53 protein-coding genes and 2 pseudogenes (1 of these 55 cut by a window edge) are annotated in these 56,200 nt (G+C 68.8%); 29 read left to right on the top strand and 26 right to left on the bottom strand.

Translation table 11 applies throughout. The features are described from left to right. Positions 1-149: 149 nt before the first annotated feature. Positions 150-806, bottom strand: coding sequence for a hypothetical protein (locus V6V89_RS14150; RefSeq protein ID WP_334619551.1), 657 nt, complete (start codon positions 804-806; stop codon positions 150-152). Between the two features lie 150 nt (positions 807-956). Between V6V89_RS14150 and V6V89_RS14155 the strand changes: the two genes are divergently transcribed. Both V6V89_RS14155 and V6V89_RS14160 read left to right on the top strand, forming a co-directional pair. Beyond that, entirely contained in the window at positions 957-1,535 is a 579-nt protein-coding gene (locus V6V89_RS14155) for a redoxin domain-containing protein (protein WP_334619552.1), read from the top strand. A 9-nt stretch (positions 1,536-1,544) separates the two neighbouring features. Further along, complete coding sequence (locus V6V89_RS14160; protein ID WP_334619553.1) at positions 1,545-2,396, top strand: cytochrome c biogenesis CcdA family protein; 852 nt, start codon at positions 1,545-1,547, stop codon at positions 2,394-2,396. A gap of 117 nt (positions 2,397-2,513) precedes the next feature. On the opposite strand, the gene V6V89_RS14165 is transcribed toward V6V89_RS14160, so the two are convergent. The 3 genes from V6V89_RS14165 to V6V89_RS14175 all read right to left on the bottom strand — a co-directional run bounded on the left by V6V89_RS14165 (position 2,514) and on the right by V6V89_RS14175 (position 6,223). Beyond that, positions 2,514-4,436 (bottom strand): ABC transporter ATP-binding protein, encoded by a 1,923-nt coding sequence (locus V6V89_RS14165; RefSeq protein ID WP_334619554.1) that lies wholly within the window; start codon positions 4,434-4,436, stop codon positions 2,514-2,516. Between the two features lie 316 nt (positions 4,437-4,752). Next, the gene (locus V6V89_RS14170; RefSeq protein ID WP_334619555.1) at positions 4,753-4,950 is read right to left on the bottom strand and encodes a hypothetical protein; all 198 of its coding nucleotides are present in this window, start codon (positions 4,948-4,950) and stop codon (positions 4,753-4,755) included. Between the two features lie 238 nt (positions 4,951-5,188). Next, positions 5,189-6,223, bottom strand: coding sequence for a hypothetical protein (locus V6V89_RS14175; RefSeq protein WP_334619556.1), 1,035 nt, complete (start codon positions 6,221-6,223; stop codon positions 5,189-5,191). An 81-nt stretch (positions 6,224-6,304) separates the two neighbouring features. On the opposite strand from V6V89_RS14175, the gene V6V89_RS14180 reads away from it, so the two are divergent. Next, positions 6,305-6,925 carry a TetR/AcrR family transcriptional regulator gene (locus tag V6V89_RS14180; protein WP_334619557.1) on the top strand — a complete coding sequence of 207 codons (621 nt, stop codon included), beginning with the start codon at positions 6,305-6,307 and terminating at the stop codon, positions 6,923-6,925. Positions 6,926-6,978: 53 nt separating this feature from the next. On the opposite strand, the gene V6V89_RS14185 is transcribed toward V6V89_RS14180, so the two are convergent. Next, positions 6,979-9,753: a hypothetical protein gene (locus V6V89_RS14185; RefSeq protein WP_334619558.1), complete on the bottom strand. Its 2,775-nt coding sequence runs from the start codon at positions 9,751-9,753 to the stop codon at positions 6,979-6,981. A 263-nt stretch (positions 9,754-10,016) separates the two neighbouring features. Between V6V89_RS14185 and V6V89_RS14190 the strand changes: the two genes are divergently transcribed. Further along, positions 10,017-10,184 (top strand): aspartyl/asparaginyl beta-hydroxylase domain-containing protein, encoded by a 168-nt coding sequence (locus tag V6V89_RS14190; protein ID WP_334619559.1) that lies wholly within the window; start codon positions 10,017-10,019, stop codon positions 10,182-10,184. A gap of 56 nt (positions 10,185-10,240) precedes the next feature. Here the strand turns inward: V6V89_RS14190 and V6V89_RS14195 are convergent, their stop codons facing one another. Then, a complete protein-coding gene (locus V6V89_RS14195; RefSeq protein WP_334619560.1) occupies positions 10,241-11,164 on the bottom strand; it encodes an RNA polymerase sigma-70 factor in 924 nt (307 codons plus the stop codon). Positions 11,165-11,168: 4 nt separating this feature from the next. After that, positions 11,169-12,113, bottom strand: a complete 945-nt coding sequence (locus V6V89_RS14200) for an NAD-dependent epimerase/dehydratase family protein (protein ID WP_334619561.1) — start codon at positions 12,111-12,113, stop codon at positions 11,169-11,171. Positions 12,114-12,414: 301 nt separating this feature from the next. Here V6V89_RS14200 and V6V89_RS14205 point away from each other — a divergent pair, with 301 nt between their 5' ends. The 3 genes from V6V89_RS14205 (at position 12,415) to V6V89_RS14215 (ending at position 15,796) form a co-directional block, all read left to right on the top strand. Further along, positions 12,415-14,085 carry a TlrC/CarA/OleB/SrmB family ABC-F type ribosomal protection protein gene (locus tag V6V89_RS14205; RefSeq protein WP_334619562.1) on the top strand — a complete coding sequence of 557 codons (1,671 nt, stop codon included), beginning with the start codon at positions 12,415-12,417 and terminating at the stop codon, positions 14,083-14,085. 50 nt (positions 14,086-14,135) lie between these two features. Continuing rightward, positions 14,136-15,020 (top strand): alpha/beta hydrolase, encoded by an 885-nt coding sequence (locus V6V89_RS14210; RefSeq protein WP_334619563.1) that lies wholly within the window; start codon positions 14,136-14,138, stop codon positions 15,018-15,020. A 65-nt stretch (positions 15,021-15,085) separates the two neighbouring features. Next, positions 15,086-15,796 carry a DNA alkylation repair protein gene (locus V6V89_RS14215; protein WP_334619564.1) on the top strand — a complete coding sequence of 237 codons (711 nt, stop codon included), beginning with the start codon at positions 15,086-15,088 and terminating at the stop codon, positions 15,794-15,796. Here the strand turns inward: V6V89_RS14215 and V6V89_RS14220 are convergent. After that, the gene (locus tag V6V89_RS14220) at positions 15,793-16,116 is read right to left on the bottom strand and encodes a hypothetical protein (protein WP_334619565.1); all 324 of its coding nucleotides are present in this window, start codon (positions 16,114-16,116) and stop codon (positions 15,793-15,795) included. The genes V6V89_RS14215 and V6V89_RS14220 overlap by 4 nt on opposite strands. A gap of 542 nt (positions 16,117-16,658) precedes the next feature. Between V6V89_RS14220 and V6V89_RS14225 the strand changes: the two genes are divergently transcribed. Beyond that, the gene (locus V6V89_RS14225) at positions 16,659-17,468 is read left to right on the top strand and encodes an ABC transporter ATP-binding protein (protein WP_334619566.1); all 810 of its coding nucleotides are present in this window, start codon (positions 16,659-16,661) and stop codon (positions 17,466-17,468) included. After that, a complete protein-coding gene (locus V6V89_RS14230; RefSeq protein ID WP_334619567.1) occupies positions 17,453-19,303 on the top strand; it encodes a hypothetical protein in 1,851 nt (616 codons plus the stop codon). Before V6V89_RS14225 ends, V6V89_RS14230 begins: the two co-directional genes overlap by 16 nt. Before the next feature lie 64 nt (positions 19,304-19,367). On the opposite strand, the gene V6V89_RS14235 is transcribed toward V6V89_RS14230, so the two are convergent. The 5 genes and pseudogenes from V6V89_RS14235 to V6V89_RS14255 all read right to left on the bottom strand — a co-directional run bounded on the left by V6V89_RS14235 (position 19,368) and on the right by V6V89_RS14255 (position 22,610). Next, a complete protein-coding gene (locus V6V89_RS14235; protein WP_334619568.1) occupies positions 19,368-19,571 on the bottom strand; it encodes a cold-shock protein in 204 nt (67 codons plus the stop codon). A gap of 409 nt (positions 19,572-19,980) precedes the next feature. After that, positions 19,981-20,529 (bottom strand): DUF1062 domain-containing protein, encoded by a 549-nt coding sequence (locus V6V89_RS14240; protein ID WP_334619569.1) that lies wholly within the window; start codon positions 20,527-20,529, stop codon positions 19,981-19,983. A 265-nt stretch (positions 20,530-20,794) separates the two neighbouring features. Next, on the bottom strand, positions 20,795-21,721 hold the full coding sequence (locus V6V89_RS14245) for a hypothetical protein (protein ID WP_334619570.1): 927 nt from the start codon (positions 21,719-21,721) through the stop codon (positions 20,795-20,797). An 83-nt stretch (positions 21,722-21,804) separates the two neighbouring features. After that, a pseudogene (locus tag V6V89_RS14250) lies at positions 21,805-21,936 on the bottom strand (DUF4190 domain-containing protein); the annotation flags it as partial. Positions 21,937-22,013: 77 nt separating this feature from the next. Next, on the bottom strand, positions 22,014-22,610 hold the full coding sequence (locus V6V89_RS14255; protein ID WP_334619571.1) for a TetR/AcrR family transcriptional regulator: 597 nt from the start codon (positions 22,608-22,610) through the stop codon (positions 22,014-22,016). Between the two features lie 84 nt (positions 22,611-22,694). Here V6V89_RS14255 and V6V89_RS14260 point away from each other — a divergent pair, with 84 nt between their 5' ends. Beyond that, positions 22,695-23,852 carry an FAD-dependent oxidoreductase gene (locus V6V89_RS14260; protein WP_334619572.1) on the top strand — a complete coding sequence of 386 codons (1,158 nt, stop codon included), beginning with the start codon at positions 22,695-22,697 and terminating at the stop codon, positions 23,850-23,852. A gap of 119 nt (positions 23,853-23,971) precedes the next feature. Here V6V89_RS14260 and V6V89_RS14265 read toward each other — a convergent pair whose 3' ends face one another. The 4 genes from V6V89_RS14265 to V6V89_RS14280 form a co-directional block, all read right to left on the bottom strand. Continuing rightward, on the bottom strand, positions 23,972-25,831 hold the full coding sequence (locus V6V89_RS14265) for an ABC transporter ATP-binding protein (RefSeq protein WP_334619573.1): 1,860 nt from the start codon (positions 25,829-25,831) through the stop codon (positions 23,972-23,974). Continuing rightward, the gene (locus V6V89_RS14270; protein WP_334619574.1) at positions 25,828-26,379 is read right to left on the bottom strand and encodes a TlpA family protein disulfide reductase; all 552 of its coding nucleotides are present in this window, start codon (positions 26,377-26,379) and stop codon (positions 25,828-25,830) included. Before V6V89_RS14270 ends, V6V89_RS14265 begins: the two co-directional genes overlap by 4 nt. A gap of 7 nt (positions 26,380-26,386) precedes the next feature. Beyond that, on the bottom strand, positions 26,387-26,944 hold the full coding sequence (locus tag V6V89_RS14275; protein ID WP_334619575.1) for a MauE/DoxX family redox-associated membrane protein: 558 nt from the start codon (positions 26,942-26,944) through the stop codon (positions 26,387-26,389). Between the two features lie 425 nt (positions 26,945-27,369). After that, positions 27,370-27,831, bottom strand: a complete 462-nt coding sequence (locus V6V89_RS14280) for a S26 family signal peptidase (protein ID WP_334619576.1) — start codon at positions 27,829-27,831, stop codon at positions 27,370-27,372. A 139-nt stretch (positions 27,832-27,970) separates the two neighbouring features. On the opposite strand from V6V89_RS14280, the gene V6V89_RS14285 reads away from it, so the two are divergent. The 3 genes from V6V89_RS14285 (at position 27,971) to V6V89_RS14295 (ending at position 29,453) form a co-directional block, all read left to right on the top strand. Beyond that, on the top strand, positions 27,971-28,390 hold the full coding sequence (locus tag V6V89_RS14285; RefSeq protein WP_334619577.1) for a hypothetical protein: 420 nt from the start codon (positions 27,971-27,973) through the stop codon (positions 28,388-28,390). Between the two features lie 3 nt (positions 28,391-28,393). Further along, the gene (locus V6V89_RS14290) at positions 28,394-28,618 is read left to right on the top strand and encodes a helix-turn-helix transcriptional regulator (protein WP_334619578.1); all 225 of its coding nucleotides are present in this window, start codon (positions 28,394-28,396) and stop codon (positions 28,616-28,618) included. Between the two features lie 76 nt (positions 28,619-28,694). Further along, positions 28,695-29,453: a DUF4386 domain-containing protein gene (locus tag V6V89_RS14295; RefSeq protein ID WP_334619579.1), complete on the top strand. Its 759-nt coding sequence runs from the start codon at positions 28,695-28,697 to the stop codon at positions 29,451-29,453. Positions 29,454-29,459: 6 nt separating this feature from the next. On the opposite strand, the gene V6V89_RS14300 is transcribed toward V6V89_RS14295, so the two are convergent. Then, a complete protein-coding gene (locus tag V6V89_RS14300) occupies positions 29,460-30,317 on the bottom strand; it encodes an RNA polymerase sigma-70 factor (RefSeq protein ID WP_334619580.1) in 858 nt (285 codons plus the stop codon). Positions 30,318-30,373: 56 nt separating this feature from the next. On the opposite strand from V6V89_RS14300, the gene V6V89_RS14305 reads away from it, so the two are divergent. Together V6V89_RS14305 and V6V89_RS14310 are read left to right on the top strand one after the other, a co-directional pair. Beyond that, on the top strand, positions 30,374-31,309 hold the full coding sequence (locus V6V89_RS14305) for an NAD-dependent epimerase/dehydratase family protein (RefSeq protein ID WP_334619581.1): 936 nt from the start codon (positions 30,374-30,376) through the stop codon (positions 31,307-31,309). A 405-nt stretch (positions 31,310-31,714) separates the two neighbouring features. After that, the gene (locus tag V6V89_RS14310) at positions 31,715-32,116 is read left to right on the top strand and encodes a hypothetical protein (RefSeq protein WP_334619582.1); all 402 of its coding nucleotides are present in this window, start codon (positions 31,715-31,717) and stop codon (positions 32,114-32,116) included. Positions 32,117-32,166: 50 nt separating this feature from the next. On the opposite strand, the gene V6V89_RS14315 is transcribed toward V6V89_RS14310, so the two are convergent. The 3 genes from V6V89_RS14315 to V6V89_RS14325 all read right to left on the bottom strand — a co-directional run bounded on the left by V6V89_RS14315 (position 32,167) and on the right by V6V89_RS14325 (position 37,505). Beyond that, positions 32,167-33,045: an alpha/beta fold hydrolase gene (locus V6V89_RS14315; RefSeq protein WP_334619583.1), complete on the bottom strand. Its 879-nt coding sequence runs from the start codon at positions 33,043-33,045 to the stop codon at positions 32,167-32,169. Positions 33,046-33,048: 3 nt separating this feature from the next. Beyond that, positions 33,049-35,748, bottom strand: coding sequence for a helix-turn-helix transcriptional regulator (locus tag V6V89_RS14320; RefSeq protein ID WP_334619584.1), 2,700 nt, complete (start codon positions 35,746-35,748; stop codon positions 33,049-33,051). Between the two features lie 122 nt (positions 35,749-35,870). Then, entirely contained in the window at positions 35,871-37,505 is a 1,635-nt protein-coding gene (locus V6V89_RS14325; RefSeq protein WP_334619585.1) for an FAD-dependent monooxygenase, read from the bottom strand. 370 nt (positions 37,506-37,875) lie between these two features. Between V6V89_RS14325 and V6V89_RS14330 the strand changes: the two genes are divergently transcribed. The 3 genes from V6V89_RS14330 to V6V89_RS14340 all read left to right on the top strand — a co-directional run bounded on the left by V6V89_RS14330 (position 37,876) and on the right by V6V89_RS14340 (position 39,855). Further along, positions 37,876-38,367 carry a DUF6328 family protein gene (locus V6V89_RS14330; RefSeq protein WP_334619586.1) on the top strand — a complete coding sequence of 164 codons (492 nt, stop codon included), beginning with the start codon at positions 37,876-37,878 and terminating at the stop codon, positions 38,365-38,367. A 347-nt stretch (positions 38,368-38,714) separates the two neighbouring features. Next, positions 38,715-39,089, top strand: coding sequence for a VOC family protein (locus tag V6V89_RS14335; protein WP_334619587.1), 375 nt, complete (start codon positions 38,715-38,717; stop codon positions 39,087-39,089). Positions 39,090-39,225: 136 nt separating this feature from the next. Next, positions 39,226-39,855, top strand: a complete 630-nt coding sequence (locus V6V89_RS14340; protein WP_334619588.1) for a carbonic anhydrase — start codon at positions 39,226-39,228, stop codon at positions 39,853-39,855. A gap of 96 nt (positions 39,856-39,951) precedes the next feature. Here V6V89_RS14340 and V6V89_RS14345 read toward each other — a convergent pair whose 3' ends face one another. Then, positions 39,952-40,800, bottom strand: a complete 849-nt coding sequence (locus V6V89_RS14345) for an AfsR/SARP family transcriptional regulator (RefSeq protein WP_334619589.1) — start codon at positions 40,798-40,800, stop codon at positions 39,952-39,954. Between the two features lie 221 nt (positions 40,801-41,021). On the opposite strand from V6V89_RS14345, the gene V6V89_RS14350 reads away from it, so the two are divergent. From V6V89_RS14350 to V6V89_RS14400, 11 genes and pseudogenes are all read left to right on the top strand, one after another. Beyond that, positions 41,022-42,263 carry a long-chain fatty acid--CoA ligase gene (locus V6V89_RS14350; protein ID WP_334619590.1) on the top strand — a complete coding sequence of 414 codons (1,242 nt, stop codon included), beginning with the start codon at positions 41,022-41,024 and terminating at the stop codon, positions 42,261-42,263. Beyond that, positions 42,260-43,957, top strand: a complete 1,698-nt coding sequence (locus V6V89_RS14355; protein WP_334619591.1) for an acetyl-CoA carboxylase carboxyltransferase subunit alpha — start codon at positions 42,260-42,262, stop codon at positions 43,955-43,957. The genes V6V89_RS14350 and V6V89_RS14355 overlap by 4 nt, the downstream gene beginning before the upstream one ends. Positions 43,958-43,965: 8 nt before the next feature. Further along, a complete protein-coding gene (locus tag V6V89_RS14360; RefSeq protein ID WP_334619592.1) occupies positions 43,966-44,451 on the top strand; it encodes an acetyl-CoA carboxylase biotin carboxyl carrier protein in 486 nt (161 codons plus the stop codon). Between the two features lie 10 nt (positions 44,452-44,461). Next, complete coding sequence (locus V6V89_RS14365) at positions 44,462-45,811, top strand: acetyl-CoA carboxylase biotin carboxylase subunit (protein ID WP_334619593.1); 1,350 nt, start codon at positions 44,462-44,464, stop codon at positions 45,809-45,811. A gap of 12 nt (positions 45,812-45,823) precedes the next feature. Beyond that, positions 45,824-46,081 carry an acyl carrier protein gene (locus V6V89_RS14370; protein WP_334619594.1) on the top strand — a complete coding sequence of 86 codons (258 nt, stop codon included), beginning with the start codon at positions 45,824-45,826 and terminating at the stop codon, positions 46,079-46,081. After that, a pseudogene (locus tag V6V89_RS14375) lies at positions 46,078-46,425 on the top strand (SRPBCC family protein); the annotation flags it as partial. The gene V6V89_RS14370 and the pseudogene V6V89_RS14375, both read left to right, overlap by 4 nt. Positions 46,426-46,497: 72 nt before the next feature. Further along, a complete protein-coding gene (locus V6V89_RS14380; RefSeq protein WP_442935138.1) occupies positions 46,498-46,959 on the top strand; it encodes a cupin domain-containing protein in 462 nt (153 codons plus the stop codon). Next, the gene (locus V6V89_RS14385; RefSeq protein ID WP_334619595.1) at positions 46,956-48,227 is read left to right on the top strand and encodes a beta-ketoacyl-[acyl-carrier-protein] synthase family protein; all 1,272 of its coding nucleotides are present in this window, start codon (positions 46,956-46,958) and stop codon (positions 48,225-48,227) included. Before V6V89_RS14380 ends, V6V89_RS14385 begins: the two co-directional genes overlap by 4 nt. Further along, entirely contained in the window at positions 48,224-49,426 is a 1,203-nt protein-coding gene (locus tag V6V89_RS14390; RefSeq protein ID WP_334619596.1) for a beta-ketoacyl synthase N-terminal-like domain-containing protein, read from the top strand. The genes V6V89_RS14385 and V6V89_RS14390 overlap by 4 nt, the downstream gene beginning before the upstream one ends. Further along, a complete protein-coding gene (locus V6V89_RS14395; RefSeq protein ID WP_334619597.1) occupies positions 49,423-51,765 on the top strand; it encodes an FAD-dependent oxidoreductase in 2,343 nt (780 codons plus the stop codon). Before V6V89_RS14390 ends, V6V89_RS14395 begins: the two co-directional genes overlap by 4 nt. Before the next feature lie 9 nt (positions 51,766-51,774). Next, on the top strand, positions 51,775-52,095 hold the full coding sequence (locus V6V89_RS14400; RefSeq protein WP_334619598.1) for a TcmI family type II polyketide cyclase: 321 nt from the start codon (positions 51,775-51,777) through the stop codon (positions 52,093-52,095). Positions 52,096-52,177: 82 nt separating this feature from the next. On the opposite strand, the gene V6V89_RS14405 is transcribed toward V6V89_RS14400, so the two are convergent. From V6V89_RS14405 to V6V89_RS14420, 4 genes are all read right to left on the bottom strand, one after another. After that, positions 52,178-53,944 carry an MFS transporter gene (locus V6V89_RS14405; RefSeq protein ID WP_334619599.1) on the bottom strand — a complete coding sequence of 589 codons (1,767 nt, stop codon included), beginning with the start codon at positions 53,942-53,944 and terminating at the stop codon, positions 52,178-52,180. Positions 53,945-54,115: 171 nt separating this feature from the next. Beyond that, positions 54,116-55,360 carry an RNA polymerase sigma factor gene (locus tag V6V89_RS14410; RefSeq protein WP_334619600.1) on the bottom strand — a complete coding sequence of 415 codons (1,245 nt, stop codon included), beginning with the start codon at positions 55,358-55,360 and terminating at the stop codon, positions 54,116-54,118. Then, positions 55,357-55,728 (bottom strand): YciI family protein, encoded by a 372-nt coding sequence (locus tag V6V89_RS14415; RefSeq protein WP_334619601.1) that lies wholly within the window; start codon positions 55,726-55,728, stop codon positions 55,357-55,359. The genes V6V89_RS14410 and V6V89_RS14415 overlap by 4 nt, the downstream gene beginning before the upstream one ends. 43 nt (positions 55,729-55,771) lie before the next feature. Continuing rightward, positions 55,772-56,200 carry the 3' portion of a DUF998 domain-containing protein gene (locus V6V89_RS14420; RefSeq protein WP_334619602.1) on the bottom strand. Its footprint extends 216 nt past the window's final position, so 429 of the gene's 645 nt are visible here — the last part of the coding sequence; the start codon falls outside the window, past its right edge — the gene reads right to left on this strand; it ends in the stop codon at positions 55,772-55,774.

The following is a 56,200-nucleotide window of genomic DNA, read 5'->3' on the forward strand; positions in this document are numbered from 1 at the left end:
CCCGCCGAACCAGCGCCTCGTCGTTGCCTGACCCTGCCCGCGAACACCAGACGTTCACCTCCGTGATGGATCCCCTGGCTACTGCCAGTACGTGCATCCATGCATTGATTGCCTGGGATGACCATAGGTCACTCACCACTCTCCGTAGTTCACCCGATCAGACGACGTGAACGGTTCAACGTCGACAGAGAATTCTTCGGATTGTTCTGGAGGTGCCGTTCGGATCTCGTGCTGATGACGGCACTCAGAGCGAACCCGGCGGCAAAGGCCACCATGGTCAGCACACCGCGTGGCCAGAAGATGTGACTGTCCACAAACGAGTAGCTGGCGGCAAGAAGCAGCAGCGAGCCGGGTACGGTGCGGGCACCGTGCCGCAGGAACAGCGCCACCGACGCGGCGAGCGTCGCGGCTCCGAGAGCGTACGCGCCCACATAGCCGAGCCGGTCGCCAGTATCGAACAGGGCCTGCACCGACGCGCCGACTTCGGCCCGGCCGGCGGCCTCGCTGGCCACCGTGCCGGCGGCCACGCCGGCAACCGTGTCGAGCCCGGTGTAGAAGGTGGCGTAGATGAAGGCGCCGACCCACACAGCGACCGTCGCGACGCCAACCGCATCGCGGGCCGGACGCCCCCACAGCGGCACGACGAGCCCGAGGGCGAGCAGTGGGAACACCGGCAGCAGCACGATGTGCAACGTGACCCACCGGTCGGCCGTGGCCGCGGTCAACAGGTGTGGATGGACGAGCCCGACCGCGGCCAACAGGACCGGCGTGGCTGTCACGAGCACGACCGTTCGCAGGGTGCGCATCCGGCGATCCTAGGGCGCCAACGGGTGCGAAAACCGCGGCGAAAGAATCCGGTAAGAACTCCCTGCCGGCTGTAAGCATTTGGTAAGAGGTTCATCAGCAACCGTCGTGGTTAGCTGGTTACGCCATGCCCAAGCGTAAATGGGGGTTCGATGTCCCGGATCGGAAGCGGCGTTGGGATCGTCGCTGTCGCCTTGGTCCTCGCCGGCTGCGGCGCGGACGCTCCGCCGGCATCAAGCTCGACCGCGAACACCAGCACAGCCGCCACCACACCGTCGCCGTCGCCGAGCCCCGCGAGCACCACGAGTGGCGCCGCCCCCGACGCGCCGCAGATACTGCGGTTCACCGCCACCACCGTGGATGGCGCACAGTTCGACGCGGCGACGCTGGCCGGCAAGCCCGCTGTGCTGTGGTTCTGGGCGGCGTGGTGCCCGCGCTGCCGCGCGGCCGCGGACGACGTGGCGGGCATCCAGCGAGACTTCGCAGGCAAGGTCACAGTGGTCGGGGTTGCCGGGCTCAACAGCGGCGACGCCGCGATGCGCGAGTTCGTCGCTGACCGTAGCATCGGAGGTTTCGTCAACCTCGCTGACGACAAGGGCGAAATCTGGCGGCGCTTCGACGTGACCACTCAGGAGTACTACGTGATCCTCGACAGGAGCGGTACGGTCGTCCACAAGGGACCGTTGAGTCCGGACGCCTTGCGCGATCGGGTCACCGCGCTGGCCGGCTGAGGACCAACGGTGTTCGACGCCCCGTACGCGCTGGCGCTGGTGGCGGGACTACTGGCTGCCGTCAACCCGTGCGGGTTCGCTCTGCTGCCGGCGTATCTGTCGTTCCTGATCCTCGATGACAGTACGGCCGAGGGCGGCCGAGGCCGCGCCGCCGGCCGCGCTCTGACATTGACCGCGGCGATGACGGCTGGATTCGTCGCCGTGTTCGGTGGGTTCGGCCTGCTGGCCGCGCCCGCCGCCGACCTGGTCGCCCGGCACCTGCCCTGGGTGAGCATCGCGATCGGGCTGGTCCTGTTGGCCGCGGGCGGGTGGCTGTTGGCCGGCCGGCAACTCCCGGCACTGGGTGTCAAGATCGGGACGGGACCGGAGGTGAGCCGCCGGTTCGGCGCCATAACTCTGTTCGGCGCGTCATATGCGATCGCTTCGCTGGGCTGCACCATCGGCCCGTTCCTGGCCGTAGTGGTCGCTGGGTTCCGCACCGACTCCGTCTTCGCTGGCGTCGGCTTGTTTCTGGCATACGCCGCCGGCATGACGCTCGTCATCGGCACGGTAGCTATGGCTGTGGCGCTTGCCCGGACCTCGCTGATCCTCCGGATACGCCGCGCCGCCCCGTTCATCAACCGCGCCGCCGGCGGCTTGCTGCTGGTCGCCGGTGGCTATGTGGCCTGGTACGGCTGGTACGAACTGCGTGTCTTCCGCGACGGTGACACGACCGACCCGATCATCGACACCGCCACCCGTGCCCAGGCCACTATCGCACGCTGGCTGGACCAGGCCGGTCCAGCAGTCGCGGCAGCGACCTTCGCCGCCCTGCTGCTCGCGACCGTGGCCGCGCAACTGTTGCGCCGTACGAGACGCTGACTCCACACCGACTGGCCTCCGAGGAGCCCGAACTACTAGCCGGAGAGGTGCGGGCGGCCTTCCGGCCGCTCCGCACCTGAAACCACTCCCCTGGCGTTCCCCCGCCGCCGCGCGAGCTCAGCCGGTATCCGCGTGCCGGCCAGCGCCCCCCGGGCCTGGCGCAACCGCACCAGGCCCATCCGCCGGAACGCGCGCGTGCGCCTCGCCCTGGCCGACGGCCGTGCCGAGGAATCCGCCGGACTGCCGCAACCACAGGTCCGCGTAGAGGCCGCCACGTTCGAGCAACTCGGCGTGGGTTCCCTGCTCCGCGATCCGGCCGGCGTCGAGGACCACGATCCGGTCCATCCGGGCGATGGTGGAGAGCCTGTGCGCGATCGCGATCACGGTACGGCCGGTCATCACCTCGCCGAGCGTCTCGTGGATGGCGGCCTCCGCCTCGGAGTCCAGCGCGGACGTGGCCTCGTCCAGCACCAGGATCGGCGCGTTCCGGTAGAACGCGCGGGCCAGTGCGATCCGCTGCCGCTGTCCGCCGGACAGGCGCACGCCCCGCTCGCCGACGTACGCGTCCAGGCCGGTCCGGCCATCCGCGTCCCTCAGCCTGGCGACGAACCCGTCGGCGGATGCCCGGCGCACCGCTGCCTCGATCTGCGCATCGCCGGCGCCACCGGGGCCCGCGATGTTCTCCCGGACCGAGCGGTGCAGCAGGGCGGCCTCCTGGGCAACCATGGCGATCTGGGCGCGCAGGCTCTCCTGTGTCACGTCGGTGATGTCGGTGCCGTCGATCGTGATCTTGCCGGACTCCGCGTCGTGGAACCGCAGCAGCAGGCCGACCAGCGTGGACTTGCCCGCACCGGACCGGCCGACGATGCCGACCCGCTCACCGGCGGCGACGTCGAGGCTCAGCTGGTCGAGCCCGCCCTCACCGCGACCATAGTGGTGGCTGACCCGTGAGAAGCTGATGGCTCCACCCCGCACCCGCAGCGGGGTCGCCTGAGGTTTGTCGGCCACCGCGAGCGGTTGCGCGATGGTCCGCAGGGCGCGACGCAGTGCGCCGACGGACCCGAACAGCGACGACACGGCGTCCAACAGCCACTCCGCCATCGCGGTGATTCGGAAACTGAGCGCCAGTGCGGCGGCGACAAGTCCCAAGGGCGCGGCGTCGGTACGCCAGAGCGCGATCCCGTATCCGACGAGTCCGACCAGCAGCGCGCTGCTCAGCGCCATCATGGTGCTGTTGATCGTCACCTCGACCCGCTGGAGGTCCAGATGCGCGCGCCTGGCCAGCGCGAAAACCCGGCGGTCGTGCTCGGTTCGGGAATCCTGGCCGCCGAGCAGCGCGAGCGTGTCGACGTTCGCGTACGAGTCGACGAGCAGGCCGGTCAGCGCGGACTCCGCGTCCTGCAGGCGTTCCGATGCGCGCCGGTAACGCGGCACTGCCCACAGCATGAGCAGCGCGTACGCCAGGATCCAGGCGGCCAGCGGGAGCAGCAGGCGGGCGTCGATCGTGGACATCAGCCACACCGAGCCGGCTATGTAGGCGATCACGAACACAAGCGTGTGGATGACCGAGTAGGCGGCGGTGCTGGCGGCATCGCCGCCGTCGCGGACCCAGGTGGCGATGCGTCCGGCGAGGTCGTCGCGGAACCAGCCGACGGACTGCCGGGACACGTGCCGGTGTGCCCGCCAGCGGGCGAGCGAGCGGGCGTTGGCGCGGAACGCGATATCGTCCAACGCCTCGCCGACCAGGTTGATCAGTGGTCTGATCAGCAACACGAACACGGCCACGGTGAGCAGTTCGGTGCCGTGGCCGGCCCAGAGCGTGTCCGGGCTCGCGCCCGCCAGCGTGTCGACCAGGGATCCGGCGTACCCGATGAGCCACACCTCGATCGCGGCACACAGGATCGTAGTGGCGACGGCCGCCGCTACGACCGGCCGTAGCGGCCGAAGCTCCTGCAGCAGGAACTGCCGGACGCTGGCGGCAGGGGTCGGCTTTGGGCCGGTGGGGAAGGGGTTAACAGGGCTTTCGAACAGTCCTAGCACGAAGTGCCTTTCCGGCGGTGGAGACAGACAAGGAACCCGGGAAACCGCCGGACGTCCTCATGATCAATCTCCTCTTCGTGTCGATGGGAGTGGTCCTCCTCGCGAGGCTAGGGGGTTTCGTGCGGCGCCGCCTTCCATTTTGTGGGTCATGTCGGGAGGCGTGAATGTCGTCGCGTGTGGAGCTCTTAGCGCCACACCTTGAACCTGACGGTCTGGATGTCCGGATCGATGTAGTCGACGTCGTACAACATCAGGAATCGGGCGTTGTCGGGAATGTCGCGCGCCACCACCGCAGCGCGATCCCGGTCCGGTCGGCTCAGGTGCGGTGTTCGACCGCTTTGACGGGTCCGACGTCGAACGGTGCTCGAAGCCGCGTCATCGCGGCCTCACTCTCGTCGGGCACCGACCGGGGCGGTCCCGACGTCTCGGAGTCCGGCTCCGGCTCCGGCTGGAAAAGATCCCCATATGATCCGAACGCCTTCGGGATTCGGTCGGGGGTTTCCTCACTGGTCATTTTCGGCTCCTATGCAAGCGACTGAGCGAAGAGTGCTGCCCGCTTGCCAAAACGCGAGCCGGCGGGGTTTGGGGTACCGCCGCGTACCCCAAAGGCCAACCGTACGCGCAGAGGTACTTGCTCGTTTGAGGCGGGCTCGGACTGGCGCCGTGAGCCATAACACATTTCCATAGTGGACGGATCAGGTCGTCGGCTCGGTGGGGCTACTACCGATCGGTTGGTGGCGGCCGGTGTGCCGTTACTTGAGATGGAAGACGTGGACCATGTGTGGTGCGTCGATGAGGGTGTGTGGCGCCAGTGCGTGGTAGGCCCAGACGTGAACCCATGCGTTGCCGGTCCGCACCGTGAGCACCGTCTTGAACATTCCCGGCGCGAAGTAGGTCAACAGCAGGAAGACGATCGACAGGACGGCGTTGCCCGGAGACGTGAAAACCGTCCAGGCGTCCCAGATGTGCAGCGCCGTGTAGGTGAGACCGCCGAGTATCACGGTGGCCGCCGTCGATCCGGTCAGTCGCAGGAAGCGCGGCACCAGGATCGCGTAGATGAAGATCATGGCCGGTAGGACGGCGCCAGCCAGGTACAGCGTGAAGGTCAGTGGAGCCCCAAGCGCGAGTTGGCCGGGGCTCAGATCGAAGATCCCTGGGGCGAGCACCGCGATCTGGACCAATGTCTCGATCACCAGGACTACGCCGATGAGAACGCTGTCGGCCCGGCGGTTGCTCGATCGGAGGTTGAGCGCCTCGGCGGAGTAGCGCCGCCGGAAGAACAGGAGCGGAACCACCGCGTAGACCAAGAGGTTGTAGGTCGCCCAGGCGAGGGACTCGATCGGGCTGACATGGTCGTGCGTTCCGTAGATCGAGCCGGCCAGGTGAAGCCCAAAAGGGTGCCATCCGGCGAGTCGGGCAAGGACGAAGCCTAGCCCCAACCCGGCAGCCCCATAGAGAAGCAGGAACAGCGTCTCCCGGGCGGCCACCGACCGTTCCGGCGCACGGTCGGCCAGGTTGGGCGGCGTCCGGCCACGGGTGAGCCGATACGTCAGCAGGGTGAGCAGGAGCACCTCCGCCAGGGCCAGGTTGGCGTCCACCAGATGGCCGACCGGGGTGCGGGTCGCAGCGGCCGGCCAGTCGAACGGGAGTGCGTCTCCCGCCACCGCCAGGACCAGCACGTTGGCGGCGAGCCAGCCGATGGCCGTCAGCCGCACGCTGCGCTTGTGCAGCAACGCGCTCAGGGCAGACCAGGGCGATCGTGGCGGCAGGCCGGTGCGGGAGATCATCACCAGCTGCCTCCAGGATCTTTGTAACACGACTGTACTAACACGAGCCGCAGCGTAACACGACTGTGCTATAAAAGGTCAATGCCCAAGGTGGTGGATCCGGCAGAGCGTCGACGGGAGCTGGTCGAAGCCGTATGGCGGGTGATACGCCGCGACGGTCTTGAGCAGGCCTCGGTCCGCAACGTCGCCCGCGAGGCGGGACTGTCGATGGGCTCGCTGCGTCACTACTTCGCAAGCCAGTCCGAGCTCATGGTGTTCGCGTTCCGGACGGTCATCGACCGAATCGAATCCCGCCTCGCCGCACTGGAACCCGAGCCCGACCCCAGGCGGAGGGCGCAGCGCGTGCTCGCCGAACTGCTCCCACTCGACGACGAACGTCAGGCAGAGAACGAAGTCTGGTTGGCCTTCACATCCCGGGCCATGGTCGACCCCGCACTTCGAGCCCTACGGGACGAGGGATACGACGCCCTCCGGGACGGCTGTAAAACGATAATCACCGACCTGTCCGCAGCCGGCCTCGCCCCGACCGACATACAGGCCGAGAGCCGACGCCTGCACGCCCTGCTGGACGGCCTCGCCGTCCACGCGGCCATGCGACCGGACATCCACACCGCCCAGTCGTTGGCAGCCGCCATCGCACATCATCTGGACGCCCTCGCGGCCGAAGCCCCGGCGACACCTCTACCGGTGCCGCCGGATTGACGGCCAACCCCCACAACAATGGCGCGCGCCCCGGCAGGCACCGGGGCGCGTGCTCAACGGCCGCTCAGGACATCGATGCCATCGAGGGTGAACGTCCCACTGACGACACGAACCGTGACGTTGTGGTGGCGTTGTGACAGCCCTCGCAGCCAGTACGAGGTCTGCCTCGTGCCGACGACCCCGACCTGCACCGTGTTGGGCGTTCGGCCGTCGATGCGCACCTCCAGCGTCGCCGCGCCGGTTGCCCCGAACAGATTCAGCCCGGTGCCGGTGAAATCGAGCGCCAGCGACTGGCCGGCCCCCAGCACGTGCTGCGTGCGGTTGAAGTGCGCGAACCCGGCCCGGACGAAGGTGAAGCCGTCGGGGTAGGCGATCCGGGGATCGGAGTCATCGACCTTCTCGGACCTCCAGGTGTGGCCCTTGACCGGCGTGACCGCGAGATTGTCGTAGTGGGTGTTGTAGTACCCGCTGACCAGGGCCACCCGCCCGGTCAGCACCGGGTTGACCGACGTGTCGACATGCTCCGCGAGCTGAACTCGATCGAGCGTCGCCGAGATGACGTTCCCGCGAGCCGAGACGGACAGCGTATGCCATGCCCCGGCATCGAAGCTGGCCACGGTGCCCGACGCGACGACGGTGTCGAGCTGGCGCAACTCCCAGCGGCCGTCTTCGTGGACGCGGGCGGCGTAGGTGGCCTGGTCGCCACCTCGGGCGTAGACCTGCCGGACTCCCAGGCCGGCGAAGTTCGCCAGCGTCGTATCCCGGTCGACGAGGTCGAGCCGGAAGTCGACGGTCGCGGTGTAATCGGCCCACCGATGGTCGCCGAGCACAGTCGACGGTGCGGCCGTCGACGGCACGTTCTGCCGGCCGTCACCCCACACGTTCCACAGATACCCCCGGTTGTGGGCGTGGTTCTGCTGCTGCAACACGTGGCGATGACGGCGATCGTTGGTCGCGACCACTTCGAACGCGCCATCCTGGTCGGCCGTGTACCGCGGAGTGCCGCCGCGGCGCTCGAGGTAGGTCATCTTGCGACCGCCGACCACTTTGGTCGGGTAGCCGTCGTACTCGAAATCGTCCCGGTAGGGCAAGCCGAGGATCTCGTCCCGTGCCCGTGGTGCGAAGTCGCCCGGCCGGTACGACACCGTGGTGCCGTGGACGCCACGCGGAAGTGTCGACAGGGTGACGATCGATGACGCCGGCACCCGCACGCGGTACACGTCATGCTTGACGCCCTCGATCACCTCGCTGCGCACGGGGGCGTAGTAGCCGATCTTCTGGAAATAGTTGGCGTCGTACGACTCGCCGGCGTCCGGTCCGCGCGTCTCCCACGCGTACAACGGACGGCTCCGCTTGCCCAGGTCCGCCACCTTGACCTCGAAGTACCGATCCGTCAGGGTGTTGTTGGCGTGCACCTGGGTCCACTCTGGACGACCTTCGGCACTCGCGGGCTTACGCGCCGTGAGGATGGTGCGAGTGGAGGTGTCGACGTTGGTGCCGCCGTCGCCCTTGGTGCCGTCGCCACCGGTAGCGCCCTCGATGTATTCCCATCCATGGTCGATGAACTGGTGGAAGTGGCGCACGGTGACGATCCCGACGTCGCCCTCCCAATACCCCGACCACGGGTCGGAGGCCCGGATGAGGTGCTTCGGGGAGTACTGGGTGCCTTCGTACATGGCGCTGACGGCGGGCTGGAAGAGAAATGTCGTCATGTGCGCCGGGTCGCTGCCCGCGCCGCTCCAGCGGTAGGCGTTGATGAATCGGTCAGCGATATCGGCGGCGGACACGGTGCCGCCCACGCCACCCCGGGCTGGCTCGGCGGCGAGGCGGTACTGCGGGTCGATCATCGGGGCGATACCCTCGGAGTACAGGATCGGCATGCCGTACTCCTTGTTCAGCCGGGTAACGTTCGGACCACCCTCGATGTCGTAGTGGAAACCGAGGGCGTCGACGTTCGCCAGTGCCTCCGGGTTGGCGAGGATCCGCCCAGCGACGTTGTTGCCGTCCCGGTAGGAGTCGAGCGCGACGATCTTGATCTGCGAGTAGTCGTAGCGCGCGTCCGGCGCGGCAGCGTCACGCGCGAGCCACTTGGCGAACTGGACCGTCCAGTTGAGCTCGGACACCTGGTAGTCGGCGTGCCGGACCTCGTTCTGCGCCGGGCTCATCCAGTCGAACTCAACGCCGAACGTGTCGTAGGCGGCGTCGATCGTCTCCTTGTACCACTGGTACCGCTTGGTCCAGTCGTTGCCAGTCCACGAGGGCTCGCCCCAGCGCAGGGCCTCCACCTCGATATCGGGGTTGATCCGCAGCGCATCGGCGATGAAGTGGAATCCGGCGCCGCGCAACACGTTCGCGGGCTCGTCGGCGCTGCGCTTCGTCGCCGGCTCGGCTCCGGACGAGCTGTTGCTGTCCGCACCCAGCTCGACCTTGATATGCGTAAGCCCCGCGCCCTTGACCGGGTCGAAGAGCATCCGCATGATCTGCCAGTAGGCGCGCGGATTCTCCTCCTTGTAGTCGAGCAGCAGGTTGGACGTGTTGTTGCACGAGACCGAACCGAATCCGCCAAAGAGGTTGTACGCCGTGCCGTCCGGTCGGCGCTCGACATCGCCGCCGTCGACGACGACCTCTTTCCAGTCGATCGACGGGTCGTCCAGGCGCAGCTCACGCAGCCCGGCTTCCGGCGTCGTCGCCGAGATCGTCTCGTCCGCGGGCCGCACCGCCGCGGCGGACGGCGCCGGCGGCCCCACGAACGCGAGGGACAGCACCGCAACGGTCGAGGCTGCGAGGACGGGCACGCGTCGCCGCAGATGCCGAGAAGGGACTGTCATGAGCGGTCTCCTGCCGTCGTTGACCGGTCAACCGACAACCCGGCCGAAGCGAGCATGACCGAGCGCCAGAACGGGACGCGGTCATACGCAACAGCCGGGATCGTTCACGGGCGATCCTGTCGTAGTTAGCCCCGGCAGGCAACCCATCGCGTTCCCGACTCTGATCCGCGCCGTCGCTCCCGCAGGCACCCCGACCAGGGACAGTCTCGTGGCTATCTCGTGCGCGTGTTCATCGATCAGGAGCAGTTTTCGTTCTAGGCTGGGTGACCACCGTTTACCGCGCTCACCTCGGCTTGGTCGTGCCCGACGGCGACTGCGCACCGCGGGTCGGCACCCAGACCCGCCGCTGGCAGGAAGGCGACCTGTTCGGCTTGGACGACACGGTCAACCACGAAGCGTGGAACCGCACGCGGCATGGACGAGCTCGATGAGGTCCCGGCCGAAGTCGCAGCGCCCGTACGCCGCCACACCGACTCGTTGCGCGGATTCAGGCGTCCCGGCCCGGCCGCATGCCCGCGCGCGCCCGCAGGCCCAGGTCGCTGACCTCGCCGAGGTGCCGCAGCTTGTCGGGATTGACGATGGAGTGGATCGTCTGGATCCGCCCGTCGACGATGCCGAGCCCGAAGACACCGACGAGCCGGTCCTGCGCGTCGAACGCCATGGCGCCCGGCCCACCGTTGACCTCGATCGGCTGGAGGCGCACGCCGAAGCGCGCCAATGCCGACATCCCGGCCACCATGGTCCGCGCCACCCGCTCCCGGCCGTTGACGGGCCGGCCCAGCGCGGGCACCTTGCCGCCGCCGTCGCCGTGCAACGCAACGTCCTGTGCCAGCAGTGCCTCCAGCGCCCGCAGGTCACCCTGCCCGGCGGCGGCGAAGAAGCTCCGCGCCAGTTCCTCTCGCTGCCGCCGAGAGGCGTGATAGCGCGGCCGGCGATCCCGCAGGTGGGTACGCGCCCGAGCAACGAGGTGCCGCGCACTGTCCACGTCGGTGCCGATGATCTCGGCGACCTCCGGGTACGGATAGTCGAACACCTCGCGCAACAGGAACGCGGCCCGCTGCTGCGGCGACAGGTTCTCCAGCAGCACCAGGAACGCCAGCGACAGCGAGTCGGCGGTCTCGGCGTGCTCGGCCGGCGTCGGGCCGGTGACCAGCGGCTCCGGCAGCCACTCGCCGACGTACCGCTCCCGGCGCGCCCGCGCCGAGCGCAGCTGGTCGATGGCCAGCCGGGTGACCAGCGTGGCGATGTACGCCCGCGGCGAGGCGATCTGCTCGTCGCGCTGCAGGGTCTGATGCGTCCGCAAGAACGCCTCCTGCACCACGTCCTCGGCCTCGCTGACGCTGCCGAGCATCCGGTAGGCGATAGCGAACGCCCTGGGACGCAGCTCGCCGTACAGCTCCGAGACCGTCATCTGACTATCGCAGACCCTCGGCGAAACCGATGCGCCAGCTCGGGTATCGCAGCGTCCAGCCCAACTCGCGCTTGGCCTTCTCGCTGGAGATTCCACGGGCCCGGGTCATCATGTCGACCGGCCCACCACCGGCTGCCAAGCGGACGAGCCAGGCCGGCACGCGGCGCGGGGGCTTGGCGCCGAGCGCCCGGGCCAGCTCCGGCAGCCAGACGCGCACCGGTGCCGGATCGTCATCGGCGACGTGGTAGATCCCGGGCTTGCCGCGCTCGATGCACGCGACCGTGGCCGACGCGGCATCGGTGATGTGCACCAGCGACCACACCCCATTACCGCCGCCGACGATCGGGAACTTCCGGTTACGGATCAGCGCGGCCATGACGGCATCCGGCGCGTCCTCCATGCCGGTCCCTGGCCCGTAGAAGCCACCGTAGCGGATCGCGATGCCCTCAGCCCAGCTGATGCCGGTCACGGCGCCCTCCAGGTGGCGCAGCGCGGCCACGCTCTCGGCCACGTCCGCCGGCGGGTTCGGCTCGATCCCGCCGCGTTCGTCGGCGACCGGCCCGCCGGATCGCTCCATCCAGGAAGCGTTGCTCTGCGCCACGAACCTGCGTACGCCGACGGCACGTGCGGCCGCCAGCAGGTGGTCGGTGCCCTCGGTGCGCAGCCGGTTGGTGGCGGCCGCCATCCGCTTCACGTGCCGGAAGTCCGGCGGTCCGGCCAGCGCGGTGAGCTGGTGGACGATCACCTCAGGCTCCGCCTTGGCCACGGCGTCGGCCACCGCTTCGGGGTCGAGCGCGTCGACCACTACCGGCTCGGCGCCGAGCGCGCGCAGTGCGCCTGTCTTGGCGGCCGAACGTGTCGTGCCGACGACCTCGTGGCCACGCGCCACGAGCTGTGCGACGAGTGGGCTGCCGATCGCACCGGACGCTCCGGCGATGAAGATCTTCATGATGCCTCCGTTCGTTCGTGCTCACATACGGAGACGAGACAGCCGGGCGTCCCATGACTGGCAGTCGCCCAGCTCACACCCGGCTGAGCCGGCCGCTTCGCCGACCAAATGATGTTGCAGAGCCCGGGTGCGTTGGATATCTTGGCCCGCATGGGTTCCCTGTGAGAGTCCCCGCGCGACCGCGTTGAGCGCCTCGCTCCGCCGCCGCGCCCTGTCCATCCGCCCTAACGCTTCCACTACCGACGCATGCCTACGCCGCGTGCCCGGGGTGCTGCGGCGTACGCGAAACAGGGGACTCTCCTTGCTTACTGCCCAACTCTCTCTACACAACGTCACCCGTCGCTACGACGACCACGTGGTACTGGATGGGGTGTCCTTCACCGTCAAGCCGGGTGAAAAGGCTGGCATCATCGGCGACAACGGCGCGGGTAAGTCCACGCTGCTGCGACTCATCGCCGGTGCGGACCGGCCCGACAACGGCGAGGTGGTCGTGGTCGCACCCGGCGGCATCGGCTACCTCGCCCAATCGCTGGCGCTGCCGCCAGAGGCCACGGTCCAGGACGCGGTCGACCTCGCCCTTGCCGACCTGCGGGAGCTTGAGTCGCGGCTGCGCAGCGCCGAGGCCGGACTGCACGGCCTCGCGGGAGCGGAGCTCGCGGACGCGCTGGGGGCGTATGCCGGGCTGGTGGCACGGTACGAGGCGCGCGGGGGGTACGCGGCGGACAGCCGGGTGGACATCGCGTTGCACGGCCTCGGCCTACCGGGGCTGGACCGGGCGAGGTCGCTTGGCACGCTGTCCGGCGGGGAGCGGTCACGGCTGGCGCTGGCCGCCACCTTGGCGTCCCAGCCGGAACTGCTGTTGCTCGACGAGCCGACCAACGACCTGGACGATCAGGCCGTGGGCTGGCTGGAGGCGTACCTGCGGGCGCACCGCGGCACGGTGCTCGCGGTCACCCACGACCGGGAGTTCCTGGGCCGGGTCACCACCACCATCCTGGAGGTCGGCGATGGCAAGGTGGCGCGCTACGGCGACGGCTACGACGGGTACCTCGCCGCCAAGGCCGCCGAACGCCGGCGTCGGCTCCAGGAGTACGAGGACTGGCGCACCGAGTTGGCCCGCAACCGGAAGCTGGCGGCAGCGAACGCGGCCCGCCTGGACGCGATTCCGCGCAAGGTGCCGATGGCCACGTTCGGACACGGCGCCTTCCGGGCCCGCAGCCGCGACCACGGTGCGATAGGGCGCATCCGCAACGCCAAGGAGCGCATCGAGCGCCTCACCGGCAACCCCGTCGCGCCGCCCCCCGACCCGCTGGTCTTCGCGGCCCGCATCACCGGCGCCGACAGCCAAGCGCCGGACGCGGCCGCGGAACTCGCCGGGATTCGCGTCGCCGACCGGCTGTACGTGCCGTCGCTGCGAATCGGGGGCGCGGAACGGCTCCTGGTCACCGGGCCCAACGGAGCGGGCAAGACCACCCTCATGCGCGTCCTGGCCGGAGAACTGCGGCCAGACGCCGGAACGGTACGCACGCGCGGTCGGACCGGGCACCTACGACAGGAGGAAACCCCGTGGCCGCCCGGCCTGACGGTGCCGCAGGCGTTCGCACAAGGGCGGCCGGGCGACCCGGACGAGTACGCCGACGAACTGCTCTCGCTCGGCCTGTTCCGGCCGGCCGATCTGCGGCTGCGGGTGGGCGAGCTGTCGTACGGGCAACGGCGGCGGATCGAGCTGGCCCGCATTGTCAGCGAACCGGTCGACCTGCTGCTGCTCGACGAGCCGACGAACCACCTCTCCCCCGCCCTGGTCGAGGAACTGGAGCAAGCCCTGGCGGAGTACCCGGGCGCGGTGGTCATCGTCACGCACGACCGCCGCATGCGCGCCCGGTTCACCGGCACCCATTTGGAGCTGCGCGCCGGCCGCGTCGCGCAGCTCCAGCACGCCACACCTTTGGCCCACGCCGGCATGGCTACTTAGCGGGAACGGCATACGGTGAAGCCATTCGCCGGCAGTGGTTGACTGGCGGGATGGAGCTTTCTATCGACGCTGGCGATGTGTCGCTGCCCGCCACGCTCGACGTGCCACTCGACGGGCCGGTGCGTGGCGCGGTGGTCGTCCTGCACGGCTCCGGTATGCCCCAGCGTTCGTACGTTCTGTACGAGCACCTGGCACGCGAGCTTCCTCGGTCCGGTGTGGCGGTGCTGCGCTTCGACCGCCGCCCACGTGAGCAGGGCGACGTGCCGTTCGCCGTGCAGGCAGACGACGCATTGGCAGCCGTCGCCCGCTTGCGCCGCCAGGTCGGTGACGTCCCGGTGGGCCTGTGGGGCTGGAGCCAAGGCACCTGGCCAGCGTCCCTCGTCGCGGCCCGCCGGCCCGAACTGATCGCCTTCCTGGTCCTGGTCGCCACCAGCGGCTCGAGCCCGGCGGTCCAGATGCGGTACGGGACGGCACAGCAGTTGCTCCGGCATGGCTACAGCGCCGCAGACCTCGCCGAGTTGGCCAACCTGCGCCAGGCACTCGAATCCGCCGTCCGTGGGCACATCGACCGCGGGACCGCACAGGCGGTCATCGACCGGTACGCCGACCGGCCGTGGTTTCCTTTGGCGTACGTCCCGCGCGACCTGCACAGCTACCCCGGCACCTGGGACGACATGGACTACGACCCGGAGCCGGTCATCAGGCAGGTGCGCTGCCCGACGCTGCTGTTCTACGGCGAGTCCGACGAATGGACCCCCGCCGAGGACAGCATCGCCGTGTGGCGCCGCGCCGCCGGCACCGACAACCTGACCATCCACCGGCTCGCCGGCTGCACCCACCAGCCGACCCTCGACGCGACCAACACGCTCGAATCCATCAGCTCCAACTACACCAGCACACTGCTCACCTGGGTCGAGCAGCGAATCAGCCACTAACCGGCGTACGGGAACCACCACCACCACACTCCGGGGTACCGGCGGTCGCGGTAGGTTGCACAGTCATGGCCACGACTGCCGACGTCCGTCACGAACTCGCCAGCCTGGCCGACCCGCATAGGGCCGAGCAAGTGGCCCGGTTTCTGCAGATGCTTCCAGGCGGGTATGGCGAGGGTGACCGGGCCATCGGCGTTTCTGTGCCGGAGCAGCGCAGGGTGGCTGGCCGGTACTGGCGTGAGCTCTCGCTGACCGAAACGGCGCGGCTGCTGACCAGCAGCGTGCATGAGGAGCGGCTGACGTCGCTTTTCATCCTGGTGCGAAAGTTCACCAAGGGCGACCAGGAACAGCGGGGCCGGATCTTCAGTCTCATCCTGGCCAACACCGGCCGAATCAACAACTGGGACCTGGTGGACTCATCGGCGCCGTACATCGTCGGCCCGTGGCTGATCGACAAGGATCGCAGCGTACTGGATCGGTTGGCCGGGTCGAGACTGGTATGGGACCGGCGGATCGCCATCATGGCGACACTGGCGTTCATCAAAGCCGGCGACTTCCATTGGACCTTCCGGCTCAGCGAACGGCTCCTACACGACCCCCACGACCTCGTGCACAAGGCGGTCGGCTGGATGCTGCGTGAAGTGGGCAAACGCGACCGAGCGGCGGAGGAGGAGTTCTTGGTCCGACACTACCGGGCCATGCCGCGGGTCATGCTGCGATACGCGATCGAGAAGTTCGAACCGCAGCGACGTGCCGAGTACCTCTCCGGTGTGGTCTAAAACGGTCGTCCCCACCGCCAAGGCCGCGCGTCCCGCGCCGGTCCCCCGCCTGTGATCAAAGCTTCGCCCAAGTAGAGGAATCCGGTGCGCTCGGCGGCGCCGGCGCGGCCGGTCTGGTTCCAGACCAGGTTCTTCAACCTGCCGTTGAAGTTGCCGTGGCACAGATCCGCGATCGGGTCGCCCACGCGCACGTCGCCGACCCGCGTCTGCGCACCTGGGAAGCAGGCCGGCGCGCCGGTCGGGCAATTCCAGATGAACGCCGTCTGGTTGACCGAGTTGGGGATCTGGGCGGCGCTCGCGGCGGACTGCGACAAGGTCACGACGCCCACCGTCGAGGTGAGCAGTGTGGCCAGCCCGGATCGTCAAGTCCGACCTGCTCAAGGCGAAACTGACGCTGCCGGCATGGCAGGGCGACGCGCCGTCGACGTGCACAACCAATGACGTCCGCCTAGACGCCGAAGCCTCCGCTGAAGGTACCTGAGGAATCGATCGGTAGGCGCTCGACGCAGCTCGGGGGTTGTCGTGTAAGGCATCGCGCTCGTTTGGTACCGCACCGCACGAGTGTTCGGCCTGTACGGGCGGGACGGACGGCGTGGTTGGGAGTGAACGATCTATTCCATCGTGCCCTGGACCCTCGTCTGCGGGCCCGCCAGCGACCAGCAGTACGACGGCCACTGCCGCGCCGGCGATAAGCACGACCGTGGCCGCGGCGATCGCCGCCACCAGCCACCGGCGCGCGCGTCGCGTGGGTCCGGGCGGCGCCCCAGGGGCAGGACGGCCCGGCCGCGCGCCTGTGCGACTGTTAGCGGAGCATATTGTCGGTTGATCGGTTGCGGGCAAAGAGGGACGGCCGGGGGAACGGATGCCGAAACTGTTCAGCGGTGCCGCCGGTTCACGCTCGTCCGGCACAGCCGACGGTTCCGCCGCGCTGCGCCTGACCGGTCTGACCAAGACCTTCGGTGACCTCACCGCGGTCGACCGCGTGGACTTGACCGTCTCTGCGGGATCGTTCTACGGCCTGGTCGGGCCGAACGGAGCCGGCAAGACAACGGCGTTGTCGATGGCAGTCGGGTTACTGCGCCCCGACGCCGGCAGCTCGACGGTGTTCGGTGTCGACGTGTGGTCCGACCCCGTGCACGCCAAAGCTCTGATCGGCGTGCTGCCCGACAACCTCGCGTTGCCTGAGCGGCTGACCGGGCGGGAACTGCTCACGTTCCTCGGGCAGTTGCGGGGCCTCGATCCGAGCGCGGTCGCCGAGCGGACCCAGGAGTTGCTCGAGGTGATGGACCTCGCGCACGCCGAACGGACGCTGGTCGTGGACTATTCGACCGGTATGCGGAAGAAGATCGGCCTGGCGACCGCGTTGCTGCACGCGCCCCGGCTGCTGGTGCTCGACGAGCCGTTCGAGGCGGTCGACCCGGTGTCGGCGGTGGCGTTGAAGCAGATCCTGGCACGGTTCGTCGCCGGTGGCGGCTCGGTGGTGCTCTCCAGCCATGTCATGGCGCTGGTCGAGCAGCTCTGCGACACGGTGGCCATCATGGTCAAGGGCCGGGTGGTGGCAGCCGGTCCGCTCGACCAGGTCCGGGGTGCAGGTTCGCTCGAGGAGACCTTCGTCCGGCTGGCCGGCGGCGACGCCCGAGTGGCGGAAGGGCTGTCGTGGTTGGCGTCCTGATCCGGATGAAGCTGGCGATCATCCGGAACTCCATGACGGGCGGCCGGGCCGCGTTGATGGTCATCGGTGGCGTGCTCGGCGTCCTGGCCGCCGCCACCACCGTCTGGCTCAGCCTGGTGGACCCGTCCGGGCCTGGCGTGGTCCCCGATCTTCTCGCCACGGCGTACCTGGTCTGGTTGCTCGGCTGGGTGGTCGGCCCGGTGTGGGGCGCCTCGTCGGTCCTGCGGGTCGACCACTTCGCGCTGCTGCCGGTGCCGCGCCGGCAGTTGGCGGTCGGGCTGCTCGGCGCCGCGTTCGTCGGCGTCACGACCGCGGTCACCGCGCTGGCGTTTCTCAGCCTGATTGTGTACGGCCTCCGGCAGGGCGTGCTACCGGCACTCGTCGCCGTGCCGGCGGCCACGCTGCAGCTGGTGCTGGTGGTGCTGCTGTCACGCGCGTCCTACAGCTTCTTCGGTCTGATCGCTCGGGGGCGCGTCGGCTCGGCGTTCACCGGGCTTATGCTCGCCGCGTTCCTGGTGCTCACCCAGTCCGGCTGGATCGTCGTCGTCGCGCTCATCTACTCGGACGTCCTCACCACCGGTTTCCCGTCGGAATACTCCACTGTGGTGCGGGCGATCCCGTCCGGATGGGGCGTGGTCGCCGTCGAGACAACCCACAATGGACACTGGTGGCGCGCGGTCGGTCTGCTGGCGGCCATGGTCGCGCTGATCGGACTGCTGCTGCTCGGATGGAGTCGCACGCTCGGCTCGTTTCGCCACGGCCGGGCGACGATCCGCGGCAGCGGCCATGCGCCCCGCGCCACCCGGCCCGTGCTCGCCGGGCGCACCGCCGCCGTCGTCCGCAAGGAACTGCGCACCTGGTGGCGGGACCCGGCGCGGATCCAGATGCTGGCTATCGTGCTCGGGTGGGCGCTGGGAACCGCGCTGCTGCCGCTGACCCTTGACTGGAACGCGACACTGCCGTGGGCCGGCCCAGCCATGGCGTTGATGGCGGCCACGGTGGCCTGCAACCTCTACGGCGAGGACGGCACCGCGCTGTGGCTGACCCTGCAGACCGGCACCGAACGGCAGGATGTGCGCGGCCGGCAGTGGGCGTACCTGCTGGTGTTCGGGCCCCTCACGGTCGCCGTCACGGTCGGGTTCACGCTCTACAGCGGATACACCTGGGCCTGGCCGTGGCTGCTCGCGCTGGTGCCGGCGCTGCTCGGCGGCGGCGTGGGCCTGGCCGTGTTCACCTCGGTCGTGGCGCTGGCGCCCGGCCCGGACGCGCACAAGCGGCCGGACAACCCGCTCGAACAGGCCGAGACTCCGTGGCAGTCCCAGGTGCTGTTCTGGGTCGGTCTGCTACCGCCGGTTCCCGCTGTCGTGACCGTCGTCCTCGGCACCGTTTGCGACAACGCCGCGTTGCTGTGGGCCGGTGGCCCGGTCGGGCTCGCCACCGGCGCCCTCCTCGGGTGGTGGCTGGGACGGGTCGCCGTCAAGCGGCTGCGGTCCCGCGGCCCGGAGATGCTGTTCCACCTACGCACCGGACACGCCGCGGAGACCACCACCGTCAAAGCCGACGTGCCTACGGTCGAGCTGACCAGGCGCGAGAGCCTCGTCGCGGTCTTCTCCTGGATCCTCGGCCCGCTCTGCCTCTTCCCGCAGGGCGTGGTGCCAGTGATGATCCTGCTCGCCGGCGCCGACCTGAGGCTGTGGTTCCTCGCCCTGTACTTCCCGGATCCGCTGCGCTGGCCGATAGCCATCCTCATGGTGATGCTCGGGATTCTCCTGCTCTTCCAAGCGATCCAGCTCACCACCAAAGGCAGACACAGCTGCGGCCCCTCACCTGGATGAGGGGCCGCAGGCTGACCGTTGCGGCCTCACGCCGTTGCGGGGCCGTACCGGGGTATCTGAGGGTTTACAGGGCCTTGACGTATTCGGCCTGCGGACCCTTGGGACCTTGCGCGATGTCGAACTCGACCCGCTGGTCCTCGGCCAGGCTGCGGAAGCCTGGCGTCTGGATGGCCGAGAAGTGGACGAAGACGTCAGCGCCTCCGCCATCGACCGTGATGAAGCCGAAGCCCTTGTCGTCGTTGAACCATTTCACAGTGCCCTGGGCCATGTGATGTCTCCTTGGTTGGGATGGGACGCGAACCGCGTCGCGGTCCGCCGGCCGGTTGTCGCAGCGGCGGTACCGCACCATCTCAAGCAAGAAACAGCGGCACGCTCGCGGGATCCGCGAGCGTGAAGAGGTAAACCACGTAACACAGAAACGTTCGACCACCCGGTACAACCGGCTCGCCCGGCTGCCAATTCCCGCCAGTCCCCATGGTGACGACGGTCACTGCCGACGCAGGGTCCTGCGAGACGCTCGAAACCCGGCGACACACCGACCGCGACGACCAGCCGGGAGAAAGATCATGACTACCATCCACCGATATGGCTGTAAGGGTGCTGGGCGCGCGCCATATGTTCGCCGAGGGCCTGTCCGGCGGATCATGCCGGACAGGCCCCGTGATCCCGGGGAGGACTCAGCGCTTGAGCGTGAAGGTGAAGTCGCCGGAGAGCTTGCCGCTCAGCCGGACTGCCGAAACGAGCTTCCCCTCCGTGATCAGTCTCCCGACCTCGGCCCGCGAAAGTTCGCAACCGTCAGCGATCAGTCGCACCGGTCGGACTGGGATCCGCGCCGCAAAGCGAACCGAGACGTCGATCGCCTCGCGATCCAGGTGATCCGATCCGCCGGTGTCAAGGCGCCAGGCGTTGTCCCAGTCGAGGGCGATGCGATTACGGCGCTGCATAACCGGATCCTGGAGCAGCTCAGCTGCCAGGCCAGGGTGGTTGTCATGCAGTTGGTCCAGCAGCTCAGGTCGTACGGAGCGCACATTCATCCGCTCCAGGACCGTGAGCTTCGCAGTTTCCCCGCAAGCGGTACAGAGCGCGAGGAGCCAAGCATCGATGAGCTTGTGGTTTGCGTTGACGCGAAACTTACCGCTTGCTCGGAAGCGCTCGGACGCGCACGCGTGGCAACGGCGGCGAACGAGCGGCAGGCAGGTGGGTACGACCACCCAGTTTTTGAGCACAGAAGTACACCATTTCTGTGAGAAGTCCGCAGCAAGATGGAGCGCGGCGCACATGCGCGACGCGCGACAAATCAGCTCTCGGGAGGTCTCACATGGTGTACAACGGCATGTCCTTGACTAGACGACCTGGCTCGACAGCACGGTAATGCGCACAGCGGCGCTGCTCCACTGGTTTTGGCGCCAAGGTTGTCGGGCAGGTGCCGATCCGTCGTGCGTCGCCGGCGGCGTCCCACGCGCCGGCCATGGCGTTGAGTCGCTCGAGCGCCTATTGCCCTTGGGCGAGCGCGATCCGAAGTTGTGCGTAGCTTGGCGCCAGCTTGCGCAGTGCGGCGGCTGCGGCGAGATGATCTCCTGTCACCAGGTCGTACTGGATGGTGCCGAGCAGCCTCGCTTGCATATCAGCGATCTCGGCGGCGCTGTCGTGACCAATCGCGCCCAACCAGGCCGAGGCGTCGGCGAGCCGACGAGCTCCCACCCGCACCGCGAAATGCACCAGGTGGCCGTATGTGTGTTCGTCGAGCCCCGCGGTGACGAGACCGGCGAGGCGCTCAACCGCATTGCCTGCGCCCGGCAATCCGGCCGTGGCGGGCTCACCGGCCGAAGCGTCCAGCCATCGCATGGCATCGGGCAGCGAGCGGCGTAGCGCCGTCGCCACGTCCACGTCGCGAATGCGATGAAAACCGGCTCGCATTGTGAACGGCGTCGAGGGATAGGGCACGGTCTCCGCCCGCCACGCGGCCACGAACGCGTCAAGAGGCAAGGTCGCGTATGGATGGCCGTGTGGATCATGGAGTGTCACAGTGGCATCGTCCACCCCGATCACCACGACGAAGTGGTCTGAACCGATGGGCGTTCCCATACCCGGCATGTAACGGAGCAGTCCGAACTCGACCGGCCCGACCAGTACAGGGCCGACCTCGCTCGCCTCGCGCAGTCGGCTGATCGCCTCGGTGGCATCCCCTCCGGCGGTACGCTCGCATGCCCAGCCCAGCGCCGCGATCGCGGGGTCGAGACCGATGTCGGGATCCCAGCCAGCCGGGCTGAAGTACGGCAAACCGGCAATGAATGTTGCCCCGAACGGGGATCCGGTAACTACTTCGATCGCCGACGGCTGGGGCGCCTGCGCATCCATGACCATCGCGAGGGAGTTGGCGTAGCAGTAGGGTCCAGAGCCGATATATCGAACTGTCACGTCCGCAAGCCTGGCAAAATGTGGGACTAATTCGGCACCCGTACCGGAGGGTGACTTCCGTCACTGACGCCGATCCCGTGGAAGCCGGCCGTAGCCAAGCCGCGGCCCTGCTCACCGGTCTGGGCGATCTGTCGCTTCGCCACGGCGCCGAAGACGATGCCAAGCGGTGAGAATACAAAGGCAAAGACCAACGCGAGGATCGCCATCACGTTGGTACCGGCCACCGTACCGCCGGCCTGCGCAGTGGACGACCGAATCCCGCTCTCCGACCCGGACCGCGTAACGATCGGGATCAGGAGGTGATGGCTTGGGAGCCGTGGGTCAGTGCGGTCATGGCTCGACGAATGCGGCTATCTGCCGCAGGACTGGTTCCGTCGGTGAGTGCGACGTGGTGCAGCACGCCGATCACGGCCAGAGCCAGCGCCTCGGTGTCGGCACCTGCGGGTAGACGTCCGATCTGTTGCTCGGCGACCAGGTATTCGACGACTGTGCGTTCGAGTGGCCGCAGGGCGGCGCTTCCGTTGCCTAGCACCGCTTCGACGTCTGCTGCCAGCGTCGGCCGATAGGCGACGAGCCGGGTGACTGCCTGCAGCGTGATCAACGGGGTCGCCAGGACTGTCTCGCTGAGATTCGCGGCGATCGTGCCGGTGCCGGCGCGGCCGGCAAGGCCGGCCGTGGCGGCGGCGATCTGGAAGCTCCGGTCGACTGCGTAGCCGATCAGGAAGTCGTCAAAGCCCGCGAAGTGGGCGAACAGCAGCCCCGTGGCGACGCCGGCCTCGCGGGTCACGGCTCGGCTGGTGAGCTGGCTGGGGCCTTCTGCCGCGATCACACGTTCCGCGGCGGCGAACAGGTGCTGCCGAGGTTCGGCGATGGCGACTCCACGTGGCATGCCGGAAGTCTAAGCGTGTTGCACACGGATGAGCACATGCTCATACTGTTTGAGCAATAGCTCATTCTCGCCTCGGGAGTACTGATGAAACGAGCAGTGATCGTCGGCGCAGGCATTGCCGGTCTCGCCACCGCCCTGCAACTGGCACAGGACGGATGGCACCCGCTCGTCGTGGAGCGTGCCCCGGCCCGGCGCAGCGGCGGCTACCTGGTGAACCTGCTCGGAACGGGCTACGACGCCGCCGAGCGGCTCGGGCTGATCCCCGCCCTCTCCGACCGCGCCCTGGGCCTGTTCACGACCGTGCTGGTCCGAGCGGACGGGCGGCCGAAGCTCACAGTGCCCTCAGCCGTCGCCGAGGCCGCACTGGGCGCCCGCACCATGACGGTGTTCCGAGGCGACCTCGAGGCTGCACTGTACGAAGCGGTCCGCGACCACGCCGAGATCCGCTTCGGCACCACCGTCTCCTCCATCAACCAGGACACCGACCGGGTAGGTATCAGGCTCAGCGACGGCACCACCGAGGACGCCGACCTGCTCATCGGTGCCGACGGCGTTCACTCCGCGACCCGGACGGCGATGTTCGGCCCCGATCATCGCGTCGATCTGCCGTACGTGGTGGCGGCGTTTCCGCTCGCGCATCCAATAGCGGCGGTGCCCGAGTCGTCCGCCACGACGTTCATCGGCCCCGGGCGTACCGCGGCAATCGTCAATCTAGGGTCGCAACGGTCCTCGGCCTTCTTCACGTACCGCTGCGCGGACCCCGGCCGGGAGCTGGAACGCGGACCGGTGGAGGCCCTTCGCGCAGCCTTCGGAGACCTGGCCGCGGGCGTACCCGAGGCGATCCGTCACCTGGAGACCGACCCGGCCAACGCCTACTTCGACCGCGTCAGCCAGGTAGACATGCCGCGTTGGAGCACCGGCCGGACCGTGCTCCTTGGCGACGCGGCCTGGTGCGTCACCCTCTTCGCCGGGCACGGCGCGGCCCTGGCGCTCGCTGGCGCCGGACAGCTCGGCACCGCCCTGCAGCGACACGGCCACGACATCCCATCAGCTCTGACGGAGTGGGAGACCCGCCTGCGCCCCGAGGTCGTCAAGCGGCAGGCGCTCGCGCGCCGCGGCATGTATCAGTACGCGCCACCGAGCCGCTTCCACGTATGGCTGAACGACGTCACGATCCGAGCGATCACCCTTCCCGGAATCCGTGGCCTCGTCCGGCGCGGCATCGAACGACAGAACCGCTGACGAGCGACCCGCGGATACGCACGAGGGAGTCATGCACGTTCGCAGCGGAGATCAAGAACGGTGAGCGCGGTCCAGGCCGGCTGCCTCGCACCGCCGCGTGTGCGGCGGTAGATCATCACTCAAACCTTCTCAGGGTGTCGATAACCCGTCGCCTGGAGGGTGAACAGGCGCGCATAGGCGCCACCGACGGCCATCAGCTCGGCGTGACCGCCCCGCTCGACGATGCGGCCGCCGGCCAATACGACGATGAGGTCGGCATCTCGCACAGCGCCGAGCCGGTGTGAGATGAGCAGACTCGTGCGGCCGTGCCGATGGACGTGCAGCCGCTGGTGTATCTGGTGCTCGGCCTCCGCGTCCAGCCCGGAGCTCGGCTCGTCGAGAATCAGCAGGTCGCACCGGTCACGCATGAGGGTCCGGGCGAGTGCCAGCCGCTGCCACTGCCCGCCGGACAGCATCACACCGGTTTCCGGGTTTTCCTTGTCGCTCTCCTTGAAGAAGAGGCGGCTCAACAGGGTGTCGTAGCCGCGTGGCATCATCTCGATCGCGTCGTGCACGTCCGCGGCGCGGGCGGCCCGCTCGATCCGGGACCGATCCGAAATGCCGTCGAGGTCACCGAGACCGATGTTCTCCCCCGCGGTCAGGTCGTAGGCCATGAAGTCTTGGAATAGGACGCCGATCCGGCGGCGCAGCGCCGCCGACGGGACGTCTCGGATGTCGACCCCGTCCCAGTAGATGGCGCCTCGATCCGGGTCGTAGAAGCGGCACAGCAGTTTCACCAGCGTGCTCTTGCCAGCGCCGTTGAGACCGACGAGCGCCACCGACTGTCCATAAGGGATTGTCAGGTCGACGCCTTGAAGGACCCACGGGTGGGCGGCGTCGTACCGGAACCAGACGTCGCGAAGCTCGATACCGCTCCGGAGCGCCGCCACGGCGCCGTTGCCGTCGCGGGCCGGAGCCTGGGGCAGGTCGGGCGGCTGGCTTGTCGCCTCCGCGTAGTGGTCGAACATCAGCAGCGCCTGGTACCCACTGGCGATGCCGGCGACCAGACCGCCCAGCGCGGTCTGGACACCGGCGACCGCCGCGACGAAGGCGGTCACGTCGCCGGGGCTCAGCCCGCCGTGCGCCGCGGTCCGCACCGCCCAGATCAGCCCGCCGCCGGTCACCGTGGCGCTCAGCGCCGCCAGCAGGAACTGCACGCGCAGTACCCGGCGATCGATGCGCCGTTCGCCGGCCTGAACGTCGCGCAGCTCAGCGAGCAGCCGGGTCTTGAAGAAGTCGCCCAGGCCGAACAGCCGTATCTCCTTGACGGCCTGCAAATCCGTGATCAGCCGGCCATAGAAGATCTGCCGCCGGACGGTCGGTGACATGGAGACCATCATGCTGACGCGCCTCTTCGACAGCATGATCTGGGCGACCAGCGCCGGCACCGCAGCGGCCAGCACGATGCCGGTCATCATGGGGCTGAGCACGTACAGCGTTGCCATCAGCGACAGGGCGGTGATGACGGCCCGGCCGACGTCGAGCATGCCGGTGGTGACCGGGACGAGGGCGCCGCCGCTGGCCTGCGAGGCCATCCTCAGCGTATCGAGGAAGCGCGGATTCTCGAACCGCGACAGTCCCTGGAACGAGTTGACCGCGGTGTAGAGCCTGTCCTGCATGAGGCGGTCCAGTCGGCGACGTTGTTCGGCGCCGAGGTATGCCGTCAACTGCGGCGCCGCGCCGGTGGCCAGCCCGGCCGCAGCTAAGCCGATCGACCAGCCGAGCAGCGCTGGTGCGGCTTCCCCGGCCGCGAGTCCGTCGATGATGAACTTCGTCAGCCAGGCCACCGCCGCCGGTAGGAGCCCCAGCGTCATGGCGATGGCCAGCTGGCCGGCGGCGAGCCACGGACCGGCTTTGAAGCCTAGTACCCAGACACTGGCGAGCCGCCGCAGCAGATGCCGGGAACGTCGGGGTGGCGCGGCGGATCCCGCCGTCGTCATGACCGGCTGAGCTCGGCCAGGCCCTGTACGGAGACGGCCGCGTCCACAATGGCGCCGCTGGCGTCCAGGCGCAGGAAGGTGGGGAAGGCGCCGATGTTCAGCCCGTTGACCACCGTCATGCTCTCCGGCGCGAGCACCACGTCGGTCATGCCCTTGACGATCTGCACCAGGTCATCCGCCTCGGCGCCGGACCCGGCGACCAGCGCCAGCGTCTTCCCGGCTGGCATACGGGCGGCTTCCGCGACGAACAGCGGCGCCTGCGCGTGGCACGGGCTGCAGCCGGGAGAGAAGATTCCCACCAACTCCACCGCGCCGGTCAAGCTCTCCCGCGAAACGACCGCGCCATCGACGGTGATCGCCGAGAACTCGGGCAACTCCCGGCCCATCAGCTTGTCCCGGTCGACGCCCATCGAGACGTGACCGGCTCCGGAGAGCCGCCCGAGCTCCTCCGTGTGCTCACGCAACCGCCGCAGGACGGCGAAGGTCAGCAACAGGTCGACGATGCACAGCAGGCCCACTAGTACGACGGCGGTGACGAGGAACGGCATCAGAATGTCATCTCCTTCTGGCGGCGTGATGGCGGTCGCTCGCCGGCGGCTTGAGCAGCGCGACCACGTCGTCGAAACGGACGACGAACAGCGCGGCGACCGCGGCGACCGCGAGTGAGAGGGTCAACCCGGCCGGATCGCGGGCCGGATCGGTCCGGATGGCCCCGGTGGCCAGGCCGGTCAGGGACAGGGTGAGCAGCAACAGATTGCGGATCAGGTGAGTACGGCTCAGGGGCTCGGCCGAGGCGCCGAAGCACCGGCACGGAGCGGTCCTTCCGCCGCGCAGGGCCAGGACGATCGCGACCGTGAACGCGCAGAGAAGACCGGCGGCCAGAGCGAATCCGATTGGCGCGGTCAATGGAAGCGCCAGGAGGAGCACGACAGCGGCCTCGCCGGTCACCGTCGCGCGAGCCGCCATCCTCGACCAGGTCGGCGGCAGTACCCGGAACGCCTCGACCGACCGCCGGAAGTCGGCGTACGCGCGCCGGCTGCGCACTTTGGTGATTGTCGAGGCGGCGAAGACACCGATGAGCATCGCCTGGCAGGCGATCACGAGATACGCCATCACGCTCCCCCTCGGGGACCTCGACTCGCGGCGCCGGGGTGCGGACCGAGCGAGCTCGGCCCGCACCTCCGACGCTTACCACCGGTCGGGATCACGTACAGCAGTTCCCGCCGACGGCCTCGCCGCACCTCCCGCAGTAGCTGGTGCCACCGCACGTGCCACAGATCTTGCCGATCCAGCGGCAGGGGTAGAGGTATCCGGGATACGGCGAGCCCGCGTCACCGCAGTAACAGGGCTCGAACCATTCCGCCTGCACGCTCGCACCCCCGCAGGCTGATGCCGTTGTCTTCGGCACCAGCCTTTGCAGCAGGCGGTCACCCAGCCTGCTCACAACACCCAACATGGGAACCCCTTCCTGAGGCGCCGGCCTCATCGGTTCCGGACATCGTCGCGTGTTGTGCTTTCAAATCTGCTTCACATCGGCTTCATCGGGCGCGTGACACCCGGCGTACAACCACGCCCAGCAGGTCAGTTGCGGAGAAAAACCCACGTTGACGCGAGTCGATGCTCGTCGCGTTGTCGCCGAAAACCACCAGTGCGCCCAGCGGGACTCGTTGGAGGTCAACCGCGTTGTGCGCGGCGGGCGGGACGGGGTCGCCGGGCAGCGCCGCCGCTCGCTTGATGTTCCACCGACGGCTGTCGAGCGCTCGCGGAGCGGCCGGGACACGCATGACGCCGGCCGGCGCCGGTGGTTCGAGCACGACAATGTCACCCGGGCGCACCCGTGCGAGTCCGCGCCGGTGGACCAGCACGCGATCGCCTGGATACAACGTCGGTTCCATGCTCGAACCGTCCACTGTGACCAGTACGAGGCGGCGGCGGGCCCACAGGACCGCGCCAGCGACGATCGCGACGACGAGGAGAACGGCGCCTACCACCCAGCTCATCGTCAGGAGCCTACTTCTACACCTCGATGTGGAAACGCTTCGGCACTGCGCGACGCGCTGCCGCAGTAAAGAATTATTGACACCATGTCCGCGCTGCTTTACCTTGGCTATGTCAAGTTTGTTGTACATGGGAGCGGGCATGTCCTCCGAAGAGAAGCGCACGTGGATCTACGTCGTGGTCGCGGCTGGCGTAGCCGTGGTCTACTTCGCGACCGTCCTGTCAAAGGTGCCGGAAACGGACGTGGCGACGATCGGCTACGTGCGGCCGATGCTCACCGCGATCGGTGTCGGGATCGCCGCGAACATTGTCCTGAACATCATGGCCGCGATCCTCTCACCGCGGGAGGCCGGCAAGACCGACGAGCGCGACAAGCAGATCAACCGGCTGGGCGAGTACGTCGGGTTCTACGTCATGAGTGTCGCCGCGATCGTCCCGCTCGGCCTGGCGATGGCGAAGATCGAGCAGTTCTGGATCGCCAACGCGCTCTACCTGGCGTTCGTCCTGGCCGCCCTCGCCTCGTCAATCGTAAAGATCGTCGCGTACCGGCGGGGCTTGTAGACCATGGCCAAGCCCACCAGGGTCACCAACTCGATCCGAGCCCTGCGCTTCGCCCACGGGGAGATGACGCAGGCGGAGCTGGCCGACCGCATCGGCGTAACCCGCCAGACCATCATCGCCATCGAGCAGGGCCGCTACTCACCGTCGCTGGAGGCGGCTTTTCAGATCGCCCGAGTGTTCGGGGTGCCGCTCGACGACGTGTTCCAGTACCCCGACACCGAGGACTAACCGCCACACCACTAACACCGGCACGCGGGGCCACCGCCCCGCGGCCTTCCTCCTTCGCTGAATTGGGGATCGTCGGATGATCATGGAACCTCTACGAACCGGCGCAACAGCTGAAAGGGCCAGCACGGCCGAGCTAGTCCGCACCGCCCGTATGACCGGGCTCTTCTATCTCGGTATGGCCATCGCGGGCGTGCTTGGCTTTCTGGTCATCCGGCCGCGGCTTTTCGCGGCCGACGATCCCAGTGCGACGCTGGCCCACCTGGTCGGGAACGAGTCGCTCGCGCGCGCCGGGGTCGTGCTGGAAATGCTCATGGTCCTCACCCAGGCGCTCACCGCCATGTGGTTCTACCGCCTGTTTCGCACCGTGGACGCCTTTGCCGCCGGGAGCATCGCCGCCTTCGGCCTGGTCAACGCGGTCATAGGCCTCGACAGCGCGGCGTTCCTGGCGACAGCGGTCGAGGTCGCGTTCGACCCGGTCGGCGACGCGCCGACAACCGTCTATCTCCAGTACCTGTTGAGCGGCAACCTGTGGGGCGTGGGAGCGATGTTCTTCGGCCTGTGGCTCATCCCCATGGGCTTCTGCGTGCTCCGCTCGGGTTGGATGCCCCGGCCGCTGGGCTGGGTCCTCATCGGTGGTGGCGTCGGCTATCTGCTCGGCGCGTTCATCGTGTACCTCGCTCCCGAGGCACGAGTCGTCGCTGAACTAATCGCAGTGCCCGCACACGTAGGCGAGTTCTGGATGGTCGGCTACTTGCTGGTCAGCGGCGTCCGCCGTCGCGCGCTCCGGGAAGCGCCGCGAGACGACGCTCGCATGGCGACACCTGCGTCGACGTGACGACAGTCAGATGTGCAACAGCTTGTCGGGGTTCAACTGGTTGAAGACATCCTGGATGTGGCCGTCGGCGATCTGCAGGGCAAGCACGGCGACGGTTGCCCCGTCCGGCAGCACGGCCCGGAAGCCCGGCTGGCCGTTGACGACGACAGGGTCCAGTCGCCCACCCTGCTTCGTGCCCTGCCGCATGATGCCCAGGATGAACCGTGCCACCTGCACCCGCCCGTGCACCGGCCGGGCGACGGCCTGCACCTTGCCACCACCGTCGCCGTGGAAGACGACGTCCTCTGCGAGCATCCGCTCCAATGCGGTCAGGTCACCGTCGCGGCACGCGGCGAGGAAACTGGCGGCCAAGTCATTGCGGTGCTTGACATCCACCTCGAACCGGGGCCGATCGTCGGCGATCCTGGCCCGGCCCCGGGTCACCAGCTGGCGACAGCTCTCGACACTGTGCTCGATGATCACGGCTATGTCCGAATAGGAGTATCCGAAGACCTCGCGCAGCAGGAAGGCTGCCCGCTCGGTCGGCGACAGGCGTTCCAGGACAAGCAGGAACGCCAGCGACAACTCGTCGTGTAGCTCGGCGGTGGCCGCCGGGTCGTCGTCAGCGGTGATCAGCGGAGTCGGCAGCCACTCGCCGACATACTCCTCCCGGCGCACTCGGGCCGACCGCAAGTGATCGATCGCGAGTCGGGTCGTCACCGTCGTCGCGAACGCCTCCGGATTGTCGGGCGCCGGTGCCGACATCATCTTGAGGAACGCGTCCTGGATGAGGTCCTCGGCGTCGGCGACACTTCCGGTCATCCGGTAGGCAATCTTGAACATCAGCGGCCGCAGCGAAGCGAACTGCGCTGTGACTCCCGTCATGATGGATTCCTCCGACGAGGTGTCACAGGCGCGTCAGGTACCTCGTCGGAATGGTCATGAGAATTTTGATTGCCGGTGGAACCGGAGCGCTGGGCAGCCGCCTGGTGCCGATGCTCGTGGCCCGCGGTCACGAAGTCTTTGCGACGACCAGGGTGGCTGCCAAGGCGCAACAGCTCGGCGCCACCGCTATCGTGCTCGATCCGCTCGACCGCGACGCCGTGTGCAAAGCCGTGCTCGAGGTGGCGCCGGAGGTGGTCGTGCACCAGCTCACGGCGTTGTCCGGGGCGTTCGACCTCAAGCATTTCGACAGATTCTTCCATCAGACCAACGTGCTGCGCACCCGCGGCCTCGACATCCTGCTCGACGCGGCAGTCGCGGCGGGAGCGCACAGGTTCGTGGCGCAAGGCTATACCGGCTGGACCAACGAGCGCACCGGCGGCCCAGTCAAGACCGAGGCCGACCCGGTGGATCCGACGCCGACGCCGGCCTCGCGGGAGTCGCTCGCTGCGATCCGCCACATCGAGAACACCGTGCCGAACACCCCCGGAATCGAGGGAATCGTCCTGCGCTACGGCAGCTTCTACGGCCCAGGCAACGGCATCGGCAAGGGCGGCGACATGGCGGAAACGATCGCCAAGCGCAAGGTGCCGATCGTCGGCGACGGCGCCGGAGTCTGGTCGTTCATCCATATAGACGACGCGGCGCAGGCAACCGTACGGGCGATCGAGGGCACGCAAACCGGGGTCTACAACATCGTCGACGACGAACCGGCACAGGTCCGCGAATGGCTGCCGTATCTGGCGAATGTGCTCGGAGCCAAGGCCCCGATGAAGGTACCCGTCTGGTTGGCAAAGCCTCTGATCGGAGAGCATGGCGTCTCGATGATGACCAGGCAGCGTGGTTCGTCAAATGCCAAGGCCAAGCAGGAGCTCGGCTGGAAGCCCGTGCACGCGACATGGCGAGAAGGCTTCCTTACCGAATTCAACGGGTGAGTCTTATCGCAAGATACTGGGCCACCTGACCGCCCGCCGGCGGACATCGGCCCCCGGCGGTCCGGTCCCGGCGTCCGGGTGCTGAACCTGGCCTACCGCGGCCTTTGGTGACCGTTTGCTCTTAACTTCGGCTGGCGACGCCGGACGAGGCGATCGTGGTGGGCCGGGGCCCTGCTCACCCGAGCGATCAGGAGCTGACCGCGGCTGGCGGTAGTCAAACCGCGCGGTGTCGCTAGCCTGGTGCGGTGCTGGAGCCTGACGGAGTGGCGCTGGGCGGCGCGGCAGCGCGACGCCTTGCGACGTTGGACCGGACGGTGGTCAGGGCCGACCGAGCTGCCCCTCGTGGGTTCCACACGGTCTGTAACAATGGCTGCGATGACGCGACCGAGTGACGTGCCACCATTGATGCCGCTGCGGATCGCCCCGGGCTGGTTGGTTTCCTACAACCGGTTTTATGAGGGACGTCCGGATCTGGCGAGAACACCGACCGACGACGCGGACTACTTCACTCAGGACATGCTCCAACTCAACAGTTGCCGACGCGGCACCGGCGGCGAATGGGAGATCGATCCAACCGGCTTCCTCATAGACCTCGGGTGGTACCCGGACTCCGATCCCGACGGCACATACCGCCTCGTCGTGGTCAGCCCCGACTTCCGCGGTGAGGAGCTCTTCGAGATCGAACATCGTGATCCAGTCCTGATCCGGGACATCATCGGGGTTTGTACGACCATGCTTGCCGTCAAGGCGGACCTGTCCGACCTCATCGAACAGATCCACCACATGGTTTCAACGGGCCCGTTGTGAGATCCGGGTCTCCGGGGCGGTCGGCGACCAGTGGGTGATCCCCACCCAAATCACTCGGCGGTGTGCAGGAGGACGGCGGCGGCCAGTTCCTCGTGCACCTCCGGCGGCAGCGTGTGCCCCATGCCCACCACGATCATCAGCCGCGCCCCTGGGATCTGCTCGGCGATGATCGCACCGTGGCCCGGTTTGGCCGGCTCGTGGCTGCCCTCGATGACCAGCGTGGGCGCCTTTACCTTGTCCAGCACCCCCACCGGCTCGAAGTCGGGCTTGGCCATCGCGGCCAGCCGGTGGTTGGCCACCGCCGACAGGTCGCGGGCCCGGTCGTAGATCCGCTCCTGCAACCGGCGCGCCGCGTCCTCGTCGAACGGCAGCCCGGCACCGTGCAGTACGCGCTGTTCGGCGATCATGCTGTCGATCCGGGCGCGCCGGTCCTCCGGCGGTGGGGCAGCGATCAGCGCACGGTAGAAGGCCACGAACTCCGGCGTCGGCTCGGGCAGGCTCCCCTCGATCTGCGGCTGCCCCATCAGAGCCCGCATGATCACCTGGCCCTCGCAGCCGCCGAGTGGCGAGGAGCCGATGACGGTCAGCGAGCGCACCCGCTCCGGCCGCTCCACCGCGACGAACTGACCGAGCAGACCGCCAGCCGAGTGGCAGACCAGGTGCGCGCTCTCCAGGCCGTGGGCGTCCAGCACGCGGTATACGTCGTTCTTGATGTCGTCCCACGTGTACGGCTCCGCCGCGAAGTCGACCGTGCCCGACAAGCCGGTGTCACGGTGGTCGTACCGGATCACCCGGCGGCCTCCGGCGACAAGGCGGCCGATGAACTCGTCCGGCCACAGGACGCCCTGCGACATCGACCCCATGATCAACAGGATCGGCGCGTCCGTCGCGGCGCCGAACTCTTCACTCCAGATATCCACGTCATGCATGTCTCAGAGCATGTCCTCTTCCGTTACGGGCGCCTTCTGTAGAACTACTAGTCGCGCCAGTTCCGTACGGGAGCCGATGCCGAGCTTCGGATAGATCTTGTACAGGTGGTACTCGACCGTACGCGGGCTCAGGAAGAGCTGGGCAGCGATCTGCTTGCTCGACAACCCGTCGGCGACCAGGCCCGCGATACGCAGCTCCTGCGGGGTCAGCGCGTCGAGCACGGCCGAGGATGGGGCCTGCCCGCTCTCGCCCGCCGCCCGCAGCTCACCCTGTGCGCGCCTCGCCCACGGCCGCGCGCCGGCCCGCTCGAACGTCTCCCACGCCATCCGCAGATGCGCCCGCGCCTCGCCCGGCTGCTGCGCGCGGCGCAGGCGCTCACCCAGCAGCAGAGCAGTCCTGGCCGCCTCGAACGGGTTGGTGTGCAGCCGCAACGCCTCGCCGAAGGCGTCCTCGGACGAGTTGGCCAGGCCGCGGCAACGGGCCAGCAGAGCGCGCGACTCGGGCGTCGCGGCGTGCACCGACCACCGCTCGTACGCGGCAAGCGCCGCCCGCGCACCCACCTCGTCGCCCGCGCCCACGGCGGCCTCCACTCGATCCGGCGCGGTCCGCCACACCACGGTGGGATGCCCGGCACCCGGTCCCGCCGCGGCGATGGCCGTAAAACGGTCGTGCGCCGTCGCGTAGCGCCCCAGGCACAGGTCAAGCAGCGCCAGCGCGTACGCGGCGACCCCCACCCGCAGACCAACCCGATGCGGTACGGCAATGGCCAGCGCCTCGCGGGCCTGCTGTTCGCAGGTCTCCTCATCGCCTCGCAGCGCCGCCAGCACCGCCAAGTTGGCCAGGTGCGCGGACACGGTGTTCTCATAGCCGGCCTCGCGGGCCAGTTCCAGGCCCTCCTCGGAGACGGCGCGGCTGCTCGCCAGCCGCCCGGCGATGCGCTCGGCCGTCGCCACGAACTCCAGTACGACCGGCAGCTGCCCGGTCATCCCCGACACCCTGGCCACCCGTCCGGCCCGGTCGACCATCTCGGTCGCCACATCCGACTCGCCCAGTTGGCTGGCCGCGGCCGCCGCCCACAGGTACTCCGCCGCCTCCCCCAGCTCGCCGACCCGCGCCAGCGCCCGCCGCAGCAGTCCGGGCCCGGCAGCGTCGCCGTCCAGCGCCAGGCCGATCCCGGCCACCGAGTCCCGCAAGAATCCCTCAGGGTGCGCTGCCGCCCTCCGCCCTAGCTCGATGATGGCCGCCGTGTCGCCGACGTACGAGGCGGCCTCTGCGGCATCGGCCAGCATGTCCAGGCTGTCCCCCGCCGCCAGGATCCGCACGGCCTCGGCGGCGCTACCGGAGTTCAGCTCAAACCGGCCTCGGAGCTGGGCTATCTGCATGGCGAGGCCGGCATCCGCGCCGGCATGGTCGCGAGCCTCGGCCAGCAGCGACTCCGCCTGCCCCGGGCGGCCGCCGAGCCAGGCCGCGACGGCGGCGTCTTTCAGGCGGGCGGCACGGGCGTGCGGTTCGGGCGTCAGCTCGGCGGCCCGGGCCAGGGCGGTGGCGGCGGCGCCGTACCCGCCGCGGTCGCGCGCCCGCTCCGCGGTGGCCACCAACTCGGCGGCGACCCGCTCGTCCAGGCCCAGGGCGGCACCGGCCAGGTGCCAGGCGCGACGGTCACCCTCGGTGAGCTCCGCCAGTACGGCATGCACCCGGCGGATCTGGGCGGGCGTGGCCGCCTCGTACACCGCCGACCGGATGAGCGGATGGCGGAAGTGCACCCGCGTGCCCGAGAGCTCAGCCAGCCCGGCCTCCTCCAACTCGGCCAGCGCCATCCGCCCAGTCCAGACCCCCATGTTCTCGCTGGGCTGTACCGTTCGCTCGGCGGACAACCGGTCGGTGGCCCGCAGCACCGGGTCCAGGTCAGCCTCCACGGCGGTGACCAGAGCGAACAGCCGGGCAGAGGCGGACAACGCGGCCACCCGATCGCCGAACAGCTGGACCCCACCGGGCAGCGGGTCGGGCAGCGGTTCGCGTCCGGCGAGCTGCGCGGGCGTCAGGCGGGCGGCGATCTCGCCCAAGGCGAGCGGGCTCCCGCCGGTCAGCGTGACGAGCTCCCGCGCCACACCGGACTGCACACCCCAGCGGGACTCCAGCATCTCGGCCGCTGCGGCTCCGGGCAGGCCACGCACCTCCACCGTCACGGGCACGCCCTTGACCGGAGCGTCCCCACGCACGGCGAACAACATCGCGATCTTTTCTGTCCCCAACCGCCGGGCGGCGAACAGCAGGGCGTCGGCCGAGGCCCGGTCGACCCACTGGAAGTCGTCGACCACGCAGATCAGCCCGTCCGGTGCGGCGGCTTCGGCCAGCAGCGAAAGCACGCCAGCGCCCAGCAGGTACCGATCGCCAGCTGTGCCCGCGGCGAGCCCCAGCGCCGCGCGCACAGCATCGCGCTGTGGTACGGGCAGCGCGTCCAGCGAACCGGTGACCGGCCACAGCACCTGATGCAGCGCTGAGAACGCGAGGTCGGACTCGGCCTCGACGCCGGTAGTTCGCAGCCCGCCCATCGCGCCGCCTCGCTCGGCCGCCGCGTCGAGCAGGGCCGTCTTGCCCACGCCGGCCTCTCCCCGCAGCACCACCGCACCGCCAAAGCCGTCGCGAGCCCGCGCGACCGCCTCGTCGAGTGCGCTGATTTCCGCGGATCTGCCGTAAAGCACGAACACCCACTGTAGGAGACCTCCACGCGGCCGCGTCCGCACGGAGTCACTTCTCACAACGAACCCTTCCCGAGCAAGATCAAGAGCAGACCGTCAGACCCTCGTGATCTTCATTCGGCGGCTCAGTGGTTCGGACGGGGCAACCATTGGGCGAGATAGCGGGCGACTGCGGGGGCGTCTGGGATGCCGCTGCGGTAGCCGATGTGGCCGTCGGGGCGGGTGAGGAAGACCGCTGTGCCGGTGGGTGTGAGGCCAAGCCGGTGCAGGGATTTCGCGTCGGGGTCGTGTAGCACTCCCGGGCCGGCACGGGTACTGAGGTGGTGCACGGTGAGCGCCTCGCGGTAGTGCTCGCTCAATCGGTCGAGGTCGCTGGTCCACCGCTCGGTGGGTCCGCACAGCAGCAGGTGCCATCCGGCCGCGGCCAACACCGCGTGGAGAGTGCTTGGCGTTCCATTGTGGAGGACGGCTGCGTCCGGCAGGCGGTCCCCCGCTCGTGGCCCGCGCCGTGGCGCGTTCGGGCCATCGACGGATAACGGGCTGTGCCGGTACCGGATCGCAAGTTGGGATACGGTGCGGAACAGGTACGCGCGGGCCTTTTGCGCCTTGAGCGTCAACGGGAGCAGGGTCGGGGCCAGGCGAGTGCGGGCAAATCTGGTGACGGGGTTCGTGGCGGTGGCGATCGTAAAAGCCCGGTCGGACATGCGTAGCACCATCCGGCCGATGGGTGCGCGCTCTACCTCGTAGGTGTCCAGCAGCGCGGGATTGGCGCCGTCGAGGGTGTGAGCCAGTTTCCAGCCGAGGTTGATCGCGTCTTGGATGCCGGTGTTCATGCCCTGCGCGCCGGCTGGGGAGTGGATGTGGGCGGCGTCGCCGGCCAGGAACACCCGGCCGGTGCGGTAGCGTGCGGCGGCGCGGTGGTGCAGCCGGAAGTTGGTCATCCATATCGGATCGCGTAGCCGAACGGACGCGGCGGTGTAGGCGTCCGCCAGCTGCTGCACTTGTTCGAGCGTGACGGGTGCCGCGGCCGGGGTTCGGTCGTTCCGCGGGCGCATCGCGAGTAGCCGCCAGCTGGCTGGTGTGACGAGCGGGAAGAAGAACAGCATGCCCTGGGCGGACAGGAACACATGCGCCTGGCCCGGTTTCAGGCCGTCGGCTTCCACGTCGGCCAGCACGAAGGTTTGCGGGTATGAGCCGCCTTCGAAGGCGATCCCGGCCAAATCGCGTACGGTGCTGTGCGCGCCGTCGCAGCCAACGACATAGGTTGCGTCGAGGTTTTCCGCGCGACCGTCGCGGTGACGTAGCTGGCAGGTGACGCGGTCGTGGTGGGCGGCCATCGCGGTGAGCTCGACGCCGCGTTCGACCGTCACGCCTTGGGTGTGCAGGTGGTCGGCGAGAACGCGTTCGGTTTCGGCTTGGGACAGGAACAGCAGGTACGGATAGGCGGTGTCGGCCAGGCCCAGCTCGAACATGGGTATCGACTGGGTGCGGCCGCGCGCGTGCAGGCGGAGCTGCACGTTGGGGTTACCGAGCTGGATCAGCTCGGCGGTGACGCCCAGACCGGCCAGCACTTCCAGGGTGCGCGGCTGGATGGCCAGCGCCCTGGACTCGCGGGCCGTGTCGAGGTTCCGGTCGATCAGCCGGCAAGGTGTGCCGTGCGCGGCCAGCTGCGCGGCCAACGCCAGCCCGGTGGGCCCGGCGCCAACAACCAGCACGCCGACCGGCGACGCCGGGGAGCCGCGGCGGGGTCTATCGCTCATGAGTCGACCGTACGGGCGCAACGGCCGCACAGCATCGCGCCGGCGCCGGCCCGATCACGTGCCTGCACGAGGCCCAGATAGTGGCTCATCTCCGTGTCCGCTGCGCGCGACTCCTCGCGGTCGGAATGCCTAGCGAACCCTAGCGACAACCCGCAGAACAGGAGTAGGCAAGCCGCTACCGCCAGGCCCCACCCGAGGTGGCGACCCATGTGCTTCGGCACAGACCGCGGTGGACTGGACATCGTCGACGATCCTTCCAGGCGGCCGGGAGAGCCGCCGCTTGACACCATCTTGGGAAGGGCCGTCCACGCCTATACTGAGGCGATCACGACACATCGATGTTTGTGTCTGCCTGCGCGGAGGAGTGCTTGTGTCCGCACCTGAGTCATCGCCCAACGCGGACGAGGCCAACGTAGAGACACCTGACGAGCGCGCCGACCGCAACTTCATCGAGCTTCTGCAAGGCTTCCGGGTTGCGGTGACCGGCGTCCAAGTGCTCTTCGCCTTCCTGCTGGTCGTTCCATTCTCTACCGAATTCGGCAAGGTCGACGACTTCGGCCGCAGCCTGCTGTACGTCGCTCTGGTGAGCTCCGCGATTGCTTCCATCTGTTATATCGCGCCCGCAGCACAGCACCGGGTCCTGTTCCGACAGGGACTCAAGGAGCCGCTCGTGCACCGTTCGAACCGGCTCGGCCTGGCAGGAGGAGTCGCCCTGTTGATAGCCATGGTGTCCGCCACACTGATGGTTGTCGACCATCTCTTCGGCGGGCTTGTGCCGATGCTAACCGCGGGTACCCTCGCAGCCCTCGCGACGTGGTTGTGGTTCGTTCAGCCGAGCATTCACCGCTTCAACGGGACTTAGCGCCGCGTTGGCGGGCACGCCTCGCCAGTGCCGTTGAGGGTGCCACCTCGTCAGCGAATGATCAGATTCGCGCCTATGGTGCACAGTACCGAGAACACCAGCGAAGCCACGATCATGAGCAGGCAGCCGAGGCCGCCGCCGAGGGGGCGGATCTCAAGGTTCCCTATTCGCATCCCAGATATGTGCCCACGAATCGGCTGATTCATAGCCACCAACCGGAACGGTCGACGCGCGCGCCATGCGCTACCCCTCGACTGTGACCCGGATCACTCAGTAGCGCCGCGCGGTGAGGCAGAGGAACTGTCGATTCTGGCAGTGCCATCCGTCGTTGAGAGCAGGAGGTGACCATGTTCGACGAACTCTTTCCGATCCTGTCCACGCCCGACCTGGCGCGCGCTCTGGTCTTCTACCGCGACCTGCTCGGCGGGCAGGTGACCTATCAGTTCCCGGCCGAAGGTGAACCGGCCTACGTCGGGGTGCGGATAGGACGTTCACACTTGGGCATTGGCCTGCAGGACCAGCCCGGCCCGCTGACCAACGATCGGATCACGTTGTGGGTGTACGCGGATGACTGCGATGCCGCGCTCGGCCGACTGCGAGACGGCGGCGTGCAGGTGGTGCAGGAGCCGGTGGACCAGCCGTGGGGGGAACGGATGGCCACCGTCGTGGACCCGGACGGCAACCGAGTCATAGTCGCCGGACGAGCACCGGATCAAGCATGACCTGCGGGAAAGGCTGGCCCATCAGCACCATCGGATGGACAGAACCGTCACTGCACCGCGACGGACTCCAGCAAAGCCCTAAAGCGACCAGTGGCTACGCATTCCCCTCGATAGATAGCAGGGTCATCCTGATCTCGTGCATCCTTCACCGTTGTTCTCCGATCCGACCTCACCGCCGGTCCCGCAGCCGGTGATCCAATACCCGGTAGGCTCGGTCGAGGCGCTGGCGTCCCTGCGCGCTGGCAACGCCCGGTTCGCAACGGGCTCCTCACGGCCCGGCCGCACCACGGCCCGCCACGACCGTGGGCCCTACGCCGTCGTGGTGGGCTGCCTCGACCCACGGGTACCGGTCGAGACGGTGTTCGACCAGAGCGCGGGTGCGATCTGCGTGGTCCGCTCCGCCGGCCACGTCCTAGACCACGCGATATTCGGTTCGATCGAATTCGCTGTGACCGAGCTGAAGGTGCCGCTCGTCGTCGTACTCGGCCATGAGGACTGCCGTGCGGTAGCGGCCACCATCGAGGCGGTACGCACCGGGCGCCGACCGGCGGGCGCACGTGGCTTCCTCATCGAGCAGATCACCCCAGCCGTCGTACATGCCGGATCAGCCGACGCCAGCCTGGATCAGGTCACCAAAGGGCACATCCGCCGCACCGTAGCGCGGCTGAAGCAGGCCGACCCTCTGGCGAAGCAGCTCACCGCGCATCGTGTCGACATCATCGGCGCGATCTACCGACTAGACACCGGCCACGTCGAGGTCCTGTAGCACTCCCCGCAGCGCGGACCGCCGATGAAGCCGGTGCGCGAGGCTCGGCGCCGAGTGGCGGGCCGATGGCGACACCTGGATCGTGGAGCGGCTGACCTACGGCAACTCGGCGTAGACCAGCTGGTCGGCCCTGGTTTGTGTGTGGTCCAGGGTCGGGTCGGCTGTGAGGATGGCGTGCTGGAGGCGCTGGATCCGCTGGGACGGTTCGAGGCCGAGGTCATTCTGGAGCGTGTCCCGCAGGCGGTGGAACGCCTCGAGCGCGTCGGTCCGTCGCCCTGCCCGGTAGAGGGCGACCATGTACTGGGCCTGCAGGTCTTCATGCAGGGGATGCCTGGCCGCGAGGCTGCCCAACTCGCCGAGTACCGCGTGGTGGCGGTCCAGGCGCAACTCGGCGTCGATGCGCTGCTGCCACAGGTCCAGGCGTCCCTCCTCCAGCCGGCGGACCTCGACTTGGAGCACCGGTCCGAGCCGTACGTCGATGAGCGCACCGCCCTGCCACATGGCCAGCGCCCGTCCTAGCAGGGCCGCTCCCTCGACGTCGTCGAGGCGGCTGAGCGCCTGCCGTCCTTCCTCTGCCAGCCGCTCGTACTCGTGCAGGTCCAACTCGTTGGGACCCACGTGGAGCCGATAGCCGCCGGATGCGGTGATCAGGATCTCGCTGGCCACCCGCTCGGGGCAGGCATTCAAGATCCTGCCGAGCATCCGGCGGATCTGCAGGATGTACGTCTGTAGCGTCGTATGGGCGCTGGCCGGCGGCTCGTCACCCCATAGTTCGGCGATGAGCGTCTCCACCGGTACGACGAGGTTCGCGCGGAGCAGGAGCAGTGCGAGCACCTTCCGCGGCTTTGGCGCGGTCAGATGCCCTGCGGCAGGGGCGGGTGGGCTGGCACCTGGAACGGCGGATTCAGACCGCACCAGCAGCGGACCAAGAACGTAATAGTTCATCGTTCCCCCTTAGGCCTTCGCCTTCATGACCATAAGCCCCACAGCAGGCATGGGGAGACGATTCGGCTCTATCGGACTGCGACGTAACTGTCGGACATATCCGCACGAGCGCCTCTAGCGACACTCCAGCCACTCTCAAGCCAAGGACTGCGACGGTCAGGAAAGACCGACAAATCGGATAGCGGTTCACATCACGATCCGTGCTGCGGGAGGAGTCTGTGGTGTCCAAGTCTGAGATCCACGAAGCCCGGTCACTGGATGGGTTGCTGCGGCGGGCGGCGGCGGGCGCGCCCCGGCGTACCGCACTCCGGTTCGGTGCCGGCGCGATGTCGTACGCCGAGCTCGACGCCGCAGTGAGCGGATTCGCCGCGGCTCTGGCCGGACGCCGGTCCGGCGCGGTCGTGGGGGTCGCCGCCGCCCTGCACCCGGCCTTCCCAATCGCCTACTTCGGCGCCATCCGTGCCGGATACGTGTGCGCCGTCGTAGATCCGCTTCTGGCCGAGGATGAGCTGGACCATGTCCTCGAGGTCGCCGGTGTGAACGTTCTGGTGGCCACCGCCGGGATGGCCGATCCGTTGCGGCGGATCAGGTTGCGCCTGCCGGACATCACGGAGGTGGTGTACCTGGACCGGCCGGGCGATCAGGGCGCTCATACCGTCGCCAACCTGGCTAGGGCGCACGCCTGCCAGCAGATCCGGTCGCGGCCCGATCCCGACTCGGTGGCGTGTCTACGGTTTGGCGGCGGTGTCCCGGGACGACCCGAGCCGATCCCGCTGACCCATCGCAACCTGGCGGTCGGCGCCGCTCAGGCGGCCCTGGCATATGGCCTCGACGCCGGCTCGGCGGTTGTACACCATCTGCCGACGTACGAGCCGGTGTACCTCAATGCGTCGATCCACGCGACCGCCACCCAGGTCCTGTGCCCGGACCCCGATCCGGCCGGAGGAGTTGCGCTGGCCGCTAGGGAGGGCGCGACCCACTACTGCGGCCTGCCGGTGCGACTGGCTCGGCTTGCCGCCGACCCCCGCCGAACATACTGTCGGATGCCGACGGTGCGGGCCGTCCTCTCCGGCGGATCCGTGCTCCCCCCGGCCGCCGCGGCCCGCATCTGCGAGCGCTTCGGTGCGCCGCTCATCCAGTGGTACGGCCCTCCCGAAGCGCCGCTGACCCATTGCGACCGGCTCGACCGCCCCACGGCGGGCTCGGTGGGCCGGCCCGTGCCGGGTACCGACTGCCGCGTAGTGGACGCAGAAGGGCGGCACCCCGTACCACCCGGCGTCCCCGGGGAGGTGCAGGTCCGCGGCCCGCAGGTGGCAGCCGAAACGGCCGCCCCCGACGGCTGGCTACGGACCGGCGACATCGGATACCTGGACGACGAAGACGTGTTGTTTCTGGTCGACCGGGCCGACGGCGTCTCCTCCCGGGACGACCAACTCGTGTCGCAGTCCGGGGTCGCCCGATGAGCTCACAACAGGATTGGGTGCTGTGCCGTTATTGCCACACGATCGTCTACGCCAAGCGGCTGGCCCGCAATCACGGCGTCTGTCCGCAGTGCGGCCGTTGCGGCCCGCTGACCGCGCACGAGCGTCTGGCCATGCTCGCCGATCGGGACACGCTGCAGTTGCTGGAGCCGGACGTCCCGTCGGACGACCCGCTGTGCTTCACCGACGGTGAGCCGTACCCACGGCGGCTGGCGCAGGCGCGGCAGGCGACAGGGATGTCCGAGGCGGTGGTCTGCGCCCGGTTGTCGATCGGCGGCACGCCGGTAGTGGCCGCCGCGATGGATTTCCGGTTCATGGGCGGGAGCCTCAGCGCGGCGGTCGGTGAGCTGATCACGCTGACGGCCGAGACCGCCCTGCTCGAATGCGTTCCCTTGGTTCTGGTGACCGCGTCTGGTGGGGTACGGATGCAGGAGGGGGTCGTCGGCCTCATGCAGATGGCCAAGACCGCCCAGGCGATGCAGCAGCTCGACGAGGCGGGCCTGGTCACGATCTGCCTGATCACCGATCCCACCTACGGCGGCGTCGCGGCGTCATTCGCCATGCTCGGCGACATCGTGATCGCCGAGCCGGGCGCGAGGTTCGGGTTCGCCGGACCACGGGTGATCGCGCAGACCATCCGCCAGGAGCTGCCACAGGGTTTCCAGACGGCGGAGTTCCTGCTGGAGCGGGGCTTCGTCGACCTGGTGTGCCCCAGGGCGGTCATGCGTGAGCGGATCGGCCGGCTGCTGTCGGTCGGCGTAGGGCGGGGCGCCACCGGCAAAGCCGGGCCTGCGGAGCGGGTGGTGATCCGCGACCCCGACCAGCTGGCGGAGCAGGATGCGTGGCAGGCGGTGCGCCGCGCCCGTCACCTCGGCCGACCCACCACGTCGGACTACCTGCGCATGATCCTCGACGACTTCGACGAGCTGCACGGCGACCGGGTCGGTGGGGACTGCCCGGCGATCATCGGCGGGGTGGGACGGCTGGGCGGCGAGTCGATCGTGGTGATCGGTCACGAGAAGGGTCATAACCCAACTGACCTGGTGGCCCACAACTACGGGATGCCCGCCCCGGCCGGATACCGCAAGGCCGCCCGGCTGATGCGCCTCGCCGCCAAGTGGGGGCTGCCGGTGCTGACGCTCGTGGACACGCCTGGGGCGTACCCGGGAGTGGACGCCGAGCTGCAAGGCCAGGCCACCGTGATCGCGGACAACCTACGTCTGATGAGCGCGTTGCCTGTCCCCCTGGTCACAGTGATCACCGGAGAGGGCTGCAGTGGCGGTGCGCTCGCCATCGCGGCCTCCGATCGCGTACTGATCATGGAGAACGCGATCTACACCGTGATCAGTCCGGAGGGCTGCGCGGCGATCCTGTGGAAGGACTCGGCCGCCGCGCCCGACGCCGCCCGGGCGCTGCGGGTCGACGCCCGCTCGCTACTCGAGCTGGGCGTGGTCGACGGTGTGGTGCCCGAACCGCCCGGCGGCGCGCATGCCGACCACGCCGAGGCCGCCGCCCTGGTCCGGGCCGCCATCCGTGCCGAGCTGAGCGACCTCACTTCGCTCGACCCGGGTCGCCTGATTGCCAACCGGCGAGCCCGGTTCCGCCGGTTCGGCGGCCGACCCGCACACCCCACCGACAGCGCCGTTGCGCTGGCAGACCTTGGAGGCCCCCGTTGACTTCACTGATGGAACCGGCGCAGACCGACACTTCGGCCCCACTCGCGGAGGCGCTCGACGAGGTACGCCGCAGCGCCCAGTCGCTCCTCGCTGACCTGGGTGACCGGCCCCGGGCGCTGCGGATCCGGGCGGGTGACGTGGTGGTGGAGATGGAATGGACCGAGCAGCAGCATGCCCGGGCCGGGTCTGCTGCTACCGAGCCGGCGGTCGCGACCGTGGCCCCCACGCCCCCCGGCGAGGCGCCGACCGGTATCGACATCTGCGCACCCACCGTCGGCACGTTCTACCGCGCTCCGGAACCGGACGCCGCGCCCTTCGTGTCCGAAGGAGACCAGGTCAGGCGGGGTCAGCAGGTGGGCATCGTCGAGGCAATGAAGCTGATGATCCCGGTCGAAGCGGAAGCCGACGGCCGGGTCGTCGCGGTGCACGCCGCAGATTGCACGCCCGTCGAATACGGCGAACGACTCATCACCATCGACCCCACAGCCGCCTAAGGAGGCCGTCGTGCACACGGTACTCATCGCAAACCGGGGCGAGATCGCCCTGCGGGTGGCCCGCACCTGCCGCGAGATGGGGCTGCGAGTGGTCGCCATCTACTCCACAGAGGACCGTGACGGACCGCTCGTACGCTTCGCGGACAAGGCGGTTTGTGTCGGCCCTGGGCCTTCCCGGCACAGCTACCTCAACCTACCGGCGATCATGGAGGCGGCGCGGCTCACCGGCGCCGACGCGGTCCATCCCGGTTACGGCTTCCTGTCCGAGGTATCCGACTTCGCCGAGGTGTGTGAGGCCTCCGGGATCACCTTTGTGGGCCCGCCGGCGGCGGTGATCGACCGTCTCGGTGACAAGTCCGCCGCGCGGGCCGCGATGGCCGAAGCCGGCCTGCCGTTGCTGCCCGGCACGATCGAACCGGTCGGCGACGCGGAGGCGGTCGCGAAGGTCGCGGCGGAGATCGGGTATCCGGTCATCGTGAAGGCCGTCGCGGGCGGCGGCGGCCGCGGCATGCAGGTGGTCACCGATCCGGACGAGCTGCCCCGGCAGTACCGCGAGATTCGCTGTACCGCACAGGCGTTGTTCGGCGACGACCGGGTGTACGTCGAGCGGTACCTGCCATCCGCCCGCCACATCGAGGTGCAGGTCCTGTGCGACCGGTACGGCAACGGGGTGTATCTCGGCCAGCGCGACTGCTCGGTCCAGCGCCGGCGACAAAAGATCATCGAGGAGTCGCCCCCGCCCGGGTTGCCGGCTGATCTTTCGGAGCGGATAGGGAGCGCCGCCCTTCAGGGCGTCCTCGCCGCCGGGTATGTCGGTGCCGGCACCGTGGAGTTCCTCGTCGATGACCTGAACCGGTTCTACTTCATGGAGGTCAACTGCCGGATCCAGGTGGAACACCCGGTGACCGAGCTGACCTACGGCATCGACCTGGTACGGGAGCAGCTGCGGATCGCGGGCGGGGAGCGGCTGGACCTGGCCCAGGAGGACCTGGTAGCGCGCGGAGTGGCCATCGAATGCCGCGTCAACGCCGAGGATCCGGCACGGGGCTTCATGCCGACCCCGGGACAGCTCTACGGGCTGTCCCTGCCGGCGGGCCCCTTTGTCCGGGTCGACACCGCCGCAACGGCCAGCGGCCGGATCTCGGCCTTGTACGACCCGCTCCTTGCCAAGATCGCCGTCTGGGCGCCCGACCGGCCGCAGGCCCTGGCCCGGATGCGGCGGGCGCTCGCCGAGTTCTCCGCCGAAGGGCCGGGCGTCAGCACGAACCGCGACTTCCTTCTCACCGCGCTCGACCATCCGCTATTCGTCGCCGGCACGCACGACACGTCACTCATCAGCCGGCTCACCGATTCGCACTAACGGGAGGGGACAATGAAATTCACCATCGAAGACCTGATGCAGCTGCTGGTCGTCAAGGCCGGCCTGCCGTCGCAGGCGCGCACCGACAATCCACTGCGGACATTCGGCGACCTGGGACTGGACTCGCTCGCGTTCCTGCAGCTGCAGGCCGAGCTCCAGGACCTGTACGGCCTCGAACTACCCGATGACAACTCGCTGTCGTACACCGTCGGCGAGATCGTCGCCGCGGTCAACGAACGCCTGGGGCTGACAGAGGAGCGTGTCGCATGAGCGCACCGACCATCGGTCACGTCGACAACTCGATCCTGATCAATGCCGACATCGACGTCGTCTGGGATGCCACCAACGATGTCGAGCGGTGGCCGGCGCTGTTCACCGAGTACGCGTCGGCCGAGATACTCGAACGCTCCGGCGACACGGTGCGATTCCGTCTCACGATGCACCCCGACGAGAACGGCAAGGTGTGGAGCTGGGTTTCGGAGCGGACGCTGGACCAGGCCGGACGCCGGGTGGTCGCCCGCCGGGTCGAGCCGGGGCCGTTCGAGTTCATGAACATCGAGTGGACGTACGAGCCTGAGGGCAGCGGCACCCGAATGCGGTGGATCCAGGACTTCCGCATGCGTCCCGACGCGCCGATCGACACCGCCGCGATGACCGACCGGATCAACGCCAACACGGTGATCCAGATGGACGTGATCCGGCAGAAGGTCGAGCGGCTCGCTGCCGCCTGCGCCGGCGAGGTGACCAAGCCGGCGCAGGATATCAGGACGGTGTCGATCGACGACGTGCCAGCCAACCGCCGGCGGGGTGGGGACATCCGCACGATCCTGTCACCGGCCACCGTCGGCGCGACCTCAGGTTTCATGGGGACACTGCGACTGGCGCCCGCCGAGGTCGTGACCGAGCACTGGCACCCGTACTCGGAAGAGTTTCTCTTCTGCGTCGAGGGCGAGATCACGTTGCGGTTGAACGGGTCCGACCGCCCGCTGCGGGCGAATGAGGGCATACTCATCCCGATCGGAGTGCGGCATCGCCTGATGAATGACAGCGACGCGCCGGCCTTCCTGGTCTTCCATCTCGGTCCGCTGGCGCCGAGCCCGCAACTGGGGCACGTCGACACCGAACCGCTGCCTGGAGATGCGCCATGAAAGCACCCCGCGGCAGGCGGACCGTCGTCACCGGTGTCGGTGTGGTCGCTCCCGGTGGCGTCAACCGGGAGGAGTTCTGGCGACTGCTGACCTCCGGCCGTACGGCGACGCGGCGGATCACGTTCTTCGACCCCGCCGACTTCCGCTCGCAGATCGCGGCAGAATGCGATTTCGACCCGGTCAGAGCCGGGCTGACGCCGCAGGAGATCCATCGCAACGATCGCTTCGCGCAGTTCGCCCTGGTCGCGGCCGACGAGGCGGTGGCGCAGAGCGGTCTCGATCTTGACGCGGAGGACCGCGACACGGTCGCGGTGAGCATCGGCAGTGCGGTCGGGGCCACGACGCGGCTCGAAGACGAGTACGTGGCGGTCAGCGACCGCGGACGGAAATGGTTCGTCGACGAGCGGTACGCCAGCCGGTTCCTCTATCAGGCGCTGGTGCCGAGCAGCGTGGCGACCGAGGTGGCGTGCCGGTTCCGGGCGCACGGGCCGGCCGCGGTGGTGTCCACCGGCTGCACGTCCGGCCTGGACGCGGTGGGGTACGGCCACCAGCTCATCGAGGACGGCGACGCCGACGTGGTCATCGCGGGGGCGACCGACGCACCCATCTCGCCCATCTCGATGGCCTGCTTCGACGCGATCCGGGCGACGTCGGCCCGCAACGACGACCCTGAGCACGCGTCGCGGCCGTTCGACGCCACGCGGGACGGCTTCGTGATGGGCGAGGGTGCCGCCGTCCTGGTCCTGGAAGAGTACGAGCACGCCCGGCGGCGGGGCGCCGAGGTGCTCTGCGAGGTGGCCGGATTCGCGAATAGGTGCAACGCGTACCACATGACCGGGCTGCGAGCGGACGGCGTGGAGATGTCGGAGGCGATCACCGACGCGCTCAACCAGGCACGGCTGGACCCCAGTGCCGTGAGCTATGTCAACGCGCACGGGTCCGGCACGAAACAGAACGATCGCCACGAGACCGCCGCGTTCAAGCGCAGTCTCGGGCAGCACGCGTACGAGGTGCCGGTCAGCTCCATCAAGTCGATGGTGGGTCACTCACTCGGGGCGATCGGCGCGATCGAGCTCGCCGCGTGCGTGCTTGCCATCCAGCACGGCGTGGTCCCGCCGACGGCGAACCTCGAGCACCGGGATCCGGAGTGCGACCTGGACTATGTGCCGTGCCACGCGCGGGAACAGCGGGTCGACGTCGCGCTCTCGGTGGGTAGCGGATTCGGCGGATTCCAGTCCGCCGCGGTGCTTCGGCGGTGGTGCTCATGAAGAGCGCCGTCGTCACCGGCATCGGGGTGGTCGCCCCCAGCGGGCTCAGCGCCGAGGAGCATTGGCGGTCCACCTTGGACGGTGAGCTACATGTGACCCACCAGAACGGCATGTTGATGGGTCAGCTATCCGGGTTCGCCGTCGATGCCCACGTGGACCCGCGTCTGACCATCCAAACTGACCGGTGGACCTGGATGTCGCTGGCCGCGACAAGGATGGCGCTGGACGACGCCAAGTACGACCCAGCCGCGCGCGACCCGTACGCGACGTCGGTCGTGCTCGCCAGCGGCTCCGGCGGCAACGAGTTCGGACAGCGGGAGATTCAGGCACTGTGGAGTCGGGGCCGAAAAGCGGTCACCGCCTACCAGTCGATCGCCTGGTTCTACGCGGCCAGCGCCGGGCAGACTTCCATCCTGCACGGCACCAAGGGTCCGGCCTCCGTGCTCGTCTCCGAGGGCGCCGGCGGGCTGGACAGCCTGGGCGCCGCGCGGCGCGTTATCCGGCGGGGTACTCCGACGGTGCTTGCCGGCGGCACCGAGGCGCCGCTGTCCCCGTACGCGCTCGTCTGCCAGGTCACGAACGCCCGGATGACGACCAGCCGGGATCCGCGTACCGGCTACAAGCCGTTCGACGTCGACGCCAACGGCTACGCGCCCGGCGAGGGTGGGGCGGTGCTGGTTGTGGAGGACGCGTCGGCCGCCACCGAACGCGGCGCGCCGCAGGTTTACGGCGAGATCGCCGGGTACGCCGCAACGCACGACGCGCATCATCCTGAGGACCCCGCGCCGGACTGCCGGCAGCTGGTCCGGGCCATGCGCGGGGCGCTCGCCGACGCGATGGTCACGCCGGACGAGGTCGGTTTCGTGGTCGCGGACGGTGCCGGCACGCCGGCCCTGGATGCGCTGGAGGCACAGGCGATCCGCGAGGTCTTCGGTGCGGCGGTGCCGGTCACCGCGCCGCAGGGCTTCGTCGGGAGGCTCTGCTCCGGCGGCGCCTGCCTCAACGTGGCGACCGCGCTCCTCGCGTTGCGGGACGGCATCGTGCCAGCGGTCGGAAACCTGAGCCGGCCCGGTCACGACCTGGACCTCGTACGCGAACCGCGCGCGCTCGCCACGAACGTGGTCCTGGTCAACGCTCGCGGCTACGGCGGTTTCAACAGCTCCATCGTGCTCAAACGCTACCGAGAGGACAAGCTGTGACTGACAGTCCATATCGGACCATCCTGCGGATGCGGGCGCGGGAGGGGTGTGAGGCCGCATTCGAGAGCGCCTGGCGGACCGCCGCTGAGGAGATCAGCCGGATCCCGGGCAACCTGCGCCAGGAGTTGATCCGAGATGCCGAGGATCCCCGCACGTTCCTGATCACGAGTGACTGGAGCGATCCCCACGCCCTCGACGCGTTCGGGCGCAGCGCCGTACGGGATCGGCTCACCGCCGCGCTGCGCGATCTACGCGAGTCGGCCGAGCGGACCACGTGCCAGGTGTTGCACACGGTGGAAGGGCACGGTCCACGCATCCGTGTGGTCGTGACGGTCAACGTGCCGGAGGGGCAGGAGCAGGCGTACGAGCGCGCCTATCTCAAGGTTGCCGAACGGATGCGGGGCACGCCCGGGCACGTCCGGGAGGAGTTGCTACGCGAGCCCGGCACCGGGACGTACCACCTGTTCGCCGAGTGGGAGGACGAGGCGTCGTTCAATGCCTGGGCGGACGACCAGTCGCATATGGACCAGACCGCGCCGCTCCTGCCGTACCTGCTGGAGAGCTTCAAGCGCTCCACTTATCACATCGTGGCGCGCCCGGAGGACCACCTGCCGCCCCTGGATCCGCAGCGGCCGCAGCAGAAGCTCCCGGAACAGAAGCTTCCGGAACAGCAGAAGGCGCCGGCCGCGCCGGTACCCCAGGTCGTCGAGGGGTCTACTGTGGATAGTTCGACTGACGTCCTTGTCGTGGGAGCCGGCCCGGCCGGTCTCACCGCGGCGATCGAGCTGGCCCGGCGCGGCATCGCCTGCCGGATCATCGACAAGCGGCCCGACGCTGCCGGCACCGCCGACAAGGCCATCGGTGTCCAGTGCCGGACCATGGAGATCTGGGAGAACATCGGCGTCGCCCGCGAGGCGATGGACGCGGGCATCTGGCTGCACGGCCAGACGGTGTACGTCAACGGGCAGAAGACCCACCAGGTCGACTGGGACCTGCCCGACCTGCCGTACGCCCACGTGGGTCTGCCGCAGTACGAGACCGAGCGCATCCTCACGAACTGCCTTGCCGGGCACGGCGTGAGCGTCGAGCGAGGGATCGAGCTTCAGGCGTTCACCCAGGACGCCGACGGGGTGACGGCCCGCGTGCTGCGCGCGGACGGCGGATCCGAGACGGTGCGAGCCCGTTACCTGGTGGGGTGCGACGGTGCGCACAGCGTCGTGCGGCAGAGCCTTGGCCTGACCTTCGAGGGTGGCATGGGGATGTTCCCCCAGCTGTTCATGCTGGGCGACGTCGACCTGGACTGGTCGATGCCGGAGGGCCACCTGCTGCGGTTCATCCAGGTGGAAGACGAAGAGATGAAGGGCATGCTCGTCTGCGTGCCGCTGCGTGGCCGCGGGCGCTACCGCGTCGCCACCCTCGCGCCACCGCGGTTGCAGGCCGAGATCGGCTCGGGCCCCATCCCGCCCGGTTTCTCGCAGGAGTACGAGCCACCCTCGCTCGCTGACATCCAGGCCGTCCTTGACCAATTGGCCCCGGCCGGCACGACCGCCAGCAACCTGCGCTGGTCGTCCATCTTCCGGATCAAGCACGGCATCGTCGACCGCTACCGGGTGGGTCGCGTCTTCGTCGCCGGGGACGCCGCGCACCTGCACCCGCCGGCCGGCGGCCAGGGCATGAACACCGGCATCCAGGACGCCTGGAACCTCGGCTGGAAGCTCGCGTTCGCGGTCCGCGGAGTCGCCGCACCCGGGCTGCTCGACAGCTACGAGGCCGAGCGCCGCCCCGCCGGCAAGGCCATCGTCGACCGGGCGGTACGCGTCGCGTTCACCGACGAGATGGACATGGACGACGAACGGGCGCAGTTCCTGCTGGAGATGCAGATGACGCTCACGTACGCGGGCAGCCCGCTGGTGGGCTCGTCCGGCGATCTCTTCGACGGCGGGCCGATGCCCGGCGACCGGGCACCCGACGTGCATGAACTGCGGCGCTTCGGCGTCGGTCACCCGGTACGCCTGTTCGACCTCACTCGCGGCACCGCGCACACGCTGCTGGCCTACGCGGACTCTTCGACGGCCGAGGACGAGTTCATCGGCTTCGAAAAGCTGGCGGAGAAGGTACGCGGCTTCGTCAGCATCTACGTGGTAGCGAGCCCGGACGCGGCTGTGCCTCCGGCGCTCGACCTGCCCGTCCTGCGGGACGCGTCCGGCGGCTTCCGGAGCGCGTACGGCCTACGCGGGACGGGCGCATATCTCATCAGGCCCGATGGGCACGTCGGGTTCCGCTGCTCGCCGGTCTCGGCATCGGCGCTGGACGAGCACCTCGCTCAGATCTTCGTTTAGGGGGAACTCATGAATCGGACGGTCATCGTCGCCCGTATCCAGCCCGACGCCGAGAAGGCCGTGGCCCGGGTCTTCGCCGAGTCGGACGCCACCGCCCTCCCGCACGACCTGGGGGTAGAGTCCCGGTCGCTGTATTCGCTCGGTGACCTCTACCTCCACGTGATCGAGTTCCACGACAACCCGGCGGAAGCGCTGCGCAAGGCTCCTCAGCTGCCCGCGTTCCGGCAGATCAGCGCGGATCTGAGCGCGTTCATCCGGCCGTACGACGAGGACAACTGGCGGTCGCCGCAGGACGCGGTCGCCCGCGAGTTCTACAGCTGGCGCGCCTGAGCGCGGAGCCGGCCGAGAAAGGGCACCCTGTCCTGCTGAGCTGCGAGACAGGGTGCCCATTCCCATGCCGTGACCGGATCGGTCAGACGCCACCGGGGGGCAGGGTCTCGATGCGCGTGGGATCGGTTCTGGGGAGCGCGAGGACGAGCAGGAAGGCGGCGGCGAAGACCGCGACCTCGTACAGCGTGGTCTGGGCGGTCGAGCGGGTGAAGTCCTTGGCGAGGGCGTTTCTGGACGCGGTCTCCATCGCGCGGCCTACGGCAGCTTTGACATCTGGGGAGGCGTGCGCCATCTGCTTATCGGCCCGTTGCTGAGCCAGCCGGCACGACTCGGGCGTGGCGGAAAGGTCCTTCTGGTTGGCGCGATCGAGGAAGCAGGCGCGAAACCCTTCCACGATCTCGTCGGCGGCCTGGACCGGCAGCGTCGCCGCGGTCAGAGCCGCGCGTAGCGTGGCGGTCTGGGCGGCGCTGGCATGATTGGCGTTGGCTCCAATGAGGCCGAAGAACAACACCCCGACGACCGCGATGCCGATCGCACCGCCGGCTTGTTGCATGGTGGCCAGCGCGCCAGAGGCGGCACCGGCCTCATCGTTGCGGATGCCGGTGAGCACGACGGACGTGGTCAACGAGACGAACAGACCAAGTCCGAAACCCGCGATGATCAAATCGCCGACGAACGACCATATCTGTGGCCGGCCGCCTTCCAGGTGCAGGGTCAAGATGATCAGGCCCATGCCGAGCGTCATCAGGACACAGCCGGCGGCGAGCCCGGAACGGCCCAGGCGTCGCGCGAGCGGTTCGGAGACGGCCGAAGCGACAGCCGCGGCGAGGGCGATGGGCAGGGTGGCCAGCCCAGCCTCCAGTGCGGAGAAGCCGGCGCCCGTCTGCAGGTAGATGATGAAGTAGAAGAAGAACGGGGCGACCCCGAGGAAGAACACCAGGTTGAGCAGGAGCCCAACGGAGACGGCCCGACGCCGCAGCATCGACCACGGGATCAACGGCACCTCGTGACGGTCGGCGCAGCGACACCTGGAGCGCTGGCGCTGATGGCCCACGAACACGGCCAGGACGGCCACGCTGGTCGCGAGCATGAGGAAGGTCCATGCGGGCCAGCCCGCGTCGCGTCCGACGGTCAGAGGAAGGACCAGCAGGAAAAGTCCAACGGTGACCAGGGTCGCGCCCAGGAGGTCGACCCGACGTGCGTCCCGCGCCTTGGATTCCGGCAGAAACCAGACGCCAAGCACGAGCGCGGCAATCCCGATCGGCAGGTTGATCAAAAAGATCATCCGCCAGCCGGTGTTGAACAAGTCGGCTTGGATGAGGAGCCCGCCGAGCAGCGGCCCGAGGATGGTGGCGATGCCTAACGTGGCGCCATAGATCCCGTAGACCCGGTGCCTCTCGGCTGGCCTGAAGACGACCTGGATGACCGAGAGCACCTGCGGAAACATCAGGCCGGAGAACAGACCTTGGAGGAGGCGTGCGACAACCAGGGTGGTTGGTTCGCCGGCCAGGCCGCACAGTGCGGATGTCGCGGTGAAGCCGGCCATGCCGATCATGAACAGTCGCTTGCGCCCGTACACGTCGCCGAGCCGGCCGCCGACCAGCAACGCGCACGCGAAAGTCAACAGGTAGCCACCAACGAGCAACTCGATCTCGGAGTAACTTGCTCGAAGATCTGCCTGAATCGGGGGGATGGCGATGCTGACGATGCTGACATCGAGCAGTTGCATGAACGTCGCGGACAGCACGATCGCCAGGGTGAGATAGCGCCAGCGAGCAGATTGCGAGGCTGTCGGCGCCGCAGGTGACACGTCCTTGGCTGGCGCGGCCCGGACCGTCTCCGCCCGCACGGACCGCGCGTCCTCCCGAGTTTCCGTCATCCTTACCCACCCAATCAGGCATTTGCCATCATCCGACCAGCAGGGAATATACCTGGCTAATGCGGGAATAATGGGATGGCGGGCTCGTGTGGCGGCGCTGACCGTGAGGGAAGCGGAATCCCGTGGCGGGAAACAGGGCCGTCAGCTGAGCCGGTGGGCGCGGTCGAGCAGGTAGCGCTGCTCGACCTGGTTGTCGGTCAGGGCGGCCGCTTCGCGATACAGCGTGGCCGCGCCGGCCATGTCGCCGGTCATGTGGAGGAGGTGCGCGCGGACGGCGCGTTCGCGTTGCCGGGTCAGTGGTTCCTGGTCGAGTCCGTGGCGGCCGTTGAGGTCGTCGAGCAGTGCCAGTCCTCGGGCCGGGCCGTAGGCTTTGGCTACCGCGACAACTCGGCTCAGCCGAACTGGTGGGGTCGGGGTAAGCCGTTCCAGCCACAGGTACAGTGCCGCGATCTGTGCCCAGTCGGTCTGCTCCGGCGAAGGGGCCGTGGCGTGGACGGCCGCGATCGCCGCTTGGAGTTGGTACGGGCCGATCTGGCGGCGGCTCCACACGGTGTCGATCAGCTCGGTGCCCTCATGGATCAGGTCAGGGTTCCACTGTGTGCGGTCCTGTTCGTCCAGTGGCACCAGTTCGTCGTCGCGGCTGGTGCGGGCGGTGCGCCGCGCCTCGTTGAGCAGCATCAGCGCGAGCAGTCCGGTCACTTCAGGGTCGTCGAGCAGGCGGTCGTGGAGCATGCGGGTCAGCCGGATCGCTTCGCGGGTCAGGTCGACGCGGGCGAGGGTGTCGCCGGTGGTGGCCGTGTAGCCCTCGTTGAAGATCAGGTAGAGGACCTGCGTCACGGCGGCTACCCGGCTGTCCCGGTCGGCGTCGGTCGGCGCGGTGAAACGGGCGCCGGCGCGGGCCAGTTGCTGTTTGGCGCGGCTGATCCGAGTACCCATGGTGGGTTCGGTCGTCCCGTAGGCGTGCGCGATCTCGGCGGTGGTCAGACCGCCCACCGCGCGCAGCGTCAGCGCCACCTGGGAGGTGGGGCTCAGCGCCGGATGGCAGCACAGCAGCAGCAGCAGGGTGAGGCTGTCGTCGGTCTGCTGCGCCGGCTCGGCCTGGCGGGCCGGTTCGTGCATGGCCGGGTCGGCTGCCGCGGCCTGCTGCTCGCGGCGTCGCCGGGCCTGTTCGGAGCGCAGCAGGTCAACAAGTTTGCGGTAGCCGATCCGGATCAGCCAGCTGCGTGGGTTCTCCGGCACGCCCTCGACCGGCCAAACCTGGCTGGCGGCCAGTAGCGCCTCCTGTACCGCGTCCTCAGCGAGATCGAAGCGGCCGAAGCGGCGAACCAGCGCGCCGAGCACCTGCGGCGCCTCGGTGCGCAGCAGGTGCTCGACGTCCGGGGTCATGCGGTGAAGTCCTCGCCCATGATCGGCCGGATCTCGATCGGCTCGCCGAGCACGTCGACGATCCGGGTGACGATCTCGACGGCACGTTCGTGGCTGGCGACGTCGATCACGGCGAAGCTGGCCAGGACCTCTTTGAGTTCGGCGAACGGTCCGTCGGTGGCCACCACGCCGTCCGGGGACTTGCGGACGGTGGTGCTGACCGCCGGGTGGCCCAGGCCCTCGCTGGTGACGAACTCGCCGGTGGCGGCCAGTTCCTGCTCGAACTTCTGGTACGCGGCGAACGCGGCGAGGGCCTCCTCGGACGGGGTGTCGGCGGTCGCGGCGTCCCAGGCGGCGGCCGGGGTGTAGCTGAGCAGCAGGTACTTCATGGTCATCCTCTTGTTGATCGTGCTTCGGTAACGGTACGTCGCCTCAGGCGGTGCGGCGCAGCGACAGCGCGAGGACGGTCGTCCACGCGAACGCTACGAGTCCGTTGATCGCTATCTGGATGCTCGCGTGGTCCGGCGAGATGGGCAGCAGCAGCACGAGTGCGGCGACGCCGTTGGCCACGGCCGGCAGCACCGCTCGGCGGCGGATGTGGCGGACGGTCAGCACGATAGCGGCGACGGCGAGGGCGGTGAACGCGACGGCGGCTGCGGCCGAGTGCACGATGCTGTGCCACGACATCTGCGCGACCGGGGCGTCCGGGGTGCCGACCGGGAAGCCGTACTCCGGATCCATGGTGAACACGCCGGCCGCGATCAGCCCGGCACCGAAGATCCCAACGAGGATCGGCACCGCGCGCCGACCGATCCCTTCGGTGAGGGTGCGCTTGGTCCCGGCCGCGAGCGCCAGCGCGCC

Origin of the sequence: Micromonospora sp. CPCC 206061, assembly GCF_036906915.1 — a bacterium.
In the GTDB taxonomy this organism is placed as follows: domain Bacteria; phylum Actinomycetota; class Actinomycetes; order Mycobacteriales; family Micromonosporaceae; genus Phytohabitans.

Excerpts from the sequence above, each read along its gene's own strand:
- V6V89_RS14195 (WP_334619560.1), bottom strand. The coding sequence starts at position 11,164 with ATGACGGTCTCGGAGCTGTACGGCGAGCTGCGTCCCAGGGCGTTCGCT.
- V6V89_RS14255 (WP_334619571.1), bottom strand. The coding sequence starts at position 22,610 with ATGCCACGTGGAGTCGCCATCGCCGAACCTCGGCAGCACCTGTTCGCC.
- V6V89_RS14295 (WP_334619579.1), top strand. The coding sequence starts at position 28,695 with ATGATCATGGAACCTCTACGAACCGGCGCAACAGCTGAAAGGGCCAGC.
- V6V89_RS14415 (WP_334619601.1), bottom strand. The coding sequence starts at position 55,728 with ATGAAGTACCTGCTGCTCAGCTACACCCCGGCCGCCGCCTGGGACGCC.
- V6V89_RS14180 (WP_334619557.1), top strand. The coding sequence starts at position 6,305 with ATGCCCAAGGTGGTGGATCCGGCAGAGCGTCGACGGGAGCTGGTCGAA.
- V6V89_RS14360 (WP_334619592.1), top strand. The coding sequence starts at position 43,966 with ATGGAACCGGCGCAGACCGACACTTCGGCCCCACTCGCGGAGGCGCTC.
- V6V89_RS14385 (WP_334619595.1), top strand. The coding sequence starts at position 46,956 with ATGAAAGCACCCCGCGGCAGGCGGACCGTCGTCACCGGTGTCGGTGTG.
- V6V89_RS14270 (WP_334619574.1), bottom strand. The coding sequence starts at position 26,379 with ATGCCGTTCCTCGTCACCGCCGTCGTACTAGTGGGCCTGCTGTGCATC.
- V6V89_RS14170 (WP_334619555.1), bottom strand. The coding sequence starts at position 4,950 with ATGACCAGTGAGGAAACCCCCGACCGAATCCCGAAGGCGTTCGGATCA.
- V6V89_RS14345 (WP_334619589.1), bottom strand. The coding sequence starts at position 40,800 with ATGAACTATTACGTTCTTGGTCCGCTGCTGGTGCGGTCTGAATCCGCC.
- V6V89_RS14280 (WP_334619576.1), bottom strand. The coding sequence starts at position 27,831 with ATGAGCTGGGTGGTAGGCGCCGTTCTCCTCGTCGTCGCGATCGTCGCT.
- V6V89_RS14380 (WP_442935138.1), top strand. The coding sequence starts at position 46,498 with ATGGACGTGATCCGGCAGAAGGTCGAGCGGCTCGCTGCCGCCTGCGCC.
- V6V89_RS14370 (WP_334619594.1), top strand. The coding sequence starts at position 45,824 with ATGAAATTCACCATCGAAGACCTGATGCAGCTGCTGGTCGTCAAGGCC.
- V6V89_RS14275 (WP_334619575.1), bottom strand. The coding sequence starts at position 26,944 with ATGGCGTATCTCGTGATCGCCTGCCAGGCGATGCTCATCGGTGTCTTC.
- V6V89_RS14285 (WP_334619577.1), top strand. The coding sequence starts at position 27,971 with ATGTCCTCCGAAGAGAAGCGCACGTGGATCTACGTCGTGGTCGCGGCT.
- V6V89_RS14390 (WP_334619596.1), top strand. The coding sequence starts at position 48,224 with ATGAAGAGCGCCGTCGTCACCGGCATCGGGGTGGTCGCCCCCAGCGGG.
- V6V89_RS14335 (WP_334619587.1), top strand. The coding sequence starts at position 38,715 with ATGTTCGACGAACTCTTTCCGATCCTGTCCACGCCCGACCTGGCGCGC.
- V6V89_RS14305 (WP_334619581.1), top strand. The coding sequence starts at position 30,374 with ATGAGAATTTTGATTGCCGGTGGAACCGGAGCGCTGGGCAGCCGCCTG.
- V6V89_RS14300 (WP_334619580.1), bottom strand. The coding sequence starts at position 30,317 with ATGACGGGAGTCACAGCGCAGTTCGCTTCGCTGCGGCCGCTGATGTTC.
- V6V89_RS14410 (WP_334619600.1), bottom strand. The coding sequence starts at position 55,360 with ATGACCCCGGACGTCGAGCACCTGCTGCGCACCGAGGCGCCGCAGGTG.
- V6V89_RS14185 (WP_334619558.1), bottom strand. The coding sequence starts at position 9,753 with ATGACAGTCCCTTCTCGGCATCTGCGGCGACGCGTGCCCGTCCTCGCA.
- V6V89_RS14155 (WP_334619552.1), top strand. The coding sequence starts at position 957 with ATGTCCCGGATCGGAAGCGGCGTTGGGATCGTCGCTGTCGCCTTGGTC.
- V6V89_RS14215 (WP_334619564.1), top strand. The coding sequence starts at position 15,086 with ATGGCCACGACTGCCGACGTCCGTCACGAACTCGCCAGCCTGGCCGAC.
- V6V89_RS14260 (WP_334619572.1), top strand. The coding sequence starts at position 22,695 with ATGAAACGAGCAGTGATCGTCGGCGCAGGCATTGCCGGTCTCGCCACC.
- V6V89_RS14355 (WP_334619591.1), top strand. The coding sequence starts at position 42,260 with ATGAGCTCACAACAGGATTGGGTGCTGTGCCGTTATTGCCACACGATC.
- V6V89_RS14265 (WP_334619573.1), bottom strand. The coding sequence starts at position 25,831 with ATGACGACGGCGGGATCCGCCGCGCCACCCCGACGTTCCCGGCATCTG.
- V6V89_RS14310 (WP_334619582.1), top strand. The coding sequence starts at position 31,715 with ATGCCGCTGCGGATCGCCCCGGGCTGGTTGGTTTCCTACAACCGGTTT.
- V6V89_RS14315 (WP_334619583.1), bottom strand. The coding sequence starts at position 33,045 with ATGCATGACGTGGATATCTGGAGTGAAGAGTTCGGCGCCGCGACGGAC.
- V6V89_RS14210 (WP_334619563.1), top strand. The coding sequence starts at position 14,136 with ATGGAGCTTTCTATCGACGCTGGCGATGTGTCGCTGCCCGCCACGCTC.
- V6V89_RS14200 (WP_334619561.1), bottom strand. The coding sequence starts at position 12,113 with ATGAAGATCTTCATCGCCGGAGCGTCCGGTGCGATCGGCAGCCCACTC.
- V6V89_RS14235 (WP_334619568.1), bottom strand. The coding sequence starts at position 19,571 with ATGGCCCAGGGCACTGTGAAATGGTTCAACGACGACAAGGGCTTCGGC.
- V6V89_RS14290 (WP_334619578.1), top strand. The coding sequence starts at position 28,394 with ATGGCCAAGCCCACCAGGGTCACCAACTCGATCCGAGCCCTGCGCTTC.
- V6V89_RS14150 (WP_334619551.1), bottom strand. The coding sequence starts at position 806 with ATGCGCACCCTGCGAACGGTCGTGCTCGTGACAGCCACGCCGGTCCTG.
- V6V89_RS14175 (WP_334619556.1), bottom strand. The coding sequence starts at position 6,223 with ATGATCTCCCGCACCGGCCTGCCGCCACGATCGCCCTGGTCTGCCCTG.
- V6V89_RS14325 (WP_334619585.1), bottom strand. The coding sequence starts at position 37,505 with ATGAGCGATAGACCCCGCCGCGGCTCCCCGGCGTCGCCGGTCGGCGTG.
- V6V89_RS14400 (WP_334619598.1), top strand. The coding sequence starts at position 51,775 with ATGAATCGGACGGTCATCGTCGCCCGTATCCAGCCCGACGCCGAGAAG.
- V6V89_RS14225 (WP_334619566.1), top strand. The coding sequence starts at position 16,659 with ATGCCGAAACTGTTCAGCGGTGCCGCCGGTTCACGCTCGTCCGGCACA.